Source organism: Sinomonas flava (genome assembly GCF_039531875.1).
GTDB classification, from domain to species: Bacteria; Actinomycetota; Actinomycetes; order Actinomycetales; family Micrococcaceae; genus Sinomonas; species Sinomonas flava.
Genome location: NZ_BAAAQW010000007.1, coordinates 54711 through 105634, shown reverse-complemented (window position 1 = coordinate 105634; position 50924 = coordinate 54711). Strand labels below are relative to the sequence as shown.

The window sequence follows — 50924 nt, the reverse complement described above, 5'->3', positions numbered from 1 at the left end:
ATATGCATGAACTGCTCCCCAGAAGACGGAACCGAATATCACGGTCCAACTTCCGGGGAGCAGTGCACAACGTTGCGGGGTCCCGTCGCGTCTCTTGCGGGGTCCCGTCCCGTTTGCTGTGGGGTCCGCTACCGCGCCGCGAGGACCTTCTCGATCTCCTTGATGCACGGCTCGTTCTGCAGGCTCGTCGTGTCCCCGAGCGTGCTGCCCTCGAAGAGCTGCGTGAGCAGGCGGCGCATGATCTTGCCCGAGCGCGTCTTCGGGACGTCGGGGACCACGACGACGTCGCGCGGCTTCGCGATCGGCCCGATCTCCTTCGCGACGTGGGCGCGCAGCGCGTCGGCAAGGACCTGCTCGGGGTCGTGGTTTCGGCTCCGCTCAACCAGCGTCTGGACCGCCGCGGGATTCACGACGACGAACGCCGCCACCGCGTGCCCCGTCGTCGGATCGGCCACGGGGCACACGCCCGCCTCGACGACGGCGGGGTGGGACACGAGCGCCGACTCAATCTCGATCGTCGAGAGCCGGTGGCCCGAGACGTTGAGCACGTCGTCGACCCGGCCGAGGATCCACGTGTCCCCGTCAGCGTCGGACTTCGCGCCATCCCCGGCGAGGAACCAGCCCTGCTCGGCGTACTTGCGCCAGTACGAGTCGAGGTACCGCTGCGGGTTGCCCCAGACCGTGCGCGCCATCGCGGGCCCCGTCTCGGTGACCACGATGAAGCCCTGCACCCCGGCCGGAACGGGAGCGCCGTCGTCGTCCACAATGGCCGTGGCGAGGCCCGGCAGCGCCCGCGTGGCGCACCCCGGCTTGAACGCGGCATCCGTCTGGCGCGGCGAGAGCACGGTAGCCCCCGTCTCGGACTGCCACCACGTGTCCACCATCGGCACGCCGCCCGGCACGTCGCCGCCGGAGTCCCGCCCGATGTTCTCGCGCAGCCACCGCCACGCCTCCGGGTTCACGGCCTCGCCCACGGTCCCGAGGACGCGGATGGACGAGAAGTCGTACTCGGCAGGCACGCCATCCGGGAACCAGCCCATGAGCGAGCGGACCAGCGTGGGCGCCGTGTAGTAGCTCGTGACGCCGTAGCGCTGGATGATCTCGAAGTGCCGGCCCGGGTGCGGGGTGTTGGGCGTGCCCTCGAAGATCACCTGGGTGACGCCGTTGGAGAGCGGGCCGTAGATCTCGTAGGTGTGCGCCGTGACCCAGGCGAGGTCGGCCGTGCACCAGTGCACGTCGGCGTCGCGCAGCGCAGGGTCCGGGTTGGCGAACAGGTACTCGTGGCTCCACGACGCCTGCGTGAGGTAGCCGCCGGTGGTGTGGACGAGGCCCTTCGGCTTCCCCGTGGTCCCGGAGGTGTACATGATGAACAGCGGGGTCTCGGCGTCGAACGCCTCCGCCTCGTGCGTCTCCGGCTGCGCGTCGACAAGCTCGTGCCACCACACGTCGCGGCCGGGCGTCCACGCGATCTCGGAGCCGGTGCGGCGGATCACCAGGACGTGCTCGACGGCGTTGTCCCCAGCTTCCGCTCCGCCGCGCACCGCGGCGTCGGCGTTGTCCTTGACCGGTACGGCCTTCCCGCGGCGGTACTGGCCGTCCGTGGTGACCAGGAGCTTCGCGCCCGTGTCCTCGACCCGGAAGCGGAGTGCCTCGGCGGAGAAGCCGCCGAACACGAGCGAGTGCACGGCCCCGATGCGGGCGCAGGCGAGCGTGATGACTACGGTCTCGACGAGAACGGGCAGGTAGATGACCACCCGGTCGCCCTTTCCGATGCCCAGCGCGAGCAGAGCGTTCGCGGCCTGGGAGACGCGCCGCTGCAGGTCCGCATACGTGACCGTGGTCCGGTCTCCCGGCTCGCCCTCGAAGTGCAGCGCGACCGTGTCCCCGCGGCCCGCGGCCACGTGCCGGTCGGCGCAGTTCACGGCCGCGTTCAGCCGGCCGCCCTCGAACCAGCGGATCACCGGGGGCTCGTTCGCCTCGACGTCCGCAGGGATCCACGTGTGCGCGCGCTCCCACGGGTGCGCCCACTCGAGGCGCCGCGCGGCGTCCTCCCAGAAGGTGAGGCGCTCTGGGTTCGTCTGGCCCGGGCCCGTCTGGGCAGAGCCCGTCTGGCCGCCGGCGCGGACGCCGGCCTCGTCAATGCTCACGCCCACCGGCGCACCGCCCATCTCTCGGCGACGCCCAGCAGGGCGTCGGTGATCTTGCCGATGACTGCCAGCAGCACGATGGCCAGGAGCAGCCTGTCGGTCCGTCCGTTGTTCTGCGAGTCGGTCAGGAGGAAGCCCAGGCCCATCGAGGACGCGATGAGCTCCGCCGCGACGAGGAACAGCCACGCCTGAGCGAGCGCGAGCCGCAGCCCTGAGAAGATCGCGGGCACGACGGCGGGCAGCTGGATCGTCGTCAGGAGCTGGAGGCCGCTGAGCCCGAACGCCCGCCCGGCCTCGACCAGCTTCCGGTCCACGTGCCGCAGCGCGAGGTACACCGTGGTGAACACGGGGAAGAACGCGCCGATCACGATCAGCGTGACCTTGGAGTTCTCCCCGATCTTGAGCCACAGGATCAGCAGCGGCACCCACGCGAGCGACGGCACGGCGCGAAGCGCCCCGATCGTCGGCGAGAGCAGCCGGTCCGCCCACTGCGACAGCCCCACGAGCGAGCCGAACGCGAGCCCCAGCGCCCCGCCGATCACGAATCCGAGCAGGACCCGCTGCGTCGAGATGCCCACGTGCTGCCACAGCTCGCCACGGCCCGCGAGCTCGGCCCCGGCCGCGACCACCGCGCCCGGCGCCGGCAGCTGGACAGCGCTGAACAGCCCCACCGAGGTGGACCACTGCCACAGCGCGAGCAGGACCAGGGGCACGACGGCGCCGATCGCCGCGCGCTTGAGCCCGCTGGCCGCGTCGCCCCGGGAACCACGGCGTGGGGTGCCGCGCACGACGGCGGGCGCTTCCGCGGCGTCGTGCGTCGCCTCAGCCTCGGGCAGGCTCCGGGAGGAGGCGGGGATCACTTCGCCGCCTTGGACGCGAAGCTCGGCTCGAGGAGCGAGGCGAGGGCGGCGTCGATCTTGTCCTGGCCGGAGACGTCCCCGGAGGCGACGAAGATCGGGCCGACCTTCTTCAGGACCGCCAGCTGCGTCTCGCCCGGGACCGGGTTGATGGCCAGCCGGGTGCGCTCCTTGATGACCTTCCCGGCCACCGCATCGGAGATGCTGGCGGCCTTGGCGAGGATCGAGGTGGTCTCCTCAAGGTTCGCGGCCGCCCAGCCGCGGGCCTTCTCGTAGGTGTCCACGACTGCCTGCGCCTGTTCGGGGCGGTCCTTGAGGAACGACTCGGTGGCGTTGAGGAAGCCGTACGTGTTGAAGTCGATGTTGCGGTAGAGCAGCTTCGCGCCGTTCTGCTCGGCGGCGGCCATGATCGGGTCGAGGCCGCTCCAGGCCTCGACCGAGCCGTTCTCCAGCGCCGTGCGGCCGTCAGCGTGCTGGAGGTTCTGGACCGTCACGTCGGACTGCTTGAGCCCGTTGGCCTCGAGGGCCTGCAGCAGGAAGAAGTACGGGTCGGTGCCCTTCGTCGCGGCGATCTGCCTGCCCTTGAGGTCCGCCACCGAGGAGATCTTCGAGTCCTTGCCGACCACGAGCGCTGCCCACTCCGGCTGGGAGTAGAGGCTGATCGCCTTGATGGGCGAGCCGTTCGCGCGGGCCAGGAGGGCGGCCGAGCCGGCGGTGGAGCCCACGTCGACGGCACCGGCGCGGAGGGCTTCGTTGGCCTTGTTCGAGCCAGCGGACTGGACCCAGTTGACGCCGACGCCCGAGGGCTTGAGGGCCTCCTCGAGCCAGCCCTTCTCCTTGATGACGACCGACAGCGGGTTGTACGTGGCCCAGTCGATGTTCAGGGTCCCGGCCGCCTTCGCAGCGGGCGCCGAGCCGCCGGAGCCCTCGCCGGCGCATGCGCTCAGACCGAGGGCGGCGGCGCCGAGGCCGAGGGCAAGGAAGGAGCGACGGGACGAGTGCAGGGCAGGCATGGGAAACCTCTTCTTGCGGGTGCGGGTGCGGGTGGAGTTGCAGGGGAAAGTCAGTGGTGGTGCGTGTCCACGCCGAGCGTGGACAGGAGGGTGCCGCGGAGGCGGGCGAGCTCGGCGTCGGCGCGGTCGCGTGGGCGCTCGCCCGGGACGTCCAGGACGTGCTGGATCGTGGCGCCGGGCACGCCGTCCTCGGAGCCGAGCACCACGACGCGGTCGGCGAGCTGGAGCGCCTCGTCGACGTCGTGGGTCACGAGCAGCACCGTCGTGGGCTCGGCCTCGTGGACGCGCAGGAGGAGGTCCTGCATCTTCAGCCGGGTGAGCGCATCGAGGGCGCCGAACGGCTCGTCCAGGAGCAGCACCCCGGGGCGCCGGGCCAGGGCACGGGCCAGCGAGGCCCGCTGGGCCATGCCGCCGGAGATCTCGCCCGGGCGGTACGCCGCGCAGTGGGTCAGGCCCACGAGGGCCAGGAGGCGGTCGACGGCGGCGCGCCCCTCGCGCTTGTCGGTCCCCTTAGGCAGGCCCAGGGCGACGTTGTCGTGCACGCTCAGCCAGGGCAGGAGCCGGGGCTCCTGGAAGCCAACGGCGCACAGGGGCGAGATGCCGCTGCTCGGCGCCCCGCCCACGAGAAGTTCCCCGGTCGCGGGGGCGTCGAGTCCGGCGGCGATGCGTAGCAGCGTGGACTTTCCCGAGCCGCTCGGGCCCAGCAGGGCCACGATCTCACCCGGGGCCAGCGCGAGGTCGACGTCGCGCAGGACGTGGGTCACGCCGTCGTGCGCGCCCGTCCCGGGGTGCCGGCCTCGGCGGGCGGCGAAGGACTGGGCGACGCCGCGGAACTCCAGCGAGGCGGCGCGGGGCGCGGCGAGGGCGGAACCGCGGTGGGTGGCCTCGGAAGTCGGCTGGGCCAGGGCAGAAGGCATGTGCATCTCCATCGGTTCTGGCGGTAGCACCTGTGGCCCCTGCGGGGGCCATGGTTGCTGCGGCGTCACGGAGCCAGATCTCTCGGCCGCTCGGGATGGTCACTTCACATTTCACGTAAAGAACGCCCGCCGTGCAAAACCAGAGGTCGGGGCGTGCGTAACAAATGACAATGTGTCCGCGTGTTTCCACCGCTCGCGGATACGTTGGACGACCGGTGGATTCCTTCCGTACTGTGAGGGACAGGATCAAGAGTCCCGGCGCGAAGCTCTGGCTGGCCGGGCGGCAACCCTCTCCCGTAGTGGGGTGCCCCAGATGAAGATCCGGCCGCGGTGGCCATCCGCGGCAAGTACGGCGCCTGCGAACCGTGGGCGTCCGGCCGACTAGCTGGAGGAGCCCATGACAGCGACACCCCTCGACCTCGTGACGGGCGCGGACCTGCGCCGCGCCATGGGGCACTGGGCCACGGGCATCGCCGTCATCACCACCTCGGACGGCGGCGCGATCGCAGGCCTCGTGAGCAACTCGTTCACGTCGATCAGCCTCGACCCGCCGCTCGTCTCGTGGGCGGTGGACAAGAAGTCGAGCTCATTCGAGATCTGGAACCGCACCGACAACTACGCCGTGCACATCCTGTCCGAGTCCCATCGGGACCTCGTGGCACGGTTCGCGGCGAAGGGGACGGACAAGTTCGCGGGACTGGCCTGGGAGCCCGGGACGCTGGGTTCGCCGATTGTGGCCGACGACGTCCCGCACCTCGAGTGTCGCCTCTGGCAGCGGGTGGACGCGGGGGACCACGTCATCCTGATCGGCGAGGTGGTCAGCGTCTCGGATCCGGAGGAGTTCGTCCCCCTGACCAACCACGTGTACTGGGCAAAGTAGACCGACGGCGCATCAGCGCCAGGCAGCCGGGGCCCCGGCTCCCCTTGACCGGAGGGGGCCCCGGCCAGCCAACCCGCCGGTACGCTGGATGAGTGACCACCGGTCTCAACGACACGCTCATCGGCCCGCTGCGGCGCCGCCTCCTGACGACCTTCTCCGGCCAGTCCGAGGGGAACCTGGCCTGGGAGGAAGCCCTCGAAGAGGGCGACGACGCCGGGTACTTCGCGCCTGACTCCGCGGTCTGGGCCGTCCACGGGGGCATGACGCCCATCGCCGCCGGCATCCGCGCCCTGCTCACGCAGGCCCTGCACCCGGGCGTGCTCGCCGGTGTCGTGGAGCACTCGAACTACCGCGCCGACCCCCTCGCGCGGCTCGCCGGCACGATCCGCTGGATCTTCACCGTCACCTACGGGGACACCGCGGCCGCCCGCCGTGCGTGCGCGTGGGTGCGTAAGCGGCACGTGCCCGTGGAGGGGGAGTTCGTCACGGGCCACGGCACGCACGAGCACTACTCCGCCAATGACTCCACACTGGCCGAGTGGGTCCACCTCGCCTTCACGGACGCGTTCCTGCGGGCGTACGAATCGCTTGCCGGGCCGGTTCCCGGGGGCGCGGACCGCTACGTGGGGGAGTGGGCCGTGGCCGGGGAGCTCATGGGGGTGGCCGACCCACCGCGCACCGCGTCCGCCCTCGTCGAACGGATGGAGGCGTACGACACCGCCGGGCAGCTTGCCGGCGGACCGCGCCTGGCCGACGTGGTCTCGTTCCTGCGCCGGCCGCCGCTCGACCCGCTGCTGCGCCCGGGCTACGCCGTGCTGTTCAACGCGGTGGTCGCGGGGATGCCGCAGCGGCACCTGGACCTGCTGGGGCTCGTGCGCCCCCGCCTCGGGCCGGTGCCGCTCCCGGTGACGGGCGCCGCGAAGGCGACCCTCGCCGTCGTGGGTCGGGCCCTCGACCCGATGTCGCCGAGTGAGGCGGCCGCGCGCCGTCGTCTGGCCCGCCTCGGCGTCCTCCCCGGTCCATCGACTGCTCCGTAAGTGTCGTTCTGGGGCCTCAAAACGACACTTGCGGAGCAGTCGATGAGGGGGTGTGGATAACTTCTGCCGCCTTGTCCCGATTCTGCTCTCATGAGGGCATGAAGACCCCGCGGCGTCTCCCCCAGCAGCTCTCCGGACGGCCCTTCACGGTGGCCGAGGCCGCCCACGCCGGGGTCAGCAAGGGCAGGCTGCGCCACCGGAGCCTCCGGCCCCTGGGCCGCGGGATCAGGGGACAGGGCACGACGGCGGCGCTCACCTTGGGCGCGCGGGTCCGCCCGTTCGTCGAGGTCAACGAGCAGTGCGCGGCCTCCCACGCGACGGCCGCAGAGCTCCATGGCCTCCCAACCCGGAAGCGGGGGCTGGGTGAGGACGAGGTCTTCCACGTGATCCGGCCCGAGGGGGCAGCGCACCTGAAGCGGCCGCACGTCGTCGTGCACCGGGCGAAGCTCCTGCCCGGCGAGACCATGCTCGTCGGAGGCATCCCGGTCACGAGCCCTGCCCGGACCTGGCTCGACCTGGCTGAACGGATCACGCTGGATGAGTTGGTCGCCGTGGGTGACGCCTGCGTCCGGATCCCGTATCCCGAGCTGGAGGGCCGCGAGGAGCCGCACTGCACGGTGGGAGACCTGCGGGACATCGTCGCCCGGCATCGGGGCAAACGGGGGATCCGCAAGGCGCGGCTGGCCCTCGCGCTGATCCGGGTCGGCTCGGATTCGCCGCAGGAGACGGCGCTGCGGCTCGCCCTGCTGCGCGCGGGCCTTCCGGAGCCGGTGCTCAACGCCCGGATCGTGGGAAAGCGTGGGCAGCACGGCCCGAAGCCGGATATCGGCTACCCCGAGTACGGCGTCGGCGTCGAGTACGAGGGCGAGCACCACGGGACGGAGCCGCAGATCGTGCGGGACATCGCCCGTTCCGAGAGCTATGACGATGTCGGCTGGGCCGAGGTGAGGATCTCCAAGCGACACATGGCCAATGAGGGCAAGGCGGCCGTCGCGAAGGTCCGGACGGCCCTCTTCCTCAGGGGCTGGCGCCCCGGCCAGGCCTCCACCCGTGCCTCCACCCCCTCATCGACTGCTCCGTAAGTGTCGTTCTGAGGGCTCAAACCGACACTTACGGAGCAGTCGATGGAGGGGGAGGGGAGAAAATGGGCGCATGTGGATCGCGTGGATCGAGCTCGACCTGCTCCTCGGCGACGTGCACACCCTCAAGGAGAAGCGCTCGGTGGTCCGGCCCATCGTCGCCGAGGTGCGACGCCGCTTCGACGTGTCCGTCGCCGAGGTGGGCGAACACGACCTGTACCGGCGCGCACGCATCGGGGCGGGGATCGTCTCGGGGGACCGGGCGCACGCGCTCGAGGTGCTCGACGGCGTCGAACGCCTCGTCGCGGGCCGGCCCGAGGTCGATCTCCTCAGCGCGCGCCGCCGGGACCTGCACAGCGAGGACTGAGCGCCGCAAGGACTGAGCACCGCGAGGACTGAGCGCCGCAGTCAGCAGTCAGCGCACGAACATCAGCAGCGCCACGTGCAGCGTGCTGAGCACCACGCCGGCAATCGCCATCGCGGAGATCCGCGCGGCCCGCGCCTTCGACCGCGCGAACGAGCCCCAAGCCGCGAAGACCGATGCCGTGAGCGGCCCGGCGGCAAGGACCGCGCCGAACCACGAGGGGATGAACCCGAGCGAGAAGGCCATGATGCCGAAGCCCAAGGACAAGGCCCCGAGGAACGTCGCCAACCGCGAGGCCGGCTTCGGCGGGCGCGGCTGCCGCGGCTCCCCGCGGCGGGATCCCGCGGACGACGGCGACGACTCACCCCTGCGCGCAAGCTCGCCGTGGCGCTGGCCGTCGGGGACCAGGCCGTCGAGCCCGCGCGACCCCGGGGCGGACGTGCTCCCGGGCGGGACGCCGTCGGGCCAGTAGGCGCTCGGGTCCCGGTACGGATTCCGCCGAGGGGCGTTGCCGGGGGTGCTCACCGTTCGATTATCCCCGCCGATCCGCCCGCGCGCCTCGGGGTTCACCCTGAGCGCACCCTGACGCGCGGGCCGCCTGCAGGAACCCTTCAGGAAAGTGGGGAGAATCGCCCTATGGCGTCTGACGTGGCAAGCGGACCAGTGCGGCACGCGCCGAGGCGCAGGATCGGCGCGGCCCCGCACCTGGCGCTGGCCCTGGCAGCTCTCGTGCTCATGGTCGTCTTCTTCTACGCCGTCCGCACACTGACGCTGTTCGTCTCGCCCATGCTGTTCCTCGCTGCCGTGTTCCTCGAGGCGGTCTTCATCGGGGTCTTCGTCTGGGCTGTGGTGCGTGCCCTCGCGCGGCCATCGGAGATGCTGCGCTCGCTCGCCGCGTCCGCCTGGGAGGGCCTCGCCGCGAACGAATACGTGGTCAGGGCCCGGGCCACGAATGCCCCGGGGGCGGTGTGGCTGCGGAACCGGTTCCGCCGCGACAGGGCGTCGGGGCTGTGGCTCACGGGCGTCGTCGTGGTCGCGGCCATTCCATTCGTGAACTTCCTTGGCGTGGCCTACACCGTCGTGAGCGGCGGCGTGCTGACCCGCGTCGACGAGCGCATCGCGAATCTCATGCCCAAGGTGCGCACGCCGGGGGAGACGGCCTTCTTCATCGCCGCGACCATGCTCGCGAACTGGCAGACCGTGGTCCTGATGACGGCCGCTGGGGCGCTCGTGCTGTGGCAGGCCCGACGCCGCTTCCTCGCCACCGCGGTGGTCGGCGCCGTCGTGGCGCAGGAGCTCCTGACGGATTTGGTCCAGCAGATCCTCCACCGGCAGCGCCCGGACGAGTCCCTGGCCCTGCTCGTGGTGACGACTCCGGGCTTCCCGAGCGGCCACACCGTGCGGGCAGTGGTGGTCTACGGGCTCCTCGCGTACCTGCTGGTGCGGGCGTACCGTTCTGCGGCATTCCGGGCGCTGGTCGTCGCCGCCTACCTGACGGTGGTCCTGCTGGTCGGGATGAGCCGCGTGTACCTCGGCGTGCACCACGTGAGCGACGTCTGGGGCGGGATGCTGTTCGGGGCGGCCCTCCTGACGGCGGCCGTCGGCTTTCTGGAGATCGCGGGCCGCTTCCCGTTGATCGGCCGGCCGCGGCGGCCCGTCAGCGTGAGGCGCGTGGTCGCCGTCGTGCCCGTCGTCGGGGTGGCCTTCGCACTCACGACGGCGCCGCTGCTGATCCACCCACAGGAGCACCCCGCGCAGCGGCCCACCACGGCGCTGCCGGCGCTGGACGCGGCGTCGTTCGCGCGGCTCCCGCTCTACAGCGAGACGCTCACCGGCGACCGGATGGAGCCGGCGAACTTCATCTACGTCGGCTCCGAGGACCAGCTCCTCGCGGCGTTCGGGGCGGCCGGGTGGGACCGTGCGGAGCCGTCGACGTTCGCGAACACGCTGCGGGCCTTCGCCGTGGGGATCCAGGGCGGCCAGTACGCCACGGCCCCGGTCACGCCGTCGTTCATGGCGGCCCGCCCCGAGTCCCTCGCGTTCCAGAAGGCGACCGCGGAGAACTCGCTGCGCCAGCGCCACCACACCCGCATCTGGCGCACCGACTTCACGGCGCCCGACGGCCGTCCTGTCTGGGAGGGCACGGCCAGCTTCGACGACGGGATCGAGTTTTCCGGGACCGCGAAGCTGCCCACCCACCACATCGACCCGAACATCGACGCCGAGCGCGCCTACATCGTCGGCTCCCTCGGGTACCCCGAGCAGCTCGTGCCGCTCACGCACCCGCAGATGGGCCACAACGGCAGCGGGGACGAGTTCTTCACTGACGGCGGGGCCCAGCTGATCGTGCTGCGCTGAGGTCAGCCGGCGGCTTTCCTCACGAGCTCCCCGATCCGGGCCCAGTCGTCCTCGCCGGGCTCGGTCAGAGCGACTGACGTCACCCACATGGCGCCGTCGTCCAAGGCCGCGGTCTCCTCGAATCCGAGCGTCGCGTACCGGCTCCCGAACTTCTTCCGGTCCTTGAAGAAGAGCACCACCTTGCCGTCGCGGGCGTAGGAGGGCATGCCGTACCAGAGCTTCGGCGCGAGCTCGGGCGCAGTCTCGGCGACCAGCGCGTGCAGCCGCCGGGCGATCGAACGGTCCGGCTCCTCGAACGACTCGATCTTGGCGACCGTGTCGGCAAGGTCGCCGGCCGCCTTGTCCGCGGCGCTCTGGCGGCCGCGGGCCTTCTTCACCTCGGCGGCGTGCTCCTTCATCGCCGCGCGCTCCTCGGCGCTGAACGCGGACGACGGCGCGCCGGTCGCCTCGGCCGCAGCGCCCGTCTTGGCTGCAGCGCCCGCCTTGGCTGCCGGGCTCACTTGTGCTCCTGGATGCGGATGAGGTTGCCGGCGGGGTCCCGGAAGGCGCAGTCGCGCAGGCCGTAGGGCTGCGCGGTGGGCTCCTGCACTACCTCGGCGTCGGTGGCCTGGACCTTTTCGAACACCTCGTCGAGGTCCGGGGTGGCCAGCAGGATCCAGCCGTAGGTCCCCTTGGCCATCATCTCGGAGATGGTCCGGCGCTCGTCCTCGGTGATCCCCGGGTCGGTGGCCGGCGGGGCCAGGAGGATCGAGGTGCTGGGCTGGCCCACGGGTCCCACGGTGATCCAGCGCATCGTGCCCTGGCCGACGTCCTGACGGACCTCAAACCCTAGGACATCCCGGTAGAAGGCGAGGGACGCCTCCGGGTCGGTGTGCGGGAGGGCGCTTGCATGAATGGTGAGTTCCATGGCCACCACGCTACGAGCGTGCGGCGGGCTGCGCTTCTCGATTCCTGACCGGTCGCGTGACCTGCTTGGCGATGCACGGCAGCATCCCGGCGGTCACGTCGGCCCCCTGCTCCCGGTAGACGCTCGGGGGCACCCCGACCAGCTCCGAGAACCGCGTGCTGAACGTGCCGAGGGAGGAGAACCCGACGGCGAAGCACACCTCGGTGACGCTCGCATCCCCGATCCGCAGCAGGGACATCGCCCGCTCGATCCGCCGCGTCATCAGGTACTGGTACACCGACTCCCCGTAGGCCTGCCGGAACTGCCGGCTCAGGTGCCCCGCGGAGAGGTGGACGCCCCGGGCCAGCTCCTCGACGTTGAGCGGCTGCGCGTACTCGCGGTCGATCCGGTCACGCACGCGCCGCAGGAGCGCGAGGTCGCGCAGGCGCGGAGCCGCAGAGGGGGAGGAAACGGTCACGAGCCGATCGTCCCAAGCCCCCCATGCGACTGTCGAGACCCGGTTCCATGACGCCCTTGTCACGCCGTGTGACATGGACCATAGTTGGCCGAGTCACCGCACTCCCGGAGGTCTCCATGACGAACCGCCCTTCCCGCCCCCGCGCCCGCGGCGCCCGCCGCGCGGGAGCCGCCGCAGCCGCCGTCGTGCTCGCCGCGGGCCTGCTCACCCAGGGGGCGACGACGGCGCTCGCCAGCCCGGCGCCGTCGCCCGCCGGCCCGGCGACGGGCGCCGCGCACTCGTTCCGCACCGCGGCGGGCACGGAGAACTACTACTTCGTCATGACGGACCGGTTCGCGAACGGCACGGCCGCGAACGACCAGGGCGGCCTCGGCGCGGACCCGATGGTCTCCGGGTTCGACCCGGCGAACAAGGGCTTCTACCACGGCGGCGACCTCGCGGGCCTCACCGGCAAGCTCGACTACATCCAGGGCCTGGGCACGACGGCGATCTGGCTCACCCCGAGCTTCAAGAACAAGGCCGTCCAGCCGCAGGACAAGAGCGCCGGCTACCACGGCTATTGGATCACCGACTTCACCCAGATCGACCCGCACCTCGGCACCAACGCCGAGCTCGGGGACCTCATCACGAAGGCACACGAGCGGGGGATGAAGGTCTACTTCGACATCATCACGAACCACACCGCGGACGTCATCAAGTACACCGAGGGGGACCGGAACGGCTACATCAGCAAGACCGCGGCCCCGTACAGGGACGCCGCGGGGAACGTGTTCGACGACGCCGCGGTCGCCGACCAGCCGGGCTTCCCCGCCATGGACCCGGCGACGTCGTTCCCGTACCACCCGTATGTCTCGCCCGGCGAGGAGAACCTGAAGGTGCCTGCCTGGCTCAACGACGTGAGCCTGTACCACAACCGCGGCGACTCGACGTTCGCGGGTGAGAGCGCCAACTACGGCGACTTCTCGGGCCTCGATGACCTCTTCACCGAGAACCCGACGGTCCTCAACGGCTTCATTGACGTCTACAAGAAGTGGATCGGGGACTTCGGGATCGACGGCTTCCGCATCGACACGATGAAGCACGTCAACGACGAGTTCTGGCAGAAGTTCTCGCCTGCGATCCTCGACTACGCCCACTCGGTGGGCAAGAAGGACTTCTTCATGTTCGGCGAGGTCTACGACACCTCGCGGGACTTCACCTCGAAGTTCACCACGTCCGACGGCGTGCAGGCCGTCCTCGACTTCCCCTTCCAGCAGGCCGCCCGCTCCTACGCGTCGGCGTCCTCGCCCGCCACCACGCTGCAGAAGCTCTTCCAGGGCGACGACTGGTACACGACCGCGACCTCGAACGTGTACCAGCTGCCCACCTTCCTCGGGAACCACGACATGGGCCGCATCGGCTCGTTCATCGCCCAGGACAACCCGAACGCCCCCGACGCCGAGAAGGTGGCCCGCGACCGGCTCGCCACAGAGCTCATGTACTTCTCCCGCGGCAACCCGATCGTCTACTACGGCGACGAGCAGGGCTTCACCGGCGCCGGCGGGGACCAGCTCGCCCGGCAGGACATGTTCGCTTCGAAGACCCCCGAGTACCTCGCCGACGCGCTCCTGGGCACGACGGCGACGCACGCCTCGGACAACTACGTCACCACCCACCCGCTCTACACCTCAATCGCCGACCTCGCGAAGGTGGTCAAGGACAACCCGGCGCTGCGCACGGGCGCGCACCAGGACCGGTATGCCGACGCGACGGCCGGGGTGTACGCGTTCTCCCGGATCGACGCGACCGCGCAGCGCGAGTACGTCGTGGCGCTGAACAACACGGCGGCCCCCCGCACCGCGGCCGTGCCGACCTACCTCGCGCAGCGGCCGTTCGCGAAGGTGTTCGGGGACGGTGCCGCGGACCGGCTCAAGACGGCCGCGGACAAGACCCTCACCGTGACCGTCCCGGCGTTCTCCACGGTGGTGTACGAATCCGCGGGTCGCATCCCGGACTCGGCGGCCGCGCCGGTCCCCGTGCTCGGGACTCCGAAGGCGGCCGGCGGGGACAACACGCGCGTCAACGTCACTGCGGACCTGCCGCGCGACTCGTTCTACGAGGTCACGTTCCAGGCACGCACGCCCGGAGGCCAGTGGGAGAACATCGGCACCGATGACACGTACCCGTACCAGGTCTTCCACGCCACGAAAGGCATGACGCCGGGAACTCCGCTCGAGTACCGGGCCCTCACCCTGGACAACACCGGCCACACCGCCACCTCGGCGGCGACCGTCTCCGCCGTGGTGCCTACCCCGGTGGACCCGGACGCGCCCAAGGGGCCAGCGCCGCAGCCGCTCTCGGTCACGGTGGCCGGCGACTACCAGCACCTCGCCGGCTGTGCGGGCGACTGGGACCCGGCGTGCGAGGCGACCATGGCGCAGTACGACCCGGTTGCCTCCGAGTGGCGGCTCACGCTCGACCTCCCGGCCGGCACCTACCAGGTCAAGGCCGCGCTCAACGGATCGTGGACCCAGAACTACGGCGACGGCGGGGCGCCGAACGGGGCGAACATCTCGGTGAGCCACCCGGGCGGGAAGCTGACGTTCACCTACCGGCACGACACCCACCTGACCACGGTGGCCGAGCATGCGGCGCAGCCGTCAGCGGTCGCGGTGCCGGGGACGCTGAACACGGCGATGGGCTGCACGGCCGACTGGGATCCGGCGTGCCCCCAGGCGCAGCTCGCCTTCGACTCCGCGGAGGGGGTCTGGCGCGGCACGTACACGCTGCCGGCCGGCAGCTACTCCTACAAGGCCGCGCTCAACCGTTCCTGGGACGTGAACTACGGGGTCGGCGGGGCGGTCAACGGCCCCAACATCGGCCTCGACCACCCGGGCGGGACGGTGACGTTCAGCTACAACGACTCGACCCACCTCGTCACCGCGGGCTGGCCCGTGGCGCAGCCGGCCTCGGTCAACTTCCCCGGGACGTACCAGCATCTGGCCGGGTGTGCGGGGGACTGGGACCCGGCCTGCCCGGCGACCTCTGCCGCGTGGGACCCGCGCTCGCAGGGGTGGATCCTGCGGCTCGCCTCGCTGCCAGCCGGCTCGTACTCGTTCAAGGCGGCCCTCAATGGGTCATGGGACCTCAACTACGGGGTGGGCGGGGCGCTGAACGGGCCGAACATCGGGTTTGACCATCCCGGCGGCGCGATCGCGTTCCGGTACGACCCCGCCACGCATCTGGTGACGGTGGTGTCGGGCTGACGTCGTCTGGTTTGGGGGTCATGTCCCTACGCGCAGGAGTTAGGCACATGACCCCTCAACAACCGGTCGGATACCGGACCTCGGTCCCTGTCCGCCCCGGCTGGCCCGCGGCACAATGGCGCCATGCGCGCATGGTGGGTGGACGTCCCGGGGCCCGCGGGCGGTGCCTCCGGGGACGGTGAGGGTGGCCCGCTCGTCGTCGGCGAGCGGGCCGACCCCGTCCCCGGGCCCGGCGAGATCCTGGTCAGGGTGTCGGTGTGCGGGGTGTGCAGGACCGACCTGCACCTCGCCGAGGGTGACCTCGCGCCCAGGCGGCAGGGCGTCGTCCCGGGCCACGAGGTGGTCGGGACGGTGGAGGCTGCCGGGGCGGGAGCGTCGCGCTTCGAGCTCGGGGAACGGGTCGGGATCGCCTGGCTCCGCAGTACCTGCGGCACGTGCCGGTTCTGCCGGGCAGGTCGGGAGAACCTCTGCGAAGCACCCCGGTTCACGGGGTGGGACGACGACGGCGGGTACGCGGAGCTCGCCGTCGTGCGCGAGGACTACGCGTACAGGGTGCCCGAGGCGTTCGGACACCGTGAGGCCGCGCCGCTGCTGTGCGCTGGGATCATCGGATACCGGGCGCTGAAGCGGGCCGAGGTGCCCGAGGGCGGGCGCCTCGGCATCTACGGCTTCGGCGGCAGCGCGCACATCACCGCCCAGCTGGCGCTCCACCTCGGCGCGACGGTCTACGTCATGACGCGCGCCCCCGAGGCGCGCGAGCTCGCACTCGAGCTCGGCGCCGCGTGGGCCGGGGCCGCCGACGAGGAGCCCCCAGAGAAGCTCGACTCCGCGATCCTCTTCGCGCCGGTCGGCACGCTCGTCCCGCCGGCGCTAGCCGCCCTCGACCGGGGCGGGACCCTCGCGGTCGCCGGCATCCACCTCAGCGACATCCCGTCGCTGAACTACCAGGAGCACCTCTTCCAGGAGCGGCAGTTGCGCAGCGTCACCGCCAACACGCGCGCCGACGGCGAGGAGTTCCTCCGCCTCGCCGCCGAGATCCCCGTGCGCACGACGACGGTGCCGTACCCGTTCGAGGCCGCGCACCGTGCGCTCGCCGACCTCGCGGGGGACCGGATCACGGGGGCCGCCGTGCTCGAGGTGCGTCCCCGGCCCCCCGGACAAACGACTGCTCCGTAAGTGTCCTTCTGAGGCGTCAGAACGACACTTACGGAGCAGTCGATGAGTGGGGCCGGGGCCGCTGGAGGCTCCGGGGTCAGGCGAAGTGCTTCGGCAGGGTCCCCTCGTGGGCCTCGCGGAGGTCCGCGAGCGGGAGCTCGAACTGGCCCTGGACGTCGATCGAGGTCGCGAGGACGTCGACCACGCCGAGGCGTTGCACGGGGTAGTTCCGGGCGGTCGCCATGTCGTTGAAGCGGACCTCCTCGGAGCGCGGCACCGACACGATCGCGCGGCCCTGCGACTCGGAGAAGAGCGCGGTGAAGACATCGATGCCGTCGCGCTCGCACAGCTCGTCGAGCGAGACCCGCGCGCCCACGCCGAAGCGCAGCGCCATCTCGGCCAGCCCGGCGGCGAGGCCGCCCTCGGAGAGGTCGTGCGCGGCGTCGATCATGCCGTCGCGGGAGGCGTTGATGAGGATCGCGCCGAGCGTCTTCTCCGCCTCGAGGTCCAGCTTCGGCGGGAGCCCGCCGAGGTGGCCACGCAGGTTGGCGAACTCGGACCCGTCCAGCTCGTCACGGGTGACGCCGAGCAGGTAGATCGCCTGCCCGTCCGCGTTCCGCTGCCAGCCCGACGGCGTGCGGCGGGCGACGTCGTCGAACCGGCCCAGAACGCCGACCACGGGTGTGGGGTGGATCGCCGTCGTGCCCGTCTGGTTGTACAGCGAGACGTTGCCGCCCGTGACCGGGATGCCGAGCACCTGGCAGGCATCGGCGAGGCCGCGGACGGCCTCGGCGAACTGCCACATGACCTCGGGGTCCTCAGGGGAGCCGAAGTTGAGGCAGTCGGTGACGGCCATCGGCACGGCGCCGGAGGTGGCGACGTTGCGGTACGACTCGGCGAGCGACAGCTGGGCGCCCGTGTACGGGTCGAGGTAGGCGTAGCGGCCGTTGGCATCGGTCGAGAGGCCCACGCCCATGCCGGTCTCCTCATCGACGCGGACCACGCCGGCGTCGTCGGGAGAGGCGAGGGCCGTGTTGCCGCCCACGTAGTGGTCGTACTGCTTGGTGACCCACGACTTGTCGCACATGTTCGGGCTCGCCATGAGCTCGAGGACGGCGGCCTTGAGCTCTTCGCCCGTGGACGGCAGGTCCCTGCCGGCCTCGGACGCGCGGAAGGTGTCTGCCTGGACGCCGTCAAGCCACTCCGGGCGGTGGTACGGGCGGTTGTACACGGGGCCCTCGTGGGCCACGGTGCGGGGGTCGACGTCGACGATCGTCTCGCCGTCCCACGTGATGATGAGACGGCCGGTGTCGGTGACCTCGCCGAGCCACGAGTACTCGACGTTCCACTTGTCCATGACCTTCTCGAACTCGGCCACGTTCTCCGGGGTCACGACCGCCATCATGCGCTCCTGCGACTCCGACATGAGGATCTCGCCGGGGGTCAGGGTGGGGTCGCGGAGGAGGACGTTGGTCAGCTCGACCTGCATGCCGCCGTCGCCGTTGGAGGCCAGCTCAGAGGTGGCGCACGAGATGCCGGCGGCACCGAGGTCCTGGATGCCCTCGACGAGGGAGTGCTTGAAGAGCTCGAGGCAGCACTCAATGAGGACCTTCTCGGCGAACGGGTCGCCGACCTGGACGGCGGGCCGCTTGGAGGGCTTGCTGTCGTCGAAGGACTCCGAGGCGAGCACCGAGGCGCCGCCGATCCCGTCGCCGCCCGTGCGGGCGCCGAACAGGACCACCTTGTTGCCCACGCCGGAGGCGTTGGCGAGGCGCAGGTCCTCGTGGCGCAGCACGCCGACGGCGAGCGCGTTCACGAGCGGGTTGGCCTGGTAGACCGAGTCGAAGACGACCTCGCCGCCGATGTTCGGCAGTCCCAGGGAGTTGCCGTAGCCGCCGATGCCGGAGACGATGCCGTGCACGAGGCGGGCCGTGTCCGGGTGGTCGATCGCGCCGAAGCGCAGCGGGTCCATGACGGCCACGGGGCGGGCGCCCATCGAGATGATGTCGCGGACGATTCCGCCGATGCCGGTCGCCGCGCCCTGGTAGGGCTCGACGAAGGACGGGTGGTTGTGGGACTCGACCTTGAAGGTCACGGCCCAGCCGTCGCCCAGGTCGGTCACACCGGCGTTCTCGCCGATCCCCACCATCATGTCCTTCTTCATCTCGTCGGTGAGCTTCTCGCCGAACTGGCGCAGGTGCACCTTGGAGGACTTGTAGGAGCAATGCTCGCTCCACATGACCGAGTACATCGCGAGCTCGGCGGCGGTGGGACGCCGGCCGAGGAGCTTGACGATCTCCTCGAACTCGTTCTCCTTCAGGCCCAGCTCGGCCCAGGGGAGGTCGGTCTCGGGGGTCTGCGCCGCGTGCTCGACCGTGTCGATGTTGAACTTGCGGGCGGTCGCTGTTTCTGTGTTCCCTGCGGTCACTTGGAGCCTCCGACGAGCGTGGTGAGGACGGACGTGAAGAAGCCGAGCCCATCGGTGGAGTACTCGCAGCCCTCGGGCGTGAGCGGGCCGAAGCCGGGCTCGACGGCGTGCTCGGGGTGGGGCATGAGCCCGACGACGTTGCCCGCGGCGTTCGTGATGCCCGCGATGTTGCGGCGCGAGCCGTTCGGGTTCCAGCCCACGTAGCGGAACGCGACGCGGCCCTCGCCCTCGAGCTCGTCGAGCGTCTTCTCGTCCGCGACGTACTGGCCGTCCTGGTTCTTCAGGACGACCGTGATCTCCTGGCCGACCTCGTAGCTGTTGGTCCACGCGGTCTGGTTGTTCTCGACGCGCAGCACCTGGTCGCGGCAGATGAACTTCAGGTGGTCGTTCTTGATCATCGAGCCCGGGAGCAGGTGGCTCTCGGTGAGGACCTGGAAGCCGTTGCAGATGCCGAGCACCGGCAGCTTCGCGTCGGAGTTCGCCGCATCGACGATCTTGCCCATGAGCGGGGCGAAGCGGGCGATCGCGCCCGCCCGCAGGTAGTCGCCATAGGAGAAGCCGCCGGGGAGCACGACGGCGTCCACGTCCGCGAGTGCCTGTGGCGACTCGTCTGCGTGCCACAGTGGGACGGGGGTCGCGCCCGCGAGGCGGACGGCGCGCGCGGCGTCACGGTCGTCGAGCGTGCCGGGGAAGGTCACGACGCCAATCCGGGCACCGGAAAGCGGGGCCGCCTCCGGCGTGCTCAGGTCTGCGATGAGGGGGGTCTCGCTCATGCTCAGGCCTCGGCGCCCGCGGTCTCGGCGCCGGCGGCCTGGGGGGAGGCCTCCACGGCGTCGTCGCTCGTGTCGTCTGCGAGCACCTCGACGTTCACCACGTCCTCGATGACCGGGTTCGAGAGCATCGTCGCGGCGGCGTTGCGTGCCTGCTCGAGGACCTCGTCCGTCACGGGGCCCTCTACCGTGAGCTCGAAGCGCTTGCCCTGGCGCACGCCGCTGAAGGCGGTGAAGCCGAGCCGCGGCAGCGCCCCCACGATCGCCTTACCCTGCGGGTCGAGAATCTCGGGTTTGGGCATGACATCGACAACGATCCGCGGCATCGAAAGGTGCTCCTGTGCTTGGGGGTGGTTGGGCAAGCACTCGGCTTGCACCCCGATTCTACCGGAGGCGTTTACCATAGCCCGCATGCGTCCCGGAACCCCCGATCCCGATCTGCGCTGCCCCTGCGGGAGCGGCGACACGTACGGCGCCTGCTGCGGCCGATTCCACAGCGGCCTCGCCCAAGGCGTCTCCGCGCCCACGGCGGAGGCCCTCATGCGCTCGCGCTACTCGGCCTACGCCCTCGGCGACACCACCTACCTGCTGGCCACCTGGCACCCGTCCACGCGCCCGGCCACCCTCGAACTCGACACGTCGACGCGGTGGCGGCGCCTCGACGTCGTGCGCACGACGGCGGGCGGCCCCTTCGACACGGAGGGGACCGTGGACTTCGAGGCGCGCTTCGTCGACGAGGGCGGGCGCGGCGTTCTGCGCGAGCACTCGAGGTTCGTCCGCGAAGAGGGACGCTGGTACTACGTCGACGGCGACGCCGCGGGGGCCTGAGGGCTGCCATAGGGAACGAAAAAGTGCCCTATTGGGCCGGCTCTTTTCCTCGCGGACGGGAGTAGATTTCCGGGCAAACGAGAACGGCTCGAGGAGGATCAATGACGCTCCAGATCACCGAAGTCTCCGCCTGCACGGTCGACAACTGCTCGTTCAACCACGACCACGAATGCAGCGCCTACGCCATCACGGTGGGCGGTGGCGAGAACCACGCTAGCTGTGGGACGTTCATCGACACCTCCTCCCTGGGCGGCCTGCCCAAGGTGCTGGCCCACGTGGGAGCCTGCCAGCGCGGGGAATGCGTCCACAACGACCACCTCATGTGCAACGCGCACGATGTGCGGGTCGGCCCCGGCAGCGACGCCGCGGACTGCCTCACCTACGAGCACCGCTAGGCCCGGACCGGCGGATCCGCCGGGTCCGCACAGGCCCTCAGTCCTCAAGGGAAGTCAAGGAAGACAGGGAGGCGCAGGCAGCGAAGGACAGCGACTCCGGGATGCCGCGGCGGATGTAAGGCCTCGGTCGCCGTAGGCCCCGGACTGTCAGAGGCCAGCAAGCAGAGATCCCCAACGGAAGGACATCTGCACACCAGACAGAGAACATGAAAGAGACAGACGCCTGAGGGGCGCGCCGCAGTCGGCGCGCCCCTCTCTTCTGCGCGCCTCTTTTCTGGCCGCCTCTTTTTCTGCCTGCCGGTCGCCGCCCCTGGCATTCTTCGATCCGCACTCCTGTCAAGCCCCTGTCACATCTGTGAAGTTGGTGGGATCCATCTTTCGGATAGGTCTAGTGTGAAGCACTCGCTTCGGGTAGCTTGTGGCGCAATCCGCCGTGGCGGAGGTCACACTCGCTCCTGAAAGGTCTCACTCGCGTGAACAGAGAAAACCTCGGCCGGGGGCGGCCCGGGCTGACGCGCCTCGCGGCGCTCGCCGTCGGGTTGCCCCTCGTCCTGACCGCCGTCGCGGCGCCGGCCGGCGCTGCGCCCGACATCACCCCGACCGCGCCGGCAGCCTCCCGGGCCGACGCCCACGTCTCGTTCGAGGACGGCCGGTACATCGTGGTCCTCGCCGAACAGGCCGTGGCTGCCTACGACGGCGGTACGCCCGGCTACGCGGCCACCGCTCCGAGCAAGGGCCGCAAGGTCGACTCCGGCAGCCCGAACGTGAGGGCCTACGACGCGCACCTGCGCAAGGCGCAGCGGGACGTCGCCGCCCGGAACGGCGTGGCCGTGGGCCAGCAGTTCACGACGGCGCTCAACGGCTTCGTCGCCGACCTCACCGCTGCGCAGGCCCAGACGCTCGCGAAGGACCCACGGGTCGTGGCCGTCGCCAAGGACGTGCAGGCGGCCCCGGATTACACGAGCAATGACTTCATGAAGCTGACGGGCCCGCAGGGGGCATGGGCCACGCAGTTTGGCGGCCAGGAGGGCGCAGGGAAGGGAACGGTGGTCGGGGTCATCGACACGGGGTACTCCCCGGACAATCCCTTCCTGGCCGGGGAGCCGGTGACGGCCCTGGCGCCCGGGGCGAAGCCCCAGGTCGGCATCCCGTACCGGGATTCCGACGGCAGGATCGCGATGCTCAAGGGCGACGGCACGACCTTCACGGGAGAATGCCAGGCCGGCACGGACACGGGGGCGTCCTTCGACGGGACTGCGTGCAACTCCAAGGTCGTCTCGGCGCGCTACTTCGCGGACGGCTTCCTCGCGTCGGTGCCCGCCCCGCACCGCGCGCCCGAGGAGGTCATCTCCCCCGTGGACATCGGCTCCCACGGCACCCACACGGCGTCGACCGCGGCCGGGAACGCCGACGTCCACATGAGCATCGCGGGCACCGACTTCGGCGTGAGCTCCGGGGTGGCGCCGTCGGCGAAGGTCTCCGTCTACAAGGTCTGCTGGGAGGACGACGACCCGAACACCGGCGGCTGCTACAGCTCGGCCTCGGTGGCGGCGATCGAGGCTGCCATCCAGGACGGAGTGGACGTGCTCAACTACTCGATCTCGGGCAACACGGGCTCCACCACGGACCCCGTGGCGCTCGCGTTCCTCAACGCCGCCTCCGCGGGGATCTTCGTCTCGGCGTCGGCGGGCAACTCGGGGCCGGCGGCCTCGACCGTCAACCACTCCTCGCCGTGGCTCACCACGGTGGCCGCGAGCACCTTCCCCGGCGACCTGGTGGGCACCGTGAAGGTCTCGGACGGCTCGACCTACCGCGGCGCGACGGTCATGAGCGGCGAGGTGCTCGACAAGGCCCCGGTCCTGGCGGCCGACGCCGCCGCGGCCGGTGCGGCGGACGCGAACCTGTGCTTCGCCGGCAGCCTCGACCCGGCCAAGGTCACGGGCAAGGTCGTGGTGTGCGACCGGGGCGTCAACGCGCGCACAGACAAGAGCGCAGAGGTCAAGCGGGCCGGGGGCGTGGGGATGATCCTCGTCAACCTGAGCCCGAGCTCGGAGGATTCCGACCTGCACGCGGTGCCGACGATCCACGTCAACGCGCCCGAGGGCCCCGAGCTCAAGGCGAAGATCGCGGCCAACGCGGCCCTGACCGTCAGCCTCGTCAAGGGCGACCTCACGGGCAGGCCGGCCAGCCCGACCCCGCAGATCGCCGGCTTCTCCTCCCGCGGCCCCTCGCTCGCCTCCGGCGGCGACCTGCTCAAGCCGGACGTGTCCGCGCCCGGCGTGAACGTCCTGGCCGGCGTCTCGACCGTGGGGAACCACGGCGAGCAGTTCGGGTTCATGTCAGGCACGTCCATGGCCGCCCCGCACATCGCCGGCGTCGGCGCGCTCGTGCTGGGCAGGAACCCGTCGTGGTCGCCGGCGATGGTCAAGTCCGCCATGATGACGACCGCGTACCCGCTCGTCACCGCCGCCGGCACCGCCAACCGCAACCCCTTCGACGGAGGTGCCGGCCACGTCGACACGACCAAGGTCACCGATCCGGGCCTCGTGTACAACGCCGGATCGAAGGACTGGCTCGCGTTCCTCAACGGCCAGGGCTACCCGACGGGTGCGCCGCAGGCCGGCTCGCTCGCCGCGAAGGACGTGAACGTCCCCTCGATCGCCCTGGGGTCCCTCGTGGGGGAGGTCCAGGTGAAGCGCCAGCTGACGGCACTGGTCCCGGGCCTGTACCGGCCGCAGGTCACGCTGCCCGGTGTCGAGGTCCACGTCGAGCCGCAGGCGCTCAACTTCTCGAAGGCGGGCCAGACCCGTGAGGTCACGATCACCGTCAAGAACATCTCTGCCCCGCTCGGGAAGTTCACCACCGGAACCCTCTCGTGGGTGGGTCCCCGCACCGTCACCTCGCCGATCGCCGTGCGCCCGGTCGATGCGAAGGTCGAGCCGGCCTACAGCTTCTCGTCGGCAACCGGCGACGGCTCAGGTACCTTCACGCTGACCTCGGGGAGCGACGCACCGATCACCGTGGGCGTCGAGGGCCTCGCCCCGGTCGCCCAGAAGGCCATCACCAAGGTGCCCGGCCCGGTGAGGGCCACGAATGACGCCGCGAACGGACTCGTCGCGGTGCGCGTGCCGGCGGGCCAGAAGGTCGCCCGGTTCGAGCTCAGCGCCGCCGACAGCCAGACCGACTGGGACCTGTACGTCCTCGGCCCCAACGGCTCGGGCGGGCTCAAGCAGTACACGGCCGCGACCGGTTCGGCAAGCGAGAGCCTCGAGATCACGGACCCGCTGCCGGGCACGTACTACGTCATCGGGAACCTCTTCGCGAGCCCCGGCAACGGCTCGTCGGACGCGGTGCTCCGCGCTGCGACCTGGGCGGGCGATGCGGGCAACGCCGTGGTCGCGCCGAACCCGATCATCGCCGCCAACGGCGCCCAGGCCACCGAGACCCTATCGTGGACAGGGCTCGCACCGGGCGCCTACATGGGCCGCCTCGCGTTCGGCGACAACGGCGTCCGCAGCATGGTGAACGTCGCGGTCGGCTCCGGTACGGCGGCGGCCCCGGCAGCCTCCGCCCCCGGCGCCCCCGAGATGGCGCCCGTCGACGCCGTCCCCGGCCAATGACGCGGTAGGCCGCTTCCGCACCCGGCTGCCCCGCCGCCGTCGTCCGCTGGGGGACGACGGCGGCGGGGCAGCCGCGCGTCGGGGCCGGACGGCGCCCCTACGCCGAGGGGTCCTCGCCGAGACCCGGCAGGTCGCCTGGGTCGCGTCCCTTGGCGGTGTCGACGATCTCTCGGCGCTGCCGGTCCCGCTCCTCGACCACCACCGTGTGGGACGGCTGGAACAGCTCGGCGGCCACCCCAAGCATCGCGGCGCTGCCGCCCTTGGGCTTGCGCCGGCGGTAGTAGATCCAGCCGTGGCCCTCAATCCACAGCAGGGCTCGATCCAGGACGACGACAACGACCGCGGCGATGAGGAGCCACCAGTACCACTCCATGCCGCACCTCCTGCGTCTATTCTCGGCCCGATCAGGACGCGAGGGCGGCCTCCAAGGGGGCGAGCGCCGTCGTGAGCCGCTCCCGCAGCGCGGCCGCCTCGGCAGCGAAGCCGCGCTGCGCCTCGACGTACTCGGCCTTCCCTGCCGGCGTCTCGATGGCGATGGGCTCGAAGCCCCAGCCGGAGAGGTCGTAGGGCGACGCCTGCATGTCCATGGTCCGCACCCGCCACGCGAGCTCGAAGCAGTCCATGAGCAGTTCGCCGGGGATCGCAGGCCCCAGCTTGTACGCCCACTTGTAGAGGTCCATGTTCGCGTGGAGGCAGCCCGGCTGCTCGAGGTCGCGCTGCGTGGCACGGGTCGGCTGGAGCTCGTTGAGGGGCGCCGCGTCGGGGGAGTAGAAGCGGAACGCGTCGAAGTGCGTGCAGCGGATGCGGTGCTCCTCGACCACGCGGTCGGTGCCGTCGGCGCCGAGCCGCAGCGGGAGGTACTCGTGCCGGATCCCGAACTTCACGCTCCGATAGGCCATGGCCCACTCGTGCAGGCCGAAGCACCCGAACTGCGGCGGACGGGCCGCGGTGCCGCGCAGGATGATCCCGCAGAATCGGATCGTCTCCTCACGTTCGGCGGCGTAGGCGGGCAGGTCGAGCACGACGGCGGCAATGTCCTCCTCCACGCCCGCCGCCTCCCGCTCGGTGCAGGTGAGCGCGCGGTAGTGCTTCCACCCGAGCCGTTCGGCGGCGTCGTGCCCCACGAGAGCCGTTCCCGCGCCCGGGTGCCAACGGCCCAGCTGGCCGGGCTTGTGCGTGTAGTAGGTGAAGAGGAAGTCCTCGATGGGGTGCTTCCTCCCCGCGTTGCGCCGGGCCACGAAGGGCTCCGCGAAGCGCGCCACCCGCGCGGCGTGCGCGTGGGCGCGCGGCAGCCAGCGGTCCTCGGTGAGGAAGGAGAACGGGATGGCTCGGGCAGGCACCCGTCCATTATTCCCGATGTCAGGGGGCCGACGGGGCCCAGGGCCGGGGGTGCGAAGGGCCGTCTTGCTAGAATTCTCCTTGCCGAAGCACCTGTGAATTGGTGTCAGCTGCCTTCCGTCCCAGGGGGTGCCGAACCATGAGTGGGGGAAACCACAGAGCCATGACGACAAGCAGCTCCCCCTCCCGGCCCGCGGGCAGCCCCTTGGCGTCGAAACAGGCGCGATGGCCTGCGGCCACGGCTGAGAAGCGCAGGGCGTACGTCGCGATCTGCCAGGGGTTCGTTGGCTCGCTGATGATGTTCGTCGGGTCCATCGGCATCGGGTGGATTGCCAGCGGATCCCCGCTGGTCCGCCAGCCAGTCGTCATTGCGATGCGTGCCGAGCGCTGGGGGGTGACGCTTTCCACCATCCTGCTGACTGTAGGGGCCATGCTGCTGATGCGGTCATGGCTGAGGCTCGGCCAGCGACTGGGGGATTGGGGCGATGGCACGCGGCGACAGGTGATGGCGGCCATCGGCGCCTGGTCCCTGCCGCTGCTTTTCGCGGTGCCCATCTATTCGCGTGATGTCTACGCCTACATCGGCCAGGGCCGCTTGCTGATGGAGGGGAGAGATCCCTACGCCGAGGGCATCTCCGTTCTGAACAACTGGTTCTCCCTCGGAGCCGACCCGGCGTGGGCGGAGGCTCGGACACCGTATGGCCCGTACTTCCTCTGGCTGGAACGCGCTGTGGTGGCGATCACCGGCGCCCAACCGGACATGTCCGTCCTGCTCTTCCGGTTGCTGGCCGTCGCCGGGGTGCTGCTGTGCGTGCTGTACCTGCCCAAGCTGGCGGAACTGCACGGGATCAACGGCGCCCGGGCCCTGTGGATCGCGGTCGCGAATCCGCTGTTCCTGATCAGCTTCATCGCGAGTGCACACAACGATGCCCTCATGGTCGGCCTCGCGGTTGCCGGGACATACCTGGCCGCGACCCGTCGGTACGTGCGCGGAGTCCTGCTCGTGACGGCATCCATCGGCATCAAGCCGGCCACGGTGCTCCTGCTCCCGTTCATCGCCCTGATGTGGGCAGGAGCCGGGGCATCCTGGCTTCGCCGGCTCGCGGTATCTGCCGCCACCGCCGCGCTGAGCCTCGCGGTGCTGGTCCTCAGCGGCATACCGTACGGCTTGGGCCTGGGCTGGACCTGGGCCATCATGGACCCCACCCCGGGCTACACGGGGTACTCGCCGTCGGGTTTCCTCGGCCAGCAGGTCGAGTTCTTCGGCAGCGTCCTGGGGCTCCCCGGTGCTGCAATGGCGGACGTCTTCAGGACGGCCTTGAAGTGGACGGCCGTCGGGCTGGTCCTCCTGCTGATGCTCCGGGGCGAGCATTCCCGGCTGGTGCGACGCATGGCACTTGCCTTCGCGGCGGTAGTGCTGCTGTCGCCCATCATCCAGCCGTGGTACATCCTCTGGATCATCCCCTTCCTGGCCGCCACCGGCATCAGGGACGACTGGCAGATCCGGTGCCTCTACGTCGGGGTCACGTTCTTCGTGGTGTTCGGGGCGCAGGATCAGCTGTCGGTCTGGTCTTTCGTGGAGCTGCCCGTCAATGCATCGTCCCTCGCGTTTGCCATCGCACTTCTCTTCACGTGCTACCTGTTGGTCCTTGACGTCCACACACGGGCGCTGCTGATCCAGGGCAAGCCGGCGGACTTGATGCGCCGAGGCGTCCGGCGCATCCTCCGCCGGCAGCCCGACGCCAGCTAGGCGAACGCCAGCTAGGCGGCCGGCCGGCCGCCGCGCTTGCGCCCCAGTTCGGCTGTCCGGCGCACCGACCACCAGAGCAGAACAACCAACAGGACGTTCCGCGTCGTCAGAACGGCTGCAATGGCGGGATGCGCGTGGATGAGAGGTGTGTAGAAGAGCGGATAGATCACGAACGTCGCCGCCGCTATGGCCATCAGGAGGGCGGCAGGGACCTTCCATCGGTTCCAGTCGTGCGTCAGCCCCGCCACAATCACCGGAGCCAGCCAGATGATGAACTGGGGCGATCCCACCTTGTTGAACACGATGAATGCTGTCGTCATCATGAGCGCCCCTTCGAGGAACAGCTCCTCGCGCTCGGCACCTCGGTTGAGGGCGCGGACCAGAAGGACGGAGCCGGCGATCGCGGCGAGGACCAGCAGGGGCTGCATCAGGAAGGCGGCCACCTCAGCGCCGGGCCCATAGACCTCCGTGGAGTTGATGGCCACGTTGTCGGCTATTCTCGAGCCGGCAACATTGAAGACGCTGAGCCACACCCAGGGGGTGGAGAAGGTCGCCTCGAGCTGCATGCCACGCTCACCCTGATTGACCAGGAAGTCCATGATGTGGTCCAGGGCGCCGGTCAGGTAGGTCCCGAAGGCCACCAAGGCGCCGACGGCGCCTGCAGCTGCCACCATCCTCAGGCGCTGGCGGGAGGCGATCACCAGGGGGGCCAGCACGGCCGCAGGCCACACTTTGATCCAGGTCGCGACACTGAGCAGAACGGACGCGACGATGGGTCTGCGGGCAGCGAAGAGCAGCGCGACCAGGACGATGGGAGCCGTGATGCCCTCGACCCGGGCGAAGCTGAGGTATCCCATGAAGCCGGTGAAGAACAGCCACCACCAGGCAGGGGCAATCCCGCCCAGACGTCGGGGACCCCGTGTCAGGTACAGCATCGCGACCGCGTTGAGGGCCGTGATGATGAGGGTCCACACCAGCAGGTACAGCTGTGGGCCCGCAACGTTGGCCAGGAAGATGGGTATCTGCGCCAGCACTGGATAGACCCAGGGACTGATCTTTCCCCCGAGGCTGTCCGGGTTGTACCCCGCCATGGCCCACTGGCGGTACTGCTCCGTGTCGCTGAAGGTGCCGCCGTCAAGGAAGAAGGAGGCCATCCATCCGAGGAAGTACAGATGGACGACGGCGAATCCCCACCACACGCTCGACGGCCGGCTGAACCAGGCGACGAATCCCGGGGGCAGGGCGCGGTGTCGGATGCGGACCAGATGCTCGAATACCATCGCGGAAATCTCAGGACTCCTCGGTCTCGGGCTTCGCCGTGGGCGGCTTCCGGCCCAGCGTCCGCAGTCGGCGTACTGACCAGAAGAACAGGATGACGAGCAGGATGTTGCGGATAGACAGGACGAGCGCCATCGCCGGGTCGTTGTGGCTCAGGGCATCGTAGAACAGCGGATAGATGAGGAATGTGGCGGCCGCAATTGCTATCAGCATTGCCGCCGGCACGCGCCATTCCTTCCAGTTGTGGGTCAGCCCCACCGCGACGGCGGGGGCGAGCCACACCATGAACTGCGGCGAGCCCACTTTGTTGAAGACCACGAAGGCGGTCGTCAGGGCGAGGGCTCCTGAAAGGAGCAGCTCCGTACGGTCCATGCCGCCGTTGGCCTTGCCCTGATGAAGGGCCCAGAACGTCATACCGGTCACGGCGGCCGCCGCCAGCAGGAGCAGAGGCTGCATCAGCACCGACAGCACCGCCGTTCCGGGACCGTCCACCTGCATCGAATTGATGGCGGTGTTCATGTACATGTGGGAGTCGCCGATTCCCAGCACGGACAGCCACAGCCAGGGGGTCGTGAACGTGGCCTCAAGCTGCATGCCGCGGCCCCCTTGCTGGGTCAGGAAGTTCAGCAGTCTTGGAAGGGCTCCGGCCGCCGCAGCGAGGGCCACCACGGCGGCCGATGTCAGGACTGCTGCGGCGGCCACGCGCGCACGCTCCTTCACGACGGCGAAGAAGGCCAGCATGACGGCGGCGGGCCACACTTTCACCCACGCGGCGAGTCCGAGCAGGACCGACGCTGCAAAGGGCTGACGCACTCCATAGACAAGCGCAACGAGGACGACGGGGGCGGTCAGGCCGTCGACACGGGCGAAGCCGAGCCATCCCATGAGCACCGTGAACCCGAGCCACCACCATCCGGCCGGGATGGCGTCACGCCGCTGGCCCCACATGGTCAGCGAGCCCATGGCCCAACCGTTCAGCACACTGGTCAGCAGGACCCAGAGGAACAGGAAGGGGCCGGGACCGGCCACCGCGGCGAAGGCCATTGGGACGAGCGCCAGAATCGGGTAGCCCCAGGGGCTGGGACCCCGCGCCAGCGTCTCGTCGTCGAAACCTGCCATGGCCCAGTCCCGGTAGATGAAGGTGTCGCTGAAGGCTTCTCCCCGCAGCGAGAGCAGGGCTGCGAACACAAGGAACATCACATGGGCCACCAGGAATCCCCAGAGGAGGCCGCGCGGGGAACGCAGACCCTCCTGCCACCGCTTGCGCATGACCATGGCGTCCGGAGGCACCCCGAGGAATCTGTCCATGGAGAATGAACTCTCTTGCTCTGTGAGTCACTGCCTCAGCAGGTCCTCAGACGCTACGAACCGGAGAAGGCGGTTCAGGGTATTCTCGCATCGGACAAGAGCTCAGCCGCACCGCCACTGGGCGATTCCGGCCGAAATCCGCCCAAGACCCGCCCAGAGCCAGCGCTGCGTGGCCTGGAAGTTCACCCAGTGGTCACAGCGACGTCAGATCGACCCGTGACAATGGCGCCATGACTGATCTGTCACGCCGCACACTCGTCCTCAGCTCCCTTGCCGCCGGTGCCCTCACCGCGGTCTCCGCGGCGGGGGCCGCGGGTCCCGCCCAGGCGGCGGGCGCGCCGTCGGCCGTCCCGCTGGTCCGCAGTCGCCTCACCCTCCCCTCCGGCATCCAGACCGGTGACGCCACCACCGATTCGGCGGTCCTCTGGTCCCGGTCCTCCGGGCCCGGCCGCCTCGTCGCGACGCTGCGGGCCGTGGACGCCGACGGCGCGGTGATCAGCGGCAAGGGCGCCTTCGAGCGCACCCTCCGCGGCTCCTGGGCCAGCGCCGACACCGACTTCACGGCGAAGATCTCCGCCACCCAGCTCCCCTCGGGCAGCCGCTTCGCCCTCACCCTGCAGTTCGAGGACGAGGACGGGAACCTCGGCGAGTCCGTTCAGGGCTCCTTCTCGACGGCGGCCGGCCCCAACGCCGCCGGCCGCACCGCCGCGCGGGGCAACGACGTTCCCCGAGGGCAGAGCTTCGTGTGGACCGGGGACACCGCGGGCCAGGGCTGGGGCATCAACGAGGAGATCGGCGGCATGCGGGCGTACGCCGCGATGCACGCCACGAAGCCGGACTTCTTCATCCACTCGGGGGACACCGTCTACGCCGACGGGCCGATCCAGGCGACCGTGACCGAGCCCGACGGGCAGGTGTGGAAGAACCTCGTGACCGAGGAGGTCTCCAAGGTCGCCGAGACGCTCAACGAGTTCCGCGGGCGCCACCGGTACAACCTCATGGACCGCAACGTCCGCGCCTTCTACGCCGACGTCCCGGTGATCGCGCAGTGGGACGACCACGAGACGCACAACAACTGGTGGCCGGGCCAGACGATCGACGACTCCCGCTACACCATCCGCGACGTCAACACCCTCGCCGCGCGCGGCCGCCAGGCGTGGCAGGAGTACCAGCCCATCGCGGACCGGCGCGCCCTCTCGCCCGCCACCACCGGCTTCGAGCCTGCGCGCATCTACCGTAAGATCCCGCGGGGTGCCCAGCTGGACCTCTTCGCGCTCGACATGCGCTCCTTCAAGGGCGAGAACACGCCGGGGCTCGAGGCCACCGAGACGCACATCCTCGGCGAGGAGCAGGTCCAGTGGCTCATCCGCGAGGTCAGCGCGTCCAAGGCCACGTGGAAGGTCATCCTCAACGACCTCCCGCTGGGCATTGTCGTGCCGGACGCGAAGGGTCAGGAGAGCATCTCCAACCGGAACGACGGCGCGCCGCTGGGACGCGAGCTCGAGCTCGCCCGCGTGCTCAAGGCGTTCAAGGACGCCGGCGTGAAGAACATCGTGTGGCTCACCGCGGACGTGCACTACTGCGCCGCGCACCACTACTCGCCCGAGCGTGCGGCCTTCCACGACTTCGACCCGTTCTGGGAGTTCGTCGCCGGGCCGGTCAACGCCGGCTCCTTCGGCCCCAACGCCATGGACCTGACGTTCGGACCCACGGTCGAGTTCGCGAAGGCGGGCATCCGCGTGAACCAGTCCCCGCGGGACGGCAAGAGCCAGTTCTTCGGCCATGTCGAGATCGACGGCGGCGACGCCTTCACCGTCTCGCTGCGCAACGCCCTCGGGGAGACGGTCTACTCGAAGACCCTGACCCCCGTGAGCTGACTCCCAGACGGCAGGGACGGGACCCCACAACGTCGGGGCGTCGGTTGAGGCGCGGTGAGGAGCCGCAGTGTGGGCGTTGAGGGGTCATTCCCTAGATCGCACCGCCGGTCGGCCCGAGCAGCGCCTCCGCGGCCTTCCAGGCGGCGATGCCGCAGCCGTCGGTCCTGTCGAAGTGCCGTTCCACGCGCGCACCGCCCGCCGTGCCCGTGACTGTCGCGACTTCGGGGCCACCGTACTGCTGCGTGCAGAGCTGGTTGCCCGGAGGCGGGGCGAGGAGCTCGGGCCGTGCGGCGACGAGCCGGCATGCCTCAGCGGCCCACGGGTGCGTGCTGCCGGGGAGCGGGGCGGGGCCGGCGCAGCGCAGCGTCCACCGCTGCTCCGGCTCACCCGTCCCGCGCACGACGACGACCTCCAGCTCCGCCGTCGGCCCGCCGGGGGTGCCGCTCGAGGTGGGCGGCGCCGTCGTGCGCGACTCTGAGGATCCCGGGCCTGCCGGTCCGGGCTGGGCAGCGCAGGCGGCGAGCGCCACGGCGCATGACGCGAGGCCCAGCAGTACCGGGATCCAGACGCGGCGGACGGGGCGCACGGGTTCTCCGCTCCGTCAGGCCTGGGCGACCAGGGCTTCGGCGCCGTCCAGGTCCCGGCTGGCCTGTGCGGCGGCGATGAGCTTCATCATCGAGGCGTGGAGCTCGCCGGCTTCCTCGCGCGTGATCTGCAGTCGGGCCATCATGGTCGGCGGCACCGCGAGAGCCTTCTCGCGGAGCGCGGCGCCCTCCGGGGTGAGCGCGACGTCGAGCGCACGCTCGTTGCCGGCCTGACGCGTGCGGGTGAGCAGGCCCGCATCCTCGAGGCGCCGCAGCAGCGGGGTGACGGTCGCCGGCTCGAGCAGGAGCGACTCGCTGATGTCCTTCACGGTGCGCGGGCTGCGCTCCCAGAGCGCCAGCATGACGAGGTACTGCGGGTGGGTGAGGCCGAGCTTCTCGAGTACGGGCCGGTAGGACGCGATCACGCTGCGGCTCGCAACGCTGAGCGCGAAGCAGAGCTGCCTCTCGAGCTTGAGGTCGTCGTACGAGGCGTCCATGGCGAATCCTTCCGCATTGGTTAGTGCACTAACCATGAGTGTACTATTCATAGAGGAGCCGGAGGTCCGGCGGTCGAAGGGAGAGCCAGAAATGTCCGGTGAGAGTGCCGCCCGGAGGTTCATGCACGCCACGGGGAAGCTGCGCGCCATCTTCGGGCCGGCGCATGTGAGCTCCATGACGCACGAGATGACCGAGGAGAACAAGCAGCTCCTGGTCCAGCGCGAGGCGGAGGCCCAGCAGTGGGAGACCGTGACCCGCCCCGACGGCAGCACCTACGTGGTCCCCAAGGACCCCACCGACCGCTCGCTGCGCTGATCCCCGCGCGGCGGCGGTACATCCTTCCCCGTGCCCAAGCCTGAGATCCACGGCACAGTCGGGCGTAGAATGGCCCGTACTGGAAGGGGGTGATGAGATGCCCCGCACACGCAAGGCCATGGACAGGTTCCTCCAGGCGGCGGACCGCGCCGCTGCGATCTGGGGACCAGCCGCCCACGGTGACCCGAACACGCCGGTGGTTCACAAGCACGATGCCTACGAGCAGGCGTCGGACCAAGAACTGCTGACGTTCGCGGTCGAAACCGACTCAGAAGGACACCACTACGCCGTCCGCAAGGACGAGAAGCCCCCCACGACGCACCTCTAGCCCTCCACCCATCAGGCCGGACAGCACGGACGTGGACACCAGCTGGGCCAGCACAGTGAAGCGGAGCCGAAACCTAGGGTTTCGGCTCCGCTTCCTCCGTTCCGCGCCGTTCTCCGGCAGGGTCAGCGGCCGGTGCCGCCGTACACGGTGGCCTGCGTCTCGGCGTCGAGGTTGAATGCCGTGTGGATGGCGCGGACCGCGTCGTCGAGCAGGTCGGCGCGCGTGACGACCGAGATGCGGATCTCCGAGGTGGAGATCATGTTGATGTTGATGCCGGCGTCGGACAGCGCCTGGAAGAACGTCGCGGACACGCCGGGGTGCGAGCGCATGCCCGCCCCGATGAGGGAGAGCTTGCCGATCTCGGCGTTGTACTCGATGTCCTCGAAGCCGATCTCATCCTGGGCCTCCTTGAGCGCCGTGAGGGCCTCGGCGCCCTCGACGATCGGGAGGGTGAAGGAGATGTCCGTCTTGCCGCGGCCGAGCGTCGAGACGTTTTGGACGATCATGTCGATGTTCGAGTGGGCCTTGGCGATGACCTGGAAGATCGCCGCGGCCTTGCCGGGGATGTCCGGGACGCCGACGACGGTGACCTTGGCCTCGGAGCGGTCGTGCGCGACGCCGGAGATGATGGGCTGTTCCAAAGCGACTCCCTCGCTGACGGTGATCTTGTCCTCGGGGCTGGGCAGCACCCACGTCCCCTGGTTGTGGCTGAACGAGGACCGCACGTGCAGCGGGACCCCGAAGCGGCGCGCGTACTCGACGCAGCGAAGATGGAGGATCTTGGCGCCGGAAGCGGCGAGCTCGAGCATCTCCTCGCTCGAGATCCGCTCGATCTTCTTGGCCGCGGGTACGACGCGCGGATCGGCCGTGAAGACTCCGTCCACGTCGGTGTAGATCTCGCACACGTCCGCGTTGAGCGCGGCGGCCAGGGCGACGGCGGTCGTGTCGGAGCCGCCGCGGCCGAGCGTGGTGATGTCGTGGCTCTCGCGGCTCATGCCCTGGAAGCCGGCGACGATCGCCACGTTCCCCTTGTCGAGGGCTGTGCGGACCCGGTGGGGGTCGACGTCGATGATGCGGGCCTTGCCATGGATGCCGTCGGTGATCATGCCGGCCTGGGAGCCGGTGAACGACTGGGCCTTGGCGCCGAGCTGGTTGATCGCCATCGCGAGCAGGGCCATCGAGATGCGCTCGCCGGCGGACAGGAGCATGTCCATCTCGCGCGCGGGCGCGCTGTCCGTGAGCTCGCCCGCGAGGTCGAGCAGCTCGTCCGTGGTGTCGCCCATGGCGGAGACAACGACGACGACCTCGTGCCCGGCGCGCTGCGTCTCGACGACGCGCTCGGCCACCCGCTTGATGCCCGCCGCGTCCGCGACGGACGAGCCGCCGAACTTCTGGACGATCAGCTGCCGGGCAGGCAATTCGAGGGGCAACGACATGCGGGCACACTCACAGGGGGCTAGAGGCTACAGGGATGGTCCCTGACAGTTTACGCCCCGGCCGTTGGCGTCCATGAATTGTGACCGGTCCGTGGACGCCGGGGGAACCGCGCACGACGGCGCGCGGCCCGCCTGGGTGCGGGGCGCCGTCGTGCGCTGTGGCCGCGAGCTCAGCCGGCCAGGTCGGGGTAGTGGATCCGCGCCGTCTCGGGGTGCGCGCGGAGCCAGCCCTTGAGCACGTTCTGCCCGTACGAGGCGAGCATGGGGTTGTCCGGGTCGTCGGAGACGCCGCGGGCCGCGGCGGCGAGCTCGGCCGGCAGCTCGACCTTGTCGATGACCGCGTCGAGGCGCGGGGACCAGAAGAACGGCACCGAGTAGCGGTCCACGCCCGCCGGCGGGGCGATGACGCGGTGGATGGTGGCCATGAGGTAGCCGTCGGTCGCGACCTCCAGCATCTCGCCGAGGTTAACAACCAGCGCACCGGGGGTGGGGGGAACATCGATCCACTCGTCCTGCCCGTACGGCTTGACCTCGAGCCCGCCGACCTGGTCCTGCAGCAGGAGCGTCACGAAGCCGTAGTCCGCGTGGAGGCCCACGCCCTGATCCCCTGCCCCGGGCACAACGCCCGTTCCGACGTAGTGCACGAGCTTGCCCATCCAGGCAGGCGTTCCGGCGAAGGGCTCGTCGAAGTGGTCCTCGGGCAGGCCGATTGCCACGGAGATGCCGCGCAGGAGCTCGGCCCCGACTGTGCTCATGAGCTCGGCCCATTCCATGGCGGCCTTCTCGAGGTCGGGGAAGGCGGCGGGCCACTGGTTGGGGCCCTGCAGGCGCAGGTACGGCTTGTCCGCGGGGATGTCCTCGAGCGGCGCGCGCTCGGGGCCGTAGTCGATCTGCTCGCGGGCGTCGGCGCGTCCCCGGGTGACCTCGGTGCCCAGCCGGGTGTAGCCGCGGAACTGGGCCGAGGAGCGGTTGTCGAGCGCGAGGCGGTCCTCGAGCGGGAGGCGGAAGAACTCGGCGACCGTGTCCAGGAGCTCCTGGTCCTGTCCCGGGCGGGCGCCGTAGCCGGTGATCTGGAAGAAGCCGACGTTGTGCGCGGCGTCGCGCAGTGCCTCGAGGAAGTCGGGGGTGAAGGAGCCGTCGGCGCCCCTCGCGGTCGAGAGGTCGAGGACCGGGATGGAGGTTCGTGCAGTGCTCATGGATCCAGCATGCGCCCGCCCGAGAGGGGCGCGTAACAATCTGTCACGAAGAGGGGGCGGGGTATCATCCCGCCGCCGTTGCCTCAGGTGATCGCGCCTCAGGTGATCGCGTTCCGGCGGCCCTCGAAGGCGCGGCCGAGTGTGATCTCGTCCGCGTACTCGAGGTCTCCGCCCACCGGCAGGCCCGAGGCCAGCCGCGTGACGGTCACCCCGATGGTCTTGAGCATGCGCGCGAGGTAGGTGCTCGTGGCTTCGCCCTCGAGGTTGGGGTTGGTCGCGAGGATGATCTCGGTGACCTGGTCGTCGTTGAGGCGCGTGAGCAGCTCCCGGATGCGCAGCTGGTCCGGGCCGATTCCCGCGATGGGGTTGATGGCGCCGCCGAGCACGTGGTACCGGCCGCGGTACGCGCGCGTCCGTTCGATCGCGAGCACGTCCTTGGACTCCTCGACCACGCAGATCACGCTCGGGTCGCGGCGGGTGTCGCGGCAGATCGCGCACGTGTCCTGCTCGGAGACGTTGCCGCAGATCTGGCAGAACTTGACCCGCTCCTTGACGCCGACGATCGCGGCGGCCAGCCGCTTCATGTCATCGGAGTCGGCCTCGAGAATGTGGAAGGCGAGCCGCTGCGCGGACTTCGGGCCGATGCCCGGGAGCCGGCCGAGCTCATCGATCAGATCTTGGACTGCGCCTTCATACACCCCACTACGCTACCGCGGTGGAAGGGGCGCACCGTCGAGCGAGCGTTCCTCGATGAGCTTTCCGCCCAGGATCCGCTCGACGGCGGCCCGGCCGAACAGCGACGAGCCCTCGATCGTCTCGTCGTCCGCGCTGGGAATCTCCTCGACATACTGAGGCGCCTGCTGGGCCGGCGGCTGCTGGGCGGACTGCTGCTGCACCGACTGCTGCGCGGCCGCGCTGCGGCTCAGCCGCTCGTACATGCTCAGCTTCCGGCCGCCGTCGCCCCGCCCGGACGCGGCGGAGGGGGCCGGTGCGGGGGAGGACTGGGGCGGCTGGGCTGCGGCAGGGGCGTACGACGGCGCCGGGTCAGGCTCCGCGGTCGGCCTCGCCTCGGCCAGGGCCTGGGCGCCGCCGGCCCGGAGGTTGGGCTCCGTGCCCACGGTCCACACGCCCGGCGATGTCTCCTTGGCGTATGACCACGGATCGCCGGCCGAGGTCTGTATGGTTCCGGGCGTTGCAGTGCCTGTGGCGCCGGGGGCGTTCGGGGCGGTGCCTGTGGCGCCGGGGGCGTTCGGGGCGGTGCTGCGCGGGCGGCTCGGGGCGTAGCCCTCGTCGTCCGGGTACGGGGCGTCCCAGTCGCTCGGAGGCTCCTCGTCGGAGTACGGGATGTCATCGTAGGGCGCCGGCTCGGCGGGGCGGCGGGTGGGCGCTGCTGCTGGCGCCGGCGATCCCGACGATGCCGGGCTGGGGGCGGCAGCCCGCGAGGGCTCTGGTGCCGACAGCACGGGCGGTGCCGACCGTGTGGAGGGCTGGGAGGCCCCTTGGGAGGATTGGACGGCCGGTGCCGAGGGCCGGGACGGCTCCGTGGCCCGGGCGGCTCCTGCCGATTCGGCCGTCGGGGCTGGAGAGGGAGCGGGCGCCAGACCCCAGGCGATGTCCGCGGCTGAGGGAGCCGCCGCCGGTGCAGGAGCCTCGGGCTTTGACGGCTGGGGCTGTGTTGCCTGAGGCTGTGCTGCAGCCTGAGCCCGCGGTGCCTGGGCGGAGGGCCCCTGAGCCGGCGTGGGTCTGCCGTGCCCGGGCACACTCGTGCCCGGGGGCGGGTCAGCCGGCGCTTTTGGGCGCTGGTCGCCCCCCGCCGTCGGCGCGGTTCCCGGCCCGTTGCCACCCGTCACGGCGTCGATCTGGCAGTCGACCCCGATCACGTCCTGGATGGCCTTGCGCAGGTTCTCGGAGTGGTCGCCGCGCGTGAACGCCGAGGCCAGGCCCGAGGTCCCGAAGGCCAGGGCGAGTGTTCGGCCGTCGTACCCCGCGACGGATGCGTTCGGGCCGACGAGGGCCCACGTGCTGCGCTTGACCTTTGCGAGCGCGTCGAGGATCTCGGGCCAGGCGCGGCGCACCATCTCGACGCTTCCCGCGCCTCCACCCTGCGCCGAGGTCGCCCCGTGTGGTGCCGAGGTCACCTCCTGTGGTGCCGAGGTCACCTCCTGTGGTGCCGAGGTCGCCCCGTGTGGTGCCGAGGTCACCTCCCGTGGTGCCGAGGAGGACGGCGTCGGCTCGGATTCACGCGGGTCGGCGGCAACGGGTGTCGGTCGTTCGACCACCGGCGCTGTCGCGCGCGGCTCCGGTTGCCTTCCGTTCCGCTCGGGTACGGCCGGCGCGCCCTGCCCAGCGGCACCGCGGGCGGCCGGGGCGGCAGGCGCCGCAGCAGCCGGAGCTGGGGCGGCAGGCGCCGGGGCAGCGTGAGCCGGCTCCGCGCCGTCGTGCGCGAAGGAGAGGCGACGCTCGAGGCGATCGACGCGCGCGGCCCAGCCCCGCTCGTTCGCATCGGCGGCCGGGAGCATGAGGCGGGCACAGAGGAGCTCGAGGTGGAGGCGGGGCGAGGTGGCCCCGGTCATCTCGTTGAACGCCTCGTTCGTGACGTCCGCGGCACGCGACAGCTCTGCCGCGCCGAGGTTCTGCCCCTGGACGCGCATCCTCGCGAGCTGGTCGGCGGGGACGCCGCGGAGGATGGACTCGGCGGCGTCGGGCAGCGCCTGGACGATGATGAGGTCGCGGAACCGCTCGAGCAGGTCCTCGACGAAGCGGCGCGGGTCGTGGCCCGTCTGGATCACACGGTCGACGGCGCGGAACACGGTGCCGGAATCGCCCGCAGCCATGGCATCCACGACGTCGTCGAGCAGCGCCGCGTGCGTGTAGCCCAGGAGAGCGACGGCGAGCTCGTAGTCGATCCCGTCGGTCCCGGCGCCGGCCATGAGCTGGTCGAGCACCGACAGGGAGTCGCGCACCGATCCGCCCCCGGCTCGGATCACGAGGGACAGCACGCCGGGGGCCACCGTGACGTTCTCGGCGGCGCACAGCTGCTCGAGGTACGCCAAGAGCGGCTCCGGCGGCACGAGGCGGAAGGGATAGTGGTGCGTCCGGGACCGGATGGTGCCGATGACCTTGTCCGGCTCCGTGGTCGCGAAGATGAACTTGATGTGCTCCGGCGGCTCCTCGACGATCTTCAGGAGCGCGTTGAATCCCGCCGAGGTCACCATGTGGGCCTCGTCGATGATGAAGATCTTGTAGCGGTCCCGGACCGGGGCGAACGTGGCGCGCTCGCGGAGGTCGCGCGCGTCGTCGACGCCGCCGTGGCTCGCCGCGTCGATCTCGATCACATCCAGGGAGCCCGCCCCGCCGCGCGCGAGTTCGACGCAGCTCGGGCAGACGCCGCACGGGTCCGGCGTCGGGCCCTTCTCGCAGTTGAGGCAGCGCGCCAGAATGCGCGCCGAGGTGGTCTTGCCGCAGCCGCGCGGGCCGGAGAAGAGGTAGGCGTGGCTGATGCGGTCCTTGCGCAGCGCCGTCATGAGCGGCTCGGTGACGTGCTCCTGCCCGATCACGTCCTTGAACGTGTCCGGCCGATACCGGCGGTACAGGGCAGCTGGAGCAGTCACAGAGAGAACCCTACCAATCAGGACCGACGCCCGGCCCGGGTTATCCACAGGTACGAAAAGGCCCCTCATGCACCCGCCAGAGCCCACCTACCCTTGCTACCTTCCGGTCCTGGGGGAGTTCAGCAGGATGACGCCACATGAGGGGCTGCAGACCATCTTAGCGGAGTCGGGCCGATGCCTCGAATCGGCCGCTCAGCTGCTCGCGCTCGGGCTCGGCGACGGCGTGGCAGACGGCGACGGCGAGCCCTTCTGCTGGGCCTTCGCGGGCGCCTTCTGGATGGCCTCGGCCGCCTTCTTCACGGCGTCGCCGTAGGTCCCGTCGAGCGCGCGGTCCTTGACGGTCTGGGCGTCCTTCACGGTGTCTCCCGCGGGCGCGTCGGAGAGCGTCTTGAGGTCCTGCTGCAGCTTCTCGGGCACATGCTTGAACACCGCCGGATGCCGGGTGAGCACGCGGGCCGCGCGCTGGGCGTGCTGCCCGTACTGGTCGGTCCCGTCCTGCCGGATCACGACGGCGAGCACGCGCCTGAGCGCGATCCGCGCCAGGCGCTGGGCCCCTGAGCCCGCGTGCCCGGAGGCCGATGGCGACGGTGACGGGGTGGACGCCGCAGCGGCGGGAGCCACCGACTGGGGCGCCGTACTCGCGAAGGCCGCAGCCGTCCCGCCGCCGGCGAGCAGGGCGGCCGTGAGCGCAGCCGCGGCCCCTGCCTTCCAGTGTCGGCGGGAGCGTGCGGGGTGGTCTGTCGTCGGGAGCATAGTGGTGCCTTCCGTTCTGGGGGAGTTGGCTGATTCGCGCCTCATGCAGCCCATGGTTCCCCGCGCCAGCAAGCGCCGTGTTCGGTCCATGTTCGGGGACTGTAAAGTCTCGCAGCAGCCGGGGAAGGCAGGGGCGAGCGGGCGCCGTCGTGCGCTTGAATGAGTCTGTGGAGGAGCGCAGGCAGAGCGCGGGCGGTGAACGCGGGCTCGTGCTCGTGGTCGAGGACGAGGCCGCCATCGCCGACCTCGAGCGCCTGTACCTCGCGCGGGCCGGGTATGGCGTGCACGTGGAGCGGGACGGTGCCGCGGCGCTCGCCCGCGTCCGGCAGCTGCGGCCCGTGGCCATCGTGCTCGACGTCGGGCTGCCCGGCCTGGACGGGGTTGAGGTCTGCCGCCGGCTGCGCGAGGAAGGCGACTGGACACCCATCATCTTCGTCACCGCCCGCGACGACGAAGTGGACCGCGTGCTCGGCCTGGAGCTCGGCGCCGACGACTACCTGACCAAGCCGTTCTCGCCGCGCGAGCTCGTGGCCCGGGTCAGGGGCATCCTGCGCCGAGCAGCCGGCCCGCAGGCGCCGCCCGTCCTGGCGGTCGGCCGCGTCCGGCTGGACCTCGGACGCCGCACCGCCGAGGCCGACGGGCGGCCCGTGGCGCTCACGGCGATGGAGTTCGACCTCCTCGCGTACCTCATGTCCCAGCCCGGGCGGGTGTTCAGCCGTGAGCAGCTCATCGCCGCCGTCTGGGGGCAGGCGGACTACGGCGGGGGGCGCACCGTGGATGTCCATGTGGCGCAGCTGCGGGCCAAGCTCGGCGAGGCCAGTCCCCTCCGCACATCGAGGGGAGTCGGCTACAGCGCGGCGGACGAACGGCCCCGGGTGCCATGAGGCGCTGGCTGCGCTCGCTGCACGCACGCGTCACCCTCGTCATGGCGGTGGTGGCAGCGATCGCCACCGTCGTGGCAGGCCTTGTCGGCGCCCAGCTCATCCGCTCGGCAGCCGTGGACCAGGCCCGCACCGACCTTGCCCGGGCGGCGACAGCGCTGAGCGCCTCGGGAAACGTGACGGACCTCGCCTCCCTGAGGGAGCAGGCGTTCGGGGAGGCCGGGCGGATCGCACTCGTCCAGCCGGACGGGGCCGTCTCCGGTGCGGGGCGCCGGCTCGTGAGCCCGGAGGTTGTGAAGAAGGTCCTCGCCGGCCAGTCGGTGTCCCAGACGGAAACCGTGCTCGGCGTGCCCGTGGTGGTCGAGGCGCGGCCGATTGCCGCCGGAGGCGGGCTCGTGCTCGCCGAGCCCGTCTCGGCCGTCACGCAGGCTGCCGGGCCGCTCGTGGCGCGGCTCCTCTGGGCGCTGCTGATCGGGCTCGCCGCGGCGGTCCTGGGCGGGGCGCTCGTGGCACGATGGGTCGCCAGGCCGCTCGTGCGGGTGGCGGGGGCGGCGCGGCGGCTCGCGGGCGGCGAGCGGGGAGTGGCGGTCGACGGCGGCGGCCCGGCGGAGATTGCCGAGGTCTCCCGGGCGCTCGCAGGCCTCGACGCCTCGCTCGCCGCCAGCGAAGCCCGCCAGCGGGAGTTTCTCCTGTCCATCTCCCACGAGTTGCGCACCCCGCTCACGGCGCTGCAGGGCTACGCGGAGGCGCTCGCGGACGGCATCATCCCGCCCGCCGAGGTGCCCGGCGTCGGACGGACCCTCGCGGCCGAGACCGAGCGCCTGGACCACTTCGTCCGCGACCTCCTCGAGCTCGCCCGGCTTGAGGCCGACGACTTCCGCATCGACGCCGCGGAGGTCGACGCCGCCGAGCTCCTGCCCGCCGTCGTGGAGGCGTGGCGCGGCGTGTGGGAGCCGACGGGAGTCGCGGTGCGGGCGGAGGTGTCCGGACCGCTGATCGTGTCCACCGACCCCCGGCGGCTGCGCCAGCTGCTCGACGGGCTCGTCGAGAACGCCCTCCGGGCCGCCCACCGGGGCGCGCCCGTGGTGCTCGCCGGGCGGGAGGAGGACGGCGCCGTCGTGCTCGAGGTGCGCGACGGCGGCCCAGGGCTCAGCGACGAGGACCTTGCCCGCGCGTTCGACCGCGGCGTCCTCCGCGACCGGTACGAGGGGGAGCGGAAGGTTGGTACCGGTCTCGGGCTCTCGATCGCCTCCCGGCTCGCGGCCCGGCTCGGCGGGCGGCTCAGCGCCGGGAAGGCGCCAGAGGGCGGGGCTGCGTTCTCGCTGAGGCTTCCGAGCGCGTGATGCCTCGGGCCCGATTCGGCACACAGCGCACAGTCGGGTATTCTGGAGCCTGCTCTTGATGAGCAAGCCTGGAGGATTCGCCTAGCGGCCTATGGCGCACGCCTGGAACGCGTGTTGGGTTAACAGCCCTCGGGGGTTCAAATCCCCCATCCTCCGCGCATGTGGAAGCCCTCGGTCCTCGGACCGGGGGCTTCCTCTGTCCCTCCCACTCGCACGGTGCGAAATTCACAGGTTTGGCCGGGCGGCCATGGTCCTTCGGCCCCTGTTCAAGAGGCCCTCGGGTCACGCACAATGAATCGTGCGTCAGCCGGGGGCGCTTGTATAACCGGTAGCGCCGTCGGGGCGGCGCGGAGACTGATTGGGGAGTCCGAACACCATGCTCCGAGCCTCTGCTCACCGTGCCACACGCCTCCGCGCCCGCTCCGCCGCCGTGCTCCTCGCGGCCCTCAGTTCGATAGCGCTCGCTGCGACTCCCGCACTGGCATCCGACGTCCTCCCCATCATGGCCGATCCCAACGCTTCGGTCAGCTTCTACCGCACCGACGTGCTCACGGTCGGCGCTGGCCACAGCGCCGGCACCAGCCCCAGCGGCCCTGTCAACGTCGCCTCCGTGGATCTCCATCGTCCCGAGGCGGGCAAGCTCTACGCGCCGCTCGAGACCCTCATCCCGACCTCCGGGTTCGGGTACCGCACCAGTCCGCTCACGGGCACGGCCGGCGAGTTCCACTGGGGGCAGGACTTCGCGGCCGCCTGCGGCACGCGCGTGTACGCGGCCGACGCCGGCGTGGTGCGGGCCGCTGGCTGGCACCCCTGGGGCGGTGGGAACCGGGTCGAGATCGACCACGGCAACGGGATCATCACGACCTACAACCACATGCTCGGTGCAGCAGTGAAGACGGGTGAGACGGTGCAGGTCGGCCAGGTGATAGGCCTCGTCGGCTCGACGGGCTCGTCGACGGGCTGCCACCTGCACTTCGAGACGATTCGCGACGGGCAGCACGTGGACCCGATGACGTTCACGTTCATCCCGATCGCGCAGAAGGCCGCGCTCGGCTCCGTCGTCATCACGGACTACACCCCCAAGGACGGCCAGTCCACGAACGAGCGCCAGAACTGGGCGATCCCCGCGCAGGCCGCCGAGCCGACCCCCGGCGAAGTGGTGGTCCCGGCCCCGACCGCCCCGGCTCCGCCGCCGCTCGTCGACCCGACCCCGACCGGCTCGCCTGCCGCGCCGCCGTCGTCCACCACCACCCCGGCGGCGCCTGCACCGGCGCCCGCGCCGACCGAAACCGCGGCTCCGGCGCCGGCGCCTGCACCCGCGCCTGCGCCGGCTCCGACCGGGACCGCGGCGCCGACGCCGACACCCACGCCGACTCCGACGCCCACACCGACTCCGACTGCGGTGGCGCCGAGTCCGACTCCCACGGCTACCGTCGCCCCGAGCACCACGACTACCACGACGACGACCACGACGGCCCCGCAGCCGACCGCCACGGCGACGCCCACGCCAACGCCCACGGCGACCAAGTAGCCCACCGCAGCGAAGGCCCACCCGACCCCGCACCCTAGACTGGTCGGGTGAGCCTTACTGACATTGCCCTGACCCTCAACGACGGAACCGAGACGACGTTCGGCCGCTTCGCCGGACGGGCCGTGCTCGTGGTGAACGTCGCTTCCAAGTGCGGCTTCACCAGGCAGTACGACGGTCTCGAGGCGCTCTACCGCCGGTACCGAGACCGCGGGCTCGTGGTGCTCGGGGTGCCGTGCAACCAGTTTGCAGGGCAGGAACCGGGCAGCGACGCCGAGATCGAGGAGTTCTGCCGCGTGAACTTCGGCGTGACCTTCCCGCTCACGGTCAAGGCGGATGTCCTCGGCAAGCGCCAGCATCCCCTCTACGCCGCCCTCACCGGCTTCCCGGCAGGGGATGATCTCGGCGAGAAGGTCAAGTGGAACTTCGAGAAGTTCCTCGTCGACCCCGAGGGCGAGGTCGTCGGCCGCTTCCGCTCCGCGGTCGAGCCGGACGCTCCCGAGCTCGTCGCTGCGATCGAGGATGCCCTCCCCGCGACGGTCCCGGCCGCCTGACAACGGGGCTTCACGCGGCGCCGCCCCTGCCCGGCAGCCGCAGCAGGGCTTTGCGGCCTCACGGCGCCCAGGCGCGGGAGACCGCGTCGAGCCCGGCGTTGTAGGCGGCGTCCCAGTCGGCCTCGGGCGGCGCGATGCCGGCGAGTTCGAGGCTCACGAGGCCATGGACCTGAGCCCAGATCACGGCCGCCACGTCCTCGAGGGGCGCCTGCTTCATGCTCCCGTCCGCCTGTCCTTCCGCGATCGACCTGCGAAGCGGCTCAATGGAACGGTCCGCGGTCTCCGGATCCGCCGCGCACTCCGCGTAGGAGGCCAGCGCTCCTCCGAACATGAGCCGGTAGAGCGCGGGATGCGCGAGCGCCCACTCGCGGTACGCGATCCCGAGAGCCCGGAGGCCGCCGTCGGCCGCCGCCCGCTGAGCGTCGCCGAACGAGGCGAACCCGCCGTCGATGACAGCGGAGAGCAGCTCCGACTTGCCCCCGAAGAGCGAGTACACCGCCGTGGTCGAGGTTCCCGCGGCGGCCGCGATCTGCCTCAGCGCCACCCGCGCGGGGCCCTCGCGGTCCACGAGCTCGGCGGTGACGTCGAGGAGGCGGGAACGGAGCGCGCTGTCGTGCAGGACGGGTCTTGCCATGCCCTCAGTGTAGTCATAACGTTGTTATGTAACGCAGTTACAAAACAATCGGATACGACAGCGAGGGCAGGGCGATGGCACAGGAGATCTTCCCCGGGCGGTACACGGCCGCGACGGACGAGGACATCACGGTCTTCCTCATCGGGATGCGGGCCAACCGCTGGTGGAAGCTCGGGCCGGTGCTCCGCGTCGCGTCCGCAATGCCGCGGATGCTCGAGCATCTCGAGCGGGACCCGGACGCCGGGATGCTCGCGTGGCACCAGTGGCTCGGCCGCACCACCCTGCTCGTGAGCTACTGGAAGAGCCCGGAGCACCTCCAGCGCTTCGCCGCCGACCGCGACGCCCCGCACCTCGAGCCCTGGCGCGACTTCATGCGCACGGTGGCCGGGACGGGCGACATCGGCGTCTGGCACGAGACCTATCAGGTCCCTGCGTCCGGAATCGAGGTCGTGTACAACGGCATGCCGGCCTTCGGCCTTGCCCGGGCCACACGGCACGTGCCCGTCACCGCCGGTCTCAACACCGCGCGGCAGCGGCTGCGTGCGCAGGGGGCAGGCTGACGCACGACGGCGGGTGGTCGCCGTCGTGCCTCAGGGGTGACCTCGCGCTCACACGGGGTGACCTCGCGCTCACACGGGGTGACCTCGGCGGTCAGTCGGCGAGGGCCAGCGAGTCCCGCCACCGGGCGAGGAAGGCGAGGCCCGCGTCGTCGTGGATGACGTCGTCGTCGAGGCCCAGGTATGCCGCGGTGAGGACCTCGTAGGGCTTGGCGGGGACGCCGTCGGCGGGGCGGACGTCCACGTGCGAGACGACGTGGTCGTTGTGGTGCAGCCAGTCCGCCATCGCGTAGTCGGTGCGGGAGTCGCCCACGGTGTACCAGGCGGCGGGGACGATGCCGTCGCGGCGCAGGAGCTCGCACGCGCGGGACGCCCCGAGGTCCTTGCCCAGGCGCACGGACTCGATGTCGGTGGAGATGATCGTGGGGTCCACGCGGTAGTCCACCGTGTCGTCGCTGCCGGGCACGTGGTGGTCCAGACGCACGACCCCGAGGTCGTGCCTGCCCATCGCAGCCATCGCGTCGGCGTCGAACAGCTCCTGCTCGGCGCGGTAGTCGGCGTTGGAGACCTGCACGTGCTGCTCGACGGAGACCATCGCCCGCTTCGTCTCGTCAAAGAACATGTGGCCGGAGTACTTCTCGGCGACGAGCCTCCGGATGTCGTCCGCGTAGGCCTCAGGCACCGCGAGGCTGTGGTCCACATGCACGACCCCCGCCCCCTCGGCCGTGAACGAGAACCACGTGGCGCCCTTCTCGCAGATTGCGTGCACGGTGAAGCCCTCGGGCATCCCGGCCGCGAGCATGGGCTCCATGACCTGTTCCCGGATGAACGCGTCGGAGCGGCCGGTGTTGAAGATGATCGGGATGCCCGCCGTGCCGAGCTCGCCGAGGAGCCCGATGATCTCCGGCTTCACGTCCCGTGTCACGGGGCTCGCGATGGGGCCGTCGACGTCGAGCAGGAGGGCGAAGGCGGGCGTGGTCTCCATGCCGCCATTCTTCCACCGGGGCCCGCGGCGCAAGAATCCGCCGGCCGAGATGACGGGCGCGTGCGAGGCCCGCAGGACGGGTAACCGTTTGGCCACAATGCCCCGGCCGCTCCCGGCCCGGCTCCCGCCCGGAGCCGGTGCGAGCCTAGTCTTGAGGCGTGATTTTCAAAGCGGTGGGCGAAGGACGTCCGTACCCCGACCATGGCTACACGTCGCCCAAGGACTGGGCCGCGCTGCCCCCGCGACCAGTGCGTCTCGACGAGCTCGTGACGACGAAGAGGACCCTCGACCTCGAGGCACTCCTGGCCGAGGACTCCACCTTCTTCGGCGACCTGTTCCCGCACGTGGTGCAGTACAAGGGCGTCCTCTACCTCGAGGACGGCCTCCACCGCGCGGTCCGCACCGCACTGCACCAGCGCACCGCGATCCACGCCCGCGTCCTCGACCTGGATTCGTGAGCAGACCATGGCACGCAAGCCGAAGGACCCGACCGTCTACCACGGACACCACGTGGTCAACGGCCGCCAGCTGCGCGAGCAGTTCCGCGAAGACCCCGAGGCGCTCGAGGACCCGTCCCGCATGTGGCGGCGAGTCCGGCATGGGGTGGCCGTCGCCCTCCTCGCGCTGATCGTGGTCTTCGGCGCAGGGACCGCCTGGGCCATCCTTTCCGGCTACCTCACCATTCCCCAGCCGAACGCCCAGCCGGCCCTGCCAGCCTGCCCCACCGGGACCTACGACTACGTCCCCGCGGACCAGATCAGCGTGAACGTGCTCAACGCGGCATCCCGCGAGGGTCTCGCGCGCCAGGTCGCCGACCAGCTCGCGGCGCGCAAGTTCGTGATCAAGGACGTGGGGAACGAGACCTATCCGACCGAGGCGGCCGCCGTGATCCGCGGCGGCATCGCGGGGGAGGCCGCGGCGTTCACGCTCCAGCGCAACGTCCCCGGGAGCATCTACGTGCGCGACGGCCGCAGCGACGCGAGCCTGGACCTCATCCTCGCCCCCGGCTACAAGGCCCTGACCGACCCCGCGCTCATCGACCAGACGCCGGGCACCATCACCTGCGACCTGCCGACGTCGACGGCGACGCCGCCGGTCCGCTAGCACCCCGCACCGGCCTGCCCTCCGCGTCAAACCGCGCGCCAACCCCCAGCTGGATGAAGCGCACGGTGGCGGCCGTGCGGCGCTCCGCTTCGTCGTCGTGCGCCGCACCCTCCTCCTCGCGGCCCCGGTCCGCGCTCGCGGTGAGGGAGCCGTGCACGAGGCCCACCAGCTCGTCGACGTCGGCCGCGGGCAGGTAGCCCTCCGCCATCGCGTCCTGGAGGATCCGGGTCAGGAGCGTGTTCAGCTCGCCCACGTGGTCGGCGAGCTTGGCGAAGGACGACGGCGACAGCACCGCCCGCATGGCCGGCCCCGGGGGAAGGTGACGGCGGGAGAGGTCCTCGACCTGGGCGCGGATGTACACGGCCAGACGGTCGATCGGGTTCTCGAGCCCGGCCAGCTGGGCCTTGAGCTCGGCGAGGAAGCGGCCCGTCTCGTCGAGCGCATACCCGATGAGGAGTTCCTCCATGTCCGCGTAATAGTTGTACACAGCCGTGCGACCCACGCCGGCCTGCCGCGCGACATCCGTCATGGTGAGTCCCGGGAGGCCCCGCGTGAAGAGCAGCTCGCCGAAGGCGTCGAGGATCCTGCGCTGCGTCAGGGCTCGCTGGGCTGCATTCGACTCGGCCTGGATGCGGGGCATACCCACATTTTACGTCGGTGTGTCACCAAAAGTGCGGCTCAAGGGGTCATGTGGCGCGCCGCCGGGCCTCCGGACGCGATTGACACGACGGGTGAGGTCCGACACACTGATCCGGTGCCGCCCCCGGGCTGCGCTACAAGTCAATAGGCCGATGATCTGCGGCGGGAGAGTCCTGCCGGTGCAGCCAGCGGGTGCCGTAGGAGCAAATCCTCCCCAGGAATCTCTCAGGCCCACGTACCGCCGCGGTGAGGCAACTCTGGAAAGCAGCCCGTGCAGAGCGGGCTCACCGACGGTGCAAAGCGGCGACAGCCGCGGAAACTCTCAGGTTCATGACAGAGCGGGGAGGACAGCCATCCATGCCGGGCCCAGCCCGGCCAGACCTGGGAGTCCTCCATGACGAGACAGACGCTCACCGCGCCACCGCGCACTTCGGCTTCCACCGAGCCCCTTCGGACCCGCCTCGAGATCGTGCCGACCGAGGAGATCGTTCCCGCGATCGCCACCACGGTTCCCCAGGGCACCGCCCTGACGGTCACCTGCCTCCCGCACCACGGGATCGAGGCCACTGCCCAGGCCGCGGTCCGCCTGGCCGGCCTCGGGTACAGCGTTGTGCCCCACCTGGCGGCGCGGAGCATCGCGGACCGCTCCCGGCTCGCCAAGACGCTGCGGGACTTCGAGTCCGCGGGGATCGAGGAGGTCTTCGCCATCAGCGGGGACGCCGCCCGCCCTGCCGGGCAGTACGCCACGTCCCTGGACCTCATGGAGGACATCGCCGACCTCACCGGCGGGCGGCTCGCGATCGGGATCGCCGGGTACCCCGAGGGCCATCCCCAGCGCACCGCCGTCGAGCTCCTCGACTCGCTCCTCGCCAAGCAGCACCTCGCGGCCAACGTGGTCACGCAGATGTGCTTCTCGGCGCCCGCGATCACCGCCTTCGCCGCGCTCCTGCGGCAGGAGGGCCTGGACCTGCCGGTGTGGGCCGGGGTCCCCGGCCGCGTCCCGCGCGCACGGCTCATCTCGCTCGCCGCCAAGATCGGCGTGGGCCCGTCGCTCAAGTTCATCAGCCGCAAGGGACCGCTTGCGCGCAGGCTGCTGAGCGGCGACGCCTACTCCTCGGAGCGGCTCATCGGCGAGCTGTCGGTGTCCCGCGCGGGGCTGGCCGGCATCCACCTCTTCACCTTCAACAACCTCGGTCTGGTCTGAGGGGGACTGCGATCATGGCCTACGCACCCAGCATCGCCCGCGTGGCGCGCCACTCGTGGCACGAACTTCGCCGCGGCGCCCTCGTCCACATCACCGCCCACGGCGAGTACATCGGCCCCGGAACGGTCGACGGCGCGAGCCGCGACGGCTCGGTCCTCTGGATCCAGTTCGGCGGCATCGAGGGGCGCCGGATGTTCCACAGCAGCGACGACGTGGTGATCGCCGTCGGCTCCCGCCCCTCCCGGTAGCCTCCGGCCCTGGCCCACCCGGGGACAGGCGGAAGGCGGGCGCGACGGCGGAGGCGAACCCGCGCCGTCGTGCCCGCCTTCCGCGCGCCGCGGCTGACGTCAGGCCTGGTTGCTGAAGGCGGCGTCGAAGGAGGCGGTGGAAGGGGCGAAGTCGAACTTCTTCAGGGCCGCCAGGGCCTCGGGGGCGCCGATGAGCCGGTCCATCCCGGCGTCCTCCCATTCGACGCTGATGGGGCCGGCGTAGCCGATCGCGGTCAGGGCCCGGAAGCAGTCCTCCCACGGGACGTCCCCGCGGCCGGCCGAGACGAAGTCCCAGCCGCGGTGGGGGTCGCCCCACGCCAGGTGCGAGGAGAGGATGCCGGCCCGCCCGTTGCCCATCCGCATCCGGGTGTCCTTGCAGTCCACGTGGTAGATCCGGTCCGCGAAGTCGGTGATGAACGCTACCGGGTCCAAGCCCTGCCACATCATGTGGGAGGGGTCCCAGTTCAGCCCGAAGGCTGCGCGGTGGCCGATCGCCT

The 50924-nt window shown here is 70.8% G+C and carries 49 protein-coding genes, 1 tRNA gene, 1 other RNA gene and 3 riboswitches (1 of these 54 only partly in view); of the genes, 24 read left to right on the top strand and 27 right to left on the bottom strand.

The genetic code is table 11. The features are described from left to right. Positions 1-128: 128 nt before the first annotated feature. From acs to ABD298_RS13775, 4 genes are read right to left on the bottom strand one after another with little or no spacing between them, the layout of a single operon-like run. On the bottom strand, positions 129-2168 hold the full coding sequence (gene acs / locus ABD298_RS13790) for an acetate--CoA ligase (RefSeq protein WP_344300314.1): 2040 nt from the start codon (positions 2166-2168) through the stop codon (positions 129-131). Further along, complete coding sequence (locus tag ABD298_RS13785) at positions 2144-3007, bottom strand: ABC transporter permease (protein WP_425564422.1); 864 nt, start codon at positions 3005-3007, stop codon at positions 2144-2146. Before ABD298_RS13785 ends, acs begins: the two co-directional genes overlap by 25 nt. Further along, positions 3004-4017 carry an aliphatic sulfonate ABC transporter substrate-binding protein gene (locus ABD298_RS13780; RefSeq protein WP_344300313.1) on the bottom strand — a complete coding sequence of 338 codons (1014 nt, stop codon included), beginning with the start codon at positions 4015-4017 and terminating at the stop codon, positions 3004-3006. The genes ABD298_RS13785 and ABD298_RS13780 overlap by 4 nt, the downstream gene beginning before the upstream one ends. A 50-nt stretch (positions 4018-4067) precedes the next feature. Next, positions 4068-4934, bottom strand: a complete 867-nt coding sequence (locus tag ABD298_RS13775; protein WP_425564421.1) for an ABC transporter ATP-binding protein — start codon at positions 4932-4934, stop codon at positions 4068-4070. A 5-nt stretch (positions 4935-4939) separates the two neighbouring features. Then, a riboswitch (SAM riboswitch) is annotated at positions 4940-5036 on the bottom strand. A 142-nt stretch (positions 5037-5178) separates the two neighbouring features. Continuing rightward, positions 5179-5290: riboswitch (SAM riboswitch) on the top strand. 41 nt (positions 5291-5331) lie between these two features. On the opposite strand from ABD298_RS13775, the gene ABD298_RS13770 reads away from it, so the two are divergent. From ABD298_RS13770 to ABD298_RS13755, 4 genes are all read left to right on the top strand, one after another. Then, positions 5332-5814, top strand: a complete 483-nt coding sequence (locus ABD298_RS13770; RefSeq protein WP_208711449.1) for a flavin reductase family protein — start codon at positions 5332-5334, stop codon at positions 5812-5814. Positions 5815-5906: 92 nt separating this feature from the next. Beyond that, positions 5907-6851, top strand: a complete 945-nt coding sequence (locus ABD298_RS13765; RefSeq protein ID WP_344300311.1) for an oxygenase MpaB family protein — start codon at positions 5907-5909, stop codon at positions 6849-6851. Between the two features lie 98 nt (positions 6852-6949). Continuing rightward, positions 6950-7933, top strand: a complete 984-nt coding sequence (locus ABD298_RS13760) for a hypothetical protein (protein ID WP_344300310.1) — start codon at positions 6950-6952, stop codon at positions 7931-7933. A gap of 70 nt (positions 7934-8003) precedes the next feature. Beyond that, positions 8004-8297, top strand: coding sequence for a DUF503 domain-containing protein (locus ABD298_RS13755; RefSeq protein WP_208711451.1), 294 nt, complete (start codon positions 8004-8006; stop codon positions 8295-8297). A gap of 48 nt (positions 8298-8345) precedes the next feature. On the opposite strand, the gene ABD298_RS13750 is transcribed toward ABD298_RS13755, so the two are convergent. Continuing rightward, complete coding sequence (locus ABD298_RS13750) at positions 8346-8819, bottom strand: hypothetical protein (RefSeq protein ID WP_344300309.1); 474 nt, start codon at positions 8817-8819, stop codon at positions 8346-8348. Between the two features lie 111 nt (positions 8820-8930). Here ABD298_RS13750 and ABD298_RS13745 point away from each other — a divergent pair, with 111 nt between their 5' ends. Beyond that, entirely contained in the window at positions 8931-10652 is a 1722-nt protein-coding gene (locus ABD298_RS13745; protein ID WP_344300308.1) for an LssY C-terminal domain-containing protein, read from the top strand. Positions 10653-10654: 2 nt separating this feature from the next. On the opposite strand, the gene ABD298_RS13740 is transcribed toward ABD298_RS13745, so the two are convergent. Genes ABD298_RS13740 through ABD298_RS13730 form a run of 3 tightly spaced genes read right to left on the bottom strand, consistent with a single transcriptional unit; the run spans position 10655 to position 12016 of the window. Further along, positions 10655-11152: an iron chaperone gene (locus ABD298_RS13740; protein ID WP_344300307.1), complete on the bottom strand. Its 498-nt coding sequence runs from the start codon at positions 11150-11152 to the stop codon at positions 10655-10657. Then, complete coding sequence (locus ABD298_RS13735) at positions 11149-11559, bottom strand: VOC family protein (protein WP_344300306.1); 411 nt, start codon at positions 11557-11559, stop codon at positions 11149-11151. Before ABD298_RS13735 ends, ABD298_RS13740 begins: the two co-directional genes overlap by 4 nt. Positions 11560-11569: 10 nt before the next feature. After that, entirely contained in the window at positions 11570-12016 is a 447-nt protein-coding gene (locus ABD298_RS13730) for a helix-turn-helix transcriptional regulator (protein WP_344300305.1), read from the bottom strand. 116 nt (positions 12017-12132) lie between these two features. Between ABD298_RS13730 and ABD298_RS13725 the strand changes: the two genes are divergently transcribed. Together ABD298_RS13725 and ABD298_RS13720 are read left to right on the top strand one after the other, a co-directional pair. Next, entirely contained in the window at positions 12133-15261 is a 3129-nt protein-coding gene (locus ABD298_RS13725) for an alpha-amylase family glycosyl hydrolase (protein ID WP_344300304.1), read from the top strand. A gap of 123 nt (positions 15262-15384) precedes the next feature. Beyond that, positions 15385-16437, top strand: coding sequence for a zinc-dependent alcohol dehydrogenase family protein (locus ABD298_RS13720; protein WP_344300303.1), 1053 nt, complete (start codon positions 15385-15387; stop codon positions 16435-16437). 76 nt (positions 16438-16513) lie between these two features. On the opposite strand, the gene purL is transcribed toward ABD298_RS13720, so the two are convergent. The 3 genes from purL to purS are packed head-to-tail and all read right to left on the bottom strand — an operon-like array spanning position 16514 to position 19940. Beyond that, the gene (purL, locus tag ABD298_RS13715) at positions 16514-18844 is read right to left on the bottom strand and encodes a phosphoribosylformylglycinamidine synthase subunit PurL (protein WP_344300302.1); all 2331 of its coding nucleotides are present in this window, start codon (positions 18842-18844) and stop codon (positions 16514-16516) included. After that, complete coding sequence (purQ, locus tag ABD298_RS13710) at positions 18841-19617, bottom strand: phosphoribosylformylglycinamidine synthase subunit PurQ (protein ID WP_344300301.1); 777 nt, start codon at positions 19615-19617, stop codon at positions 18841-18843. Before purQ ends, purL begins: the two co-directional genes overlap by 4 nt. A 2-nt stretch (positions 19618-19619) precedes the next feature. Continuing rightward, complete coding sequence (purS, locus tag ABD298_RS13705; RefSeq protein ID WP_344300300.1) at positions 19620-19940, bottom strand: phosphoribosylformylglycinamidine synthase subunit PurS; 321 nt, start codon at positions 19938-19940, stop codon at positions 19620-19622. An 85-nt stretch (positions 19941-20025) separates the two neighbouring features. Here purS and ABD298_RS13700 point away from each other — a divergent pair, with 85 nt between their 5' ends. The 3 genes from ABD298_RS13700 to ABD298_RS13690 all read left to right on the top strand — a co-directional run bounded on the left by ABD298_RS13700 (position 20026) and on the right by ABD298_RS13690 (position 24457). Further along, positions 20026-20442 carry a YchJ family protein gene (locus ABD298_RS13700; RefSeq protein WP_344300299.1) on the top strand — a complete coding sequence of 139 codons (417 nt, stop codon included), beginning with the start codon at positions 20026-20028 and terminating at the stop codon, positions 20440-20442. Positions 20443-20543: 101 nt separating this feature from the next. Next, on the top strand, positions 20544-20837 hold the full coding sequence (locus ABD298_RS13695; protein WP_208711462.1) for a DUF1540 domain-containing protein: 294 nt from the start codon (positions 20544-20546) through the stop codon (positions 20835-20837). Positions 20838-21310: 473 nt separating this feature from the next. Continuing rightward, the gene (locus ABD298_RS13690; RefSeq protein WP_344300298.1) at positions 21311-24457 is read left to right on the top strand and encodes a S8 family serine peptidase; all 3147 of its coding nucleotides are present in this window, start codon (positions 21311-21313) and stop codon (positions 24455-24457) included. A gap of 97 nt (positions 24458-24554) precedes the next feature. Here the strand turns inward: ABD298_RS13690 and ABD298_RS13685 are convergent, their stop codons facing one another. Beyond that, entirely contained in the window at positions 24555-24830 is a 276-nt protein-coding gene (locus ABD298_RS13685) for a hypothetical protein (RefSeq protein ID WP_344300297.1), read from the bottom strand. 31 nt (positions 24831-24861) lie between these two features. Continuing rightward, positions 24862-25797, bottom strand: coding sequence for a 3-methyladenine DNA glycosylase (locus tag ABD298_RS13680; protein ID WP_425564420.1), 936 nt, complete (start codon positions 25795-25797; stop codon positions 24862-24864). A gap of 161 nt (positions 25798-25958) precedes the next feature. Here ABD298_RS13680 and mptB point away from each other — a divergent pair, with 161 nt between their 5' ends. Then, positions 25959-27545, top strand: a complete 1587-nt coding sequence (mptB, locus tag ABD298_RS13675) for a polyprenol phosphomannose-dependent alpha 1,6 mannosyltransferase MptB (protein WP_344300296.1) — start codon at positions 25959-25961, stop codon at positions 27543-27545. A gap of 11 nt (positions 27546-27556) precedes the next feature. Here mptB and ABD298_RS13670 read toward each other — a convergent pair whose 3' ends face one another. Both ABD298_RS13670 and ABD298_RS13665 read right to left on the bottom strand, forming a co-directional pair. Continuing rightward, complete coding sequence (locus ABD298_RS13670) at positions 27557-28825, bottom strand: glycosyltransferase 87 family protein (RefSeq protein ID WP_344300295.1); 1269 nt, start codon at positions 28823-28825, stop codon at positions 27557-27559. Positions 28826-28835: 10 nt separating this feature from the next. Next, positions 28836-30098, bottom strand: a complete 1263-nt coding sequence (locus ABD298_RS13665; RefSeq protein WP_344300316.1) for a glycosyltransferase family 87 protein — start codon at positions 30096-30098, stop codon at positions 28836-28838. 263 nt (positions 30099-30361) lie between these two features. On the opposite strand from ABD298_RS13665, the gene ABD298_RS13660 reads away from it, so the two are divergent. Then, positions 30362-32008 carry an alkaline phosphatase D family protein gene (locus ABD298_RS13660; protein ID WP_344300294.1) on the top strand — a complete coding sequence of 549 codons (1647 nt, stop codon included), beginning with the start codon at positions 30362-30364 and terminating at the stop codon, positions 32006-32008. Between the two features lie 91 nt (positions 32009-32099). Here ABD298_RS13660 and ABD298_RS13655 read toward each other — a convergent pair whose 3' ends face one another. Both ABD298_RS13655 and ABD298_RS13650 read right to left on the bottom strand, forming a co-directional pair. Beyond that, on the bottom strand, positions 32100-32594 hold the full coding sequence (locus tag ABD298_RS13655) for a subtilase-type protease inhibitor (protein WP_344300293.1): 495 nt from the start codon (positions 32592-32594) through the stop codon (positions 32100-32102). 15 nt (positions 32595-32609) lie between these two features. Then, positions 32610-33089, bottom strand: a complete 480-nt coding sequence (locus ABD298_RS13650; RefSeq protein ID WP_344300292.1) for a MarR family winged helix-turn-helix transcriptional regulator — start codon at positions 33087-33089, stop codon at positions 32610-32612. Between the two features lie 91 nt (positions 33090-33180). Between ABD298_RS13650 and ABD298_RS13645 the strand changes: the two genes are divergently transcribed. Further along, entirely contained in the window at positions 33181-33405 is a 225-nt protein-coding gene (locus ABD298_RS13645; RefSeq protein ID WP_208711471.1) for a hypothetical protein, read from the top strand. Between the two features lie 97 nt (positions 33406-33502). After that, positions 33503-33733, top strand: coding sequence for a hypothetical protein (locus tag ABD298_RS13640; protein ID WP_425564419.1), 231 nt, complete (start codon positions 33503-33505; stop codon positions 33731-33733). A 122-nt stretch (positions 33734-33855) separates the two neighbouring features. Here the strand turns inward: ABD298_RS13640 and ABD298_RS13635 are convergent, their stop codons facing one another. The 6 genes from ABD298_RS13635 to ABD298_RS13610 form a co-directional block, all read right to left on the bottom strand. Continuing rightward, positions 33856-35169, bottom strand: a complete 1314-nt coding sequence (locus ABD298_RS13635; protein WP_344300291.1) for an aspartate kinase — start codon at positions 35167-35169, stop codon at positions 33856-33858. A 170-nt stretch (positions 35170-35339) separates the two neighbouring features. Beyond that, complete coding sequence (locus tag ABD298_RS13630; RefSeq protein ID WP_344300290.1) at positions 35340-36365, bottom strand: isopenicillin N synthase family dioxygenase; 1026 nt, start codon at positions 36363-36365, stop codon at positions 35340-35342. 98 nt (positions 36366-36463) lie between these two features. Then, on the bottom strand, positions 36464-37063 hold the full coding sequence (gene recR / locus ABD298_RS13625; RefSeq protein WP_344300289.1) for a recombination mediator RecR: 600 nt from the start codon (positions 37061-37063) through the stop codon (positions 36464-36466). 9 nt (positions 37064-37072) lie between these two features. Continuing rightward, complete coding sequence (locus ABD298_RS13620; RefSeq protein WP_344300288.1) at positions 37073-39976, bottom strand: DNA polymerase III subunit gamma and tau; 2904 nt, start codon at positions 39974-39976, stop codon at positions 37073-37075. Positions 39977-40029: 53 nt separating this feature from the next. After that, positions 40030-40126: signal recognition particle sRNA small type (gene ffs, locus ABD298_RS13615), an RNA gene on the bottom strand. A gap of 42 nt (positions 40127-40168) precedes the next feature. Next, a complete protein-coding gene (locus ABD298_RS13610; RefSeq protein ID WP_344300287.1) occupies positions 40169-40729 on the bottom strand; it encodes a hypothetical protein in 561 nt (186 codons plus the stop codon). A gap of 167 nt (positions 40730-40896) precedes the next feature. Between ABD298_RS13610 and ABD298_RS13605 the strand changes: the two genes are divergently transcribed. From ABD298_RS13605 to ABD298_RS13585, 5 genes are all read left to right on the top strand, one after another. After that, positions 40897-41613 carry a response regulator transcription factor gene (locus ABD298_RS13605; RefSeq protein ID WP_344300286.1) on the top strand — a complete coding sequence of 239 codons (717 nt, stop codon included), beginning with the start codon at positions 40897-40899 and terminating at the stop codon, positions 41611-41613. After that, positions 41610-42953, top strand: a complete 1344-nt coding sequence (locus ABD298_RS13600) for a sensor histidine kinase (RefSeq protein ID WP_344300285.1) — start codon at positions 41610-41612, stop codon at positions 42951-42953. The genes ABD298_RS13605 and ABD298_RS13600 overlap by 4 nt, the downstream gene beginning before the upstream one ends. A 70-nt stretch (positions 42954-43023) precedes the next feature. After that, positions 43024-43109 (top strand) — tRNA-Ser (locus ABD298_RS13595). Between the two features lie 220 nt (positions 43110-43329). Continuing rightward, positions 43330-44484, top strand: coding sequence for a M23 family metallopeptidase (locus ABD298_RS13590; protein ID WP_344300284.1), 1155 nt, complete (start codon positions 43330-43332; stop codon positions 44482-44484). 47 nt (positions 44485-44531) lie between these two features. Further along, positions 44532-45035 carry a glutathione peroxidase gene (locus tag ABD298_RS13585; protein WP_344300283.1) on the top strand — a complete coding sequence of 168 codons (504 nt, stop codon included), beginning with the start codon at positions 44532-44534 and terminating at the stop codon, positions 45033-45035. A gap of 58 nt (positions 45036-45093) precedes the next feature. On the opposite strand, the gene ABD298_RS13580 is transcribed toward ABD298_RS13585, so the two are convergent. Further along, on the bottom strand, positions 45094-45669 hold the full coding sequence (locus tag ABD298_RS13580; RefSeq protein ID WP_344300281.1) for a TetR-like C-terminal domain-containing protein: 576 nt from the start codon (positions 45667-45669) through the stop codon (positions 45094-45096). Between the two features lie 74 nt (positions 45670-45743). On the opposite strand from ABD298_RS13580, the gene ABD298_RS13575 reads away from it, so the two are divergent. Further along, a complete protein-coding gene (locus ABD298_RS13575; protein ID WP_344300280.1) occupies positions 45744-46229 on the top strand; it encodes a DUF4188 domain-containing protein in 486 nt (161 codons plus the stop codon). 91 nt (positions 46230-46320) lie between these two features. On the opposite strand, the gene ABD298_RS13570 is transcribed toward ABD298_RS13575, so the two are convergent. After that, the gene (locus tag ABD298_RS13570; RefSeq protein ID WP_344300279.1) at positions 46321-47211 is read right to left on the bottom strand and encodes a Cof-type HAD-IIB family hydrolase; all 891 of its coding nucleotides are present in this window, start codon (positions 47209-47211) and stop codon (positions 46321-46323) included. A gap of 158 nt (positions 47212-47369) precedes the next feature. Here ABD298_RS13570 and ABD298_RS13565 point away from each other — a divergent pair, with 158 nt between their 5' ends. After that, a complete protein-coding gene (locus ABD298_RS13565; RefSeq protein WP_208711482.1) occupies positions 47370-47669 on the top strand; it encodes a type II toxin-antitoxin system VapB family antitoxin in 300 nt (99 codons plus the stop codon). A 7-nt stretch (positions 47670-47676) separates the two neighbouring features. Next, positions 47677-48315, top strand: a complete 639-nt coding sequence (locus tag ABD298_RS13560) for a LytR C-terminal domain-containing protein (protein ID WP_344300278.1) — start codon at positions 47677-47679, stop codon at positions 48313-48315. Here the strand turns inward: ABD298_RS13560 and ABD298_RS13555 are convergent. Next, a complete protein-coding gene (locus ABD298_RS13555) occupies positions 48269-48955 on the bottom strand; it encodes a TetR/AcrR family transcriptional regulator (protein WP_344300277.1) in 687 nt (228 codons plus the stop codon). The two genes, ABD298_RS13560 and ABD298_RS13555, sit on opposite strands and share 47 nt — an antisense overlap. Positions 48956-49107: 152 nt before the next feature. Next, positions 49108-49205, top strand: a riboswitch (glycine riboswitch). A gap of 143 nt (positions 49206-49348) precedes the next feature. Between ABD298_RS13555 and ABD298_RS13550 the strand changes: the two genes are divergently transcribed. Further along, positions 49349-50158 (top strand): methylenetetrahydrofolate reductase, encoded by an 810-nt coding sequence (locus ABD298_RS13550; RefSeq protein ID WP_344300275.1) that lies wholly within the window; start codon positions 49349-49351, stop codon positions 50156-50158. A 14-nt stretch (positions 50159-50172) separates the two neighbouring features. Continuing rightward, positions 50173-50406, top strand: a complete 234-nt coding sequence (locus tag ABD298_RS13545) for a hypothetical protein (protein ID WP_208711486.1) — start codon at positions 50173-50175, stop codon at positions 50404-50406. 99 nt (positions 50407-50505) lie between these two features. On the opposite strand, the gene ABD298_RS13540 is transcribed toward ABD298_RS13545, so the two are convergent. Then, positions 50506-50924: the 3' end of a sugar phosphate isomerase/epimerase family protein gene (locus ABD298_RS13540; protein ID WP_344300274.1), read on the bottom strand. The gene runs 586 nt beyond the window's last position; only the last 419 of its 1005 coding nucleotides appear in the window; its start codon lies off the right edge, out of view; its stop codon occupies positions 50506-50508.

Excerpts from the sequence above, each read along its gene's own strand:
- acs (WP_344300314.1), bottom strand. The coding sequence starts at position 2,168 with ATGGGCGGTGCGCCGGTGGGCGTGAGCATTGACGAGGCCGGCGTCCGC.
- ABD298_RS13635 (WP_344300291.1), bottom strand. The coding sequence starts at position 35,169 with ATGTCGTTGCCCCTCGAATTGCCTGCCCGGCAGCTGATCGTCCAGAAG.
- ABD298_RS13700 (WP_344300299.1), top strand. The coding sequence starts at position 20,026 with ATGCGTCCCGGAACCCCCGATCCCGATCTGCGCTGCCCCTGCGGGAGC.
- ABD298_RS13580 (WP_344300281.1), bottom strand. The coding sequence starts at position 45,669 with ATGGCAAGACCCGTCCTGCACGACAGCGCGCTCCGTTCCCGCCTCCTC.
- mptB (WP_344300296.1), top strand. The coding sequence starts at position 25,959 with ATGACGACAAGCAGCTCCCCCTCCCGGCCCGCGGGCAGCCCCTTGGCG.
- ABD298_RS13735 (WP_344300306.1), bottom strand. The coding sequence starts at position 11,559 with ATGGAACTCACCATTCATGCAAGCGCCCTCCCGCACACCGACCCGGAG.
- purS (WP_344300300.1), bottom strand. The coding sequence starts at position 19,940 with ATGCCGCGGATCGTTGTCGATGTCATGCCCAAACCCGAGATTCTCGAC.
- ABD298_RS13630 (WP_344300290.1), bottom strand. The coding sequence starts at position 36,365 with ATGAGCACTGCACGAACCTCCATCCCGGTCCTCGACCTCTCGACCGCG.
- ABD298_RS13685 (WP_344300297.1), bottom strand. The coding sequence starts at position 24,830 with ATGGAGTGGTACTGGTGGCTCCTCATCGCCGCGGTCGTTGTCGTCGTC.
- ABD298_RS13545 (WP_208711486.1), top strand. The coding sequence starts at position 50,173 with ATGGCCTACGCACCCAGCATCGCCCGCGTGGCGCGCCACTCGTGGCAC.
- ABD298_RS13780 (WP_344300313.1), bottom strand. The coding sequence starts at position 4,017 with ATGCCTGCCCTGCACTCGTCCCGTCGCTCCTTCCTTGCCCTCGGCCTC.
- ABD298_RS13695 (WP_208711462.1), top strand. The coding sequence starts at position 20,544 with ATGACGCTCCAGATCACCGAAGTCTCCGCCTGCACGGTCGACAACTGC.
- ABD298_RS13645 (WP_208711471.1), top strand. The coding sequence starts at position 33,181 with ATGTCCGGTGAGAGTGCCGCCCGGAGGTTCATGCACGCCACGGGGAAG.
- ABD298_RS13555 (WP_344300277.1), bottom strand. The coding sequence starts at position 48,955 with ATGCCCCGCATCCAGGCCGAGTCGAATGCAGCCCAGCGAGCCCTGACG.
- purQ (WP_344300301.1), bottom strand. The coding sequence starts at position 19,617 with ATGAGCGAGACCCCCCTCATCGCAGACCTGAGCACGCCGGAGGCGGCC.
- ABD298_RS13575 (WP_344300280.1), top strand. The coding sequence starts at position 45,744 with ATGGCACAGGAGATCTTCCCCGGGCGGTACACGGCCGCGACGGACGAG.
- ABD298_RS13660 (WP_344300294.1), top strand. The coding sequence starts at position 30,362 with ATGACTGATCTGTCACGCCGCACACTCGTCCTCAGCTCCCTTGCCGCC.
- ABD298_RS13665 (WP_344300316.1), bottom strand. The coding sequence starts at position 30,098 with ATGGTCATGCGCAAGCGGTGGCAGGAGGGTCTGCGTTCCCCGCGCGGC.
- ABD298_RS13560 (WP_344300278.1), top strand. The coding sequence starts at position 47,677 with ATGGCACGCAAGCCGAAGGACCCGACCGTCTACCACGGACACCACGTG.
- ABD298_RS13600 (WP_344300285.1), top strand. The coding sequence starts at position 41,610 with ATGAGGCGCTGGCTGCGCTCGCTGCACGCACGCGTCACCCTCGTCATG.
- ABD298_RS13760 (WP_344300310.1), top strand. The coding sequence starts at position 6,950 with ATGAAGACCCCGCGGCGTCTCCCCCAGCAGCTCTCCGGACGGCCCTTC.
- ABD298_RS13590 (WP_344300284.1), top strand. The coding sequence starts at position 43,330 with ATGCTCCGAGCCTCTGCTCACCGTGCCACACGCCTCCGCGCCCGCTCC.
- ABD298_RS13770 (WP_208711449.1), top strand. The coding sequence starts at position 5,332 with ATGACAGCGACACCCCTCGACCTCGTGACGGGCGCGGACCTGCGCCGC.
- ABD298_RS13550 (WP_344300275.1), top strand. The coding sequence starts at position 49,349 with ATGACGAGACAGACGCTCACCGCGCCACCGCGCACTTCGGCTTCCACC.
- ABD298_RS13725 (WP_344300304.1), top strand. The coding sequence starts at position 12,133 with ATGACGAACCGCCCTTCCCGCCCCCGCGCCCGCGGCGCCCGCCGCGCG.
- ABD298_RS13610 (WP_344300287.1), bottom strand. The coding sequence starts at position 40,729 with ATGCTCCCGACGACAGACCACCCCGCACGCTCCCGCCGACACTGGAAG.
- ABD298_RS13720 (WP_344300303.1), top strand. The coding sequence starts at position 15,385 with ATGCGCGCATGGTGGGTGGACGTCCCGGGGCCCGCGGGCGGTGCCTCC.
- ABD298_RS13745 (WP_344300308.1), top strand. The coding sequence starts at position 8,931 with ATGGCGTCTGACGTGGCAAGCGGACCAGTGCGGCACGCGCCGAGGCGC.
- ABD298_RS13755 (WP_208711451.1), top strand. The coding sequence starts at position 8,004 with ATGTGGATCGCGTGGATCGAGCTCGACCTGCTCCTCGGCGACGTGCAC.
- ABD298_RS13570 (WP_344300279.1), bottom strand. The coding sequence starts at position 47,211 with ATGGAGACCACGCCCGCCTTCGCCCTCCTGCTCGACGTCGACGGCCCC.
- ABD298_RS13670 (WP_344300295.1), bottom strand. The coding sequence starts at position 28,825 with ATGGTATTCGAGCATCTGGTCCGCATCCGACACCGCGCCCTGCCCCCG.
- ABD298_RS13640 (WP_425564419.1), top strand. The coding sequence starts at position 33,503 with ATGCCCCGCACACGCAAGGCCATGGACAGGTTCCTCCAGGCGGCGGAC.
- ABD298_RS13775 (WP_425564421.1), bottom strand. The coding sequence starts at position 4,934 with ATGCCTTCTGCCCTGGCCCAGCCGACTTCCGAGGCCACCCACCGCGGT.
- ABD298_RS13650 (WP_344300292.1), bottom strand. The coding sequence starts at position 33,089 with ATGGACGCCTCGTACGACGACCTCAAGCTCGAGAGGCAGCTCTGCTTC.